Here is a 57,445-nt window from a genome sequence, read left to right as displayed (position 1 = left end):
TCCCTGCAGCCGCAGCTGGACGTCATGCCACGGCGGGTGCTCACCGTACCGACTCGACATCTGCACCGCCTGCGCATCCCCGCGGTGCGAGGCATCGTCTCGACGCGAATGGCACAGGTCGATGCCGCCCGCAAACACCACATCGCGCTCCGGCGCGCCGGGATGCCGGATCACGACCAGCTTCTGGTGATGCGAACCGCCGATCCGGACCCGCTGGTCCAGCAGCACTTCACCGCCCGCCTCCTCGATGTGCTCTCCGAGGTGGCGGTTCTCCTCCTCGCTGTAGGCCAGCTTGTCCAGATGCGACCGCCACACCAGACCTTTGACGATCACACCGCGTTCGGCTGCGCGGCAGAACAATTCGCGCACCGTCGGGCCGTCGTCACGCATCTTCTCGTCCGGATCCCCACGCCAGTCGGTGAAGAACACGTAGTCGCCCGCCTGCAGCGCTTCCACCTCGGTGGCAAGGTGCTCGAAATATGTCGCGCCGTGCACGAGCGGTTCGACGCGGTTGCCCGAGCACCACGCCGGCAGGTCGGAGGCGGGATTGCCCCGTTCCTCCGCCGTGAGGAACCACTCGTGAACGTTCACGGCCACCGCCGCCTCAACAGTCGATCGCGATACGACCGGCCATCCGGGTCGAAGATCATCCGGTACGCCGGTTCGGCCCACAAACGCGTCAACGGATCTACTCGTTCGCTCTCGTGCGGCCGCAATCGCCCCGGCGGCCGCGGCCCTTGGCAGCCCGACTGGTGCCACGCCTCCAAAGCCTCTGCGGCAGACACTATTTCGCGTACCGCTTCGTCGGGTTCGGCCAATCCCTCGTCTTCGCTGCCGTCGTCGGCGCGGTCGAGGTGTTCACGCATCAGCTGCAGCCGTAGGTCGAGTGCGAACGCACCGTCGGCGTCGAGCACCGCGCACGACAGCTCACTGTCGTGCGTCCAGGACCGCCGGTTGAAGTTGTCGCTACCGATGCAGGCCCAGGTGTCGTCGATGACGCAAACCTTGGAATGCACGTAAACCGGTGTGCCCTCGTGGTTCTCGACGTCGAACACGTGCACTCGCTCGGGCGCGGCGCGGCGGCATGCATCCAGCGCAAGCTGTCGCCCGACCAGCGTCGGGGGCCGGCCCAGGCCGCCCTCCAGGTCGAAATAGCGCGGCACGACCGCCACCAGATGTAGATCCTCGTTCGCGCTCAACGCGTCGACCAGCAGCCGCGCGACCTCCTCTGACCACAGGTATTGGTCTTCGAGATAGATCAGGCGCCGGGCCCGCCGGACCGCTTTGGTGTAGCCGCGGGCGATGCTGCGCTCACCCTCCTTGGCGAATTCGTACTGGATCAACGCATCGCCGTAGGTTCGCAACACCTGCACCGCGTGCGATCCGCAGCGCGGTGGGTCGGGCGGCTGCTCCGGCAGCGGATGCCGCGCGGCCTCGGACCCGAGAAACCGGTCGCGTAACCACGCCAGCGGATTGAACAAGTCGAGCGGCGCACGGGCCGTCCAGCGTTCACGGAACGTGGTGTCCAGCGCGCCGATGACGGGACCGCGCACCTGCAGCTGCACGTCATGCCACGGTGGGCGCTCGCCGTACCGGCTCGACATCTGCACCGCCTGCGGGTCACCTCGGTGCGACGCGTCGTCCCGCCGGGAGTGGCACAGATCGATGCCGCCGATGAACGCGACGTCGCGGTGCGGTTCGTCGGGATGGCGGAGCAGAACCAGTCGCTGATGATGCGACCCGCCGACCAGCACCCGTTGGTCGAGCAGCACTTCGCCGCCGGCCCGCTCGATCGTCTCGGCGAGATGGCGGTTCTGTTCCTCGTTGAACTGCAATCGGTTCGGATACGACCGCCACATCAGCCCTTTCACCAGGACGCCGCGTTCCGCCGCCGCGCGGAACAGCTCCGCGACGGTCGGCCCGTCGTCGCGCAGTCGCTCATCGGCGTCGCCTCGCCAGTCGGCGAAGAACAGGTGATCGCCGGCCCCGAGTGCCTCTACCTCGGTGACGAGCCGATCGAAGTACGTCGCGCCGTGAATGAGGGCTTCGGCCTGGTTGCCCTCGCTCCATGCCGGCAGTGCCCAATTCGGGTTGCCGCGCTCACCTGACGTGAGGAACCACTCGGCCAGCACTGACACCCCGTGGAGTGCCCGCTCGCGCGTCAATTTATCCGTCAGCCGTGCCCGAGCTCATGAGCGAGCGCGGCGTCGAGGGACGGATGACGGAATCGGTGGCCCACCGTCTGCAGTTTGGCCGGCACCACCCGTTGGTCGGCCTCGGCGAGCTCACGGGCCCCCTGCTCCCCCAGCAGCAGCCGCGGACCCAGCGAGGGTACCGGCACGATCGCCGGTCGCCGCAATACCCGCGCCAGCGTCCTGGTGTAGTCGGTGTTGCGCACCGGGTGGGGCGCAACCGCGTTGACCGGACCGGTCAGCCGGGCGTCGTAGAGCGCGCGGTGGTAGACGTCCAGCAGGTCGTCGAGCGCGATCCACGCCAACCACTGACTGCCGCTGCCCAGCCGCCCGCCCAGGCCGGCGGCGAACAGCGGTCGCAGCAGCCGCAGCGTGCCTCCACGCGCGGACTGCACGATTCCCGTCCGCACGGTGACGACCCGCAGTCCCGCGTCAATGGCAGGTGTGGTCGCCGCCTCCCAGTCCGCCACCACATCGGCGAGAAAACCGTCGCCGCGCACGCTTTCCTCGGCCAATACCGCATCGCCACGGTCGAAGCCGTAGATGCCGACCGCCGAAGCGCTGACGAACACCCCCGGTCCGTCCGAGGCGTCGGCCGCGGCCTCGGCCAGCCGGCGGGTCGGTTCGACGCGGCTGGCACGCACGGCGTCCTTGTGCGCGTCGGTGAAACGCCCGGCGATCGACGAGGCAGCCAGATGCACGACCGCGTCCACGCCGCTCAGCAGGTCACGATGCGGCCGATCGGGATTCCACTGCCGCTCGTCGGGGCCGTGCGCCGCCCGTCGTACCAGCCGGATCACCCGGTGGCCGCCGGTGCTCAGAAACGCCGACAATGCCGAGCCGACAAGGCCGGACGCTCCGCTGACCGCGACGGTGAGCGGTCGCAGGCCGGCGGCGGCGCCGCTGCGGTGCGCGGCGAGGTCGTCGGCCAGTTGCCGATGGCGGTAGACGAACATGGGCCGCAGCGCCGCCGCGGGCACCGGGGTGGCGACGTGGTCGTAGACCGTCGTGCCGCCGGGCGCCGGGGCGAACTCGTGGGTGTGCGTCCACCTGCCGACCAGGCGCGGCGGCCACGAGGCCGGTCCCTGCGTGGACAGCACGTCGACGAAGCGGCGCGGCGGGTCGTAGCGGGCGGGATCGTGCTGTGCGACCCAGCGCAGACCGCCGGGTAGTCCGAGCACCGCCTGCCCGTCGGCCAGTGAGCCCGCTTCGGCCACCACCTTCATCGGCTGCCACGGCGGGACCAGCCGCCTCATCGCACCGGGGCGCGCGTGCCACGCGAACACCTCGTCCAATGGATGTTCGACGACGCTGCGGTACTCGATTCCCATGACTGATATTCGCTCCCGTCGCGCCGGTGGATTGTGCCCGGGTGGGGTACCCACGGACATAGGCTGACAAAGTCCCGACATCGAAACGAACTGTGATGAGCGGATGGAGCGGGCTCGCCCGCCGAAGCGCCAGACGTGTGTATCAGAACCGCCGAGACGCCGGCGAAGTCTTGGCGAACGAGTTGACGTCCTACCGCGATCAGGATCTGGTGGTGCTGGGGCTGGCGCGCGGCGGCGTGCCGGTCGGTTGGCAGGTGGCGCACGCGCTGCACGCCCCGCTTGACGTGTTCCTGGTCCGCAAGCTGGGCGTGCCGCAGTGGGAGGAGCTCGCGATGGGCGCGCTGGCCAGCGGGGGCGGCGTGGTCATCAACGACAACCTGGTGAGCAACCTCGGGATCGGTGACGAGGCGCTGCAGGCCGCGATCGCGCGCGAAACCGAGGAGCTGAATCGCCGTGAGCGGGCCTACCGCGGCGACCGCCCACCCCTCGAGCTCGCGGGCAAGACCGTGATCCTGGTCGACGACGGGATCGCCACCGGCGCCAGCATGCTCGCCGCGGTGCGCGCCGTTCGCGCCCAGAATCCGGCTCGGATCGTCGTCGCGGTTCCGGTCGGACCACCGTCGGCTTGTCGGGAGTTGGCCAAGGAAGCAGACGAGGTGGTGTGCGCGACGATGCCGGCGGGGTTCGAAGCGGTCGGCCAGGTGTTCGCCGACTTCCACCAGGTCACCGATGATGAAGTCCGCGAATTACTCGCGGCGCCAACGATTTAGACGACTCAGCGGCTCGACTGGCTCAGCGGCGGTCTTCGCCGGAATCGGCCTGTTCGACGATCGTGGTCTCGGACTCCGCCTCGGATTCGTCCGCGTATTCTGGTTCGTCTTCAGCCGGGGTGTCGTCCGGATAGTCCTCGTAGTACTCGGGTTCCGCGTCGGCCTGCTCCTCGTCGGTGCCGGCCGCTCGGCCACGGGAGCGTTCCCTGACCGCGTCGACGATCAGGAGCAGGACACCGATGACACTGGCGGCGATACAGACCCAGGCGATCAGCTCATTGCTTGTGACGACCGCGGTCACGAGCGCGGCGAGGCCGATGACAGCGAGGACGAGCGCAACGATCAGCATTGATCAACCCTAGGTCTTCAGTGCGCTCAGTTGTTTCCCCGGTTGAACTGATTGAACCCACCGCCGTCGTTACCAGCACTGGAGTCGACTGGTGCGGCCGAGCCGCGCTGGCCCAACTCCTCGAGTTGAGACTCCAGATACGTCTTGAGCCGGGTGCGGTATTCGCGTTCGAACGTGCGCAACTGTTCGAGGCGGCCCTCCAAAACTGTGCGCTGCTGGTTGATGGTGCCCATGATCTCGGAGTGCTTGCGCTCGGCGTCGGCCTGCAGGGCGTCGGCCTTCTCCTGCGCCTGGCGCAGCTGGGCCTCGGATCGGGTCTGGGCGTCGGCCAGCATGGCATCGGCGCGCTGACGCGCATCGGCGACGGTGGTCTCGGCCGTCTGCCGCGCCTCGCTGACCATCGCGTCGGCCTGCGCGCGCGCATCGGCGAGCAGTTTCTCCGACTCTGCCTTCGCAGTGCTGGTCAACCGGTCGGCGGTGTCCTGGGCGAGGCTCAAAACCTTGGCTGCCTTCAGCGCCTGATCCTCGCTGACCTGCGCGGAGGGGGCCTCATAGGCCGGCTGCTGCGGGGCAGGCGCCGGGGTGGGCTCGGGGGCGGGCTGCTCGTAGACCGGCATGGCCTGCGTCGACTGGCCGGTGCCACCGGAGCCGGCGGAGGCCAGCTCCTGGTCCAGCTCGGCGACGCGCTGACGGAGGTCGGCGTTCTCCTCGATGAGCCGCGTCAGCTCGTTCTCCACCAAGTCGAGGAACGCGTCGACCTCATCCTCGTTGTAGCCGCGCTTGCCAATGGGTGGCTTGCTGAACGCGACATTGTGAACGTCGGCGGGTGTGAGCGGCATTGTCGCCCCCTTGAAGTCTGGACAGTCAACCGGTCTCAAAGTGTAGAGCTTGGGTGGAACGTAACTGGCGTCCATCCTGTCACACCAGCCGCGGCCGTTGCAGAAGTGGATGAAATTAAGAACGAATTTCAAACATCGTCGGACGTTCGGGGACGATTTCGCGGCTCAATTTCGGCCCCGGCAAATCGTGTCCGCAACTCGCAGCGGGCCCCGATCACCGCGCGGCGCGGCCGGGGCTCAGGCGGCCGCGCCGAACGCCAGTTGCATGCCGATGAAGGCGACCAGCAGCAAGACCATGATCGACAGGTCGAACCGCACCGCACCTATCGTGAGCTGCGGAATGAGGCGTCGCAGCAGTTTCACCGGCGGGTCCGTCACCGTCATGATGATCTCCAGGATCACCACCGTCGCGCCCTTGGGATGCCAGTCGCGGGAGAACGACCGGATGAACTCCACCACGACCCGGGCGATCAACAGCAGCCAGAACACGAACAGGGCGAAGCCCAGGATTTCGAAGAAGAGCGACAACGGAGCCGACCTCGCTACGGGCAGGGGTGTGACATCAGATACAGCCCTCGCGGCTGGTCACGCCCGAGGTGCGACGCCAGCCTACCTGTCCGTTCCGGAGTGCCTACTGATAGGCGTAGAAGCCCGCCTCGGCGATGCGGCGCCGCTCCTCGGCGCTGACGTCGATGTCCGCGGGTGACAACAGGAAGACCTTGGTGGCGACCTTGTCGAACGAACCCCTCAGCGCGAACGCAAGGCCGGCGGCGAAGTCGACCAGGCGCTTGGCGTCGGCGTTGTCCATCGACACCAGGTCCATGATCACCGGGGTGCCGTCGCGGAACCGCTCGCCGATCGTGCGCGCCTCGCTGTAGTCCTTGGGCCGCAGCGTGGTGATCTTGGACAGCGGGCTGCCCGCCTCGAACAACTCGGCCATCCGGCGGGGGTCCATCGCCAGCGCGCCGCGGGTCGCACCGCGCATCGGCGCGAATCGTGGTGCGGGACGGTCGAATTCGCGGGGTCGCAGCCTCGGCTCGAACCGGTCGTCGTAACCGCCCCGGTAGCCGGCCGGCGCGTCGTCGTACTCGCGGTCGTCGTAGCCCCGGAGGCCCGGGCCGTAGCCCTCCTCGTCGAAGCGGTCGTCGCGGCTACGGCGCGAATATCCACGGGAGGCGCCGCGGTCGTCGTCCTCGTAGTACTCGTCGTCGTAGTCATCCATCGGGGCCATACCGAAGTAGGCCTTGACCTTGTGAAGTGTGCTCATCGCTCGACCCTTCTCATGCCCTGGACTCTGGTGTCTGTGATGAATGTGTGACTGGAGTGACTACTTCTGGTGACGGTAGAGGACGTTGTCCCAATAACGCGGTACCGACACGCACACACGTCGAGCCGTGTTTGACCGCCGCCTCGAGGTCGTCGGACATGCCCGCCGACAACTGCAGACGTTGCTGGTAGGCCGCCTGCACCCGCTGATGTTCGGCCTGCAGACGCGCGAACGCGGCGTCGGGGTCGGCACCGAGGGGCGGCATCGCCATCAGGCCGACGAACTCCAACGCAGGCGCCGCGTGCGCGGCCGCGCACAGTTCGTCGACTTGCTCGGGCCTGTTGACGTCGACGCCGCCCCGGCTCTCGTCGCCATCAAGGCTCACCTGGATGAAGACGCGCAGCGGTTCGGCGCGGCGGCCGTCCTCGAGCGCGTCGGCGGCCGCGCGGTTCAGGGTGGCTGTCAATCGGTGGCTGTCGACGGAGTGCGCCGCATACGCCCAGCCCGCGATGGACCGCGCTTTGTTGCGTTGAATCCGTCCGACCATGTGCCAGCGAATGGCCGCGACATTCGCCATCGAAGCGATTTCTTTGACTTTATTCGACGCTTCCTGTTCGCGTGACTCGCCAAAAGCTTCGCATCCCAAACGGCGCAAAATAATGACATCGGTTGCCGGAAAGAATTTGGTCACCGGTAGTAATTCAATTTCGTCGATATCGCGTCCGGCGGCGCCGGCGGCGGCGGCGATTCGGGCGCGGACGGCGGCCAGCGATTCGGCCAACTCGAGTTCGCGCGGCGTAGGCAAGGCGTCCGTCACTCCATCCACACCAGCGATGCAAGCCGCCCGGTCGGCGCGTCGCGCCGGTGGCTGAACAGGTCGCGGTCCTCGACCGTGCAACGCGGGTCGACGTCGATGGCGGCGACACCCAAAGTGGTTAGTTGCCGGGAGATTCCGGCTCGCAGATCGAGTCCGGGCGTATTCTTCGCGGTCGTCGTGCGGCTGCCGGGCAGGGTGGTCTCCACCTCCGCGGCCATCGCCTCCGGAACCTCGTAGTTGCGGCCGCTGACCGCGGGGCCCAGTAGAGCCGAGATGTCCTCGGCCCGCGCACCCAGCGCGATCATCGTCTCGACCGTGCGCGCCACGACGCCTTTCTGTGCGCCGACCCGTCCGGCGTGCACGGCAGCCACCACTCCTGCCCGCGCGTCGCCCAATAAAACGGGAACGCAATCGGCGGTAACCACCGCCAATGCCAAACGCGGTCGGGTCGTAACCAATGCGTCAGTATTGTCGACCGGCACGTCCGGCGCATGGTCCACCACAGCGACGTGATCGCCGTGCACCTGATTCATCCAGACGATTCCGTGGTCCCCCAATCCGACCGCCGCGCTCAACCGCTTGCGGTTGGCGGCGACGGCAGCCGGGTCGTCGCCCACGTGGTCGCCGAGGTTGAAGGTGTCGAAGGGCGGCGCGGAGAAGCCGCCGGCGCGTGTGGTGGTCACGCGCCGTATCCGAACCGTCACGGTCGCCAGTATGGCTAGTGGCGCATGAACGGTGGCACGTCGACGTCGTCGTCGGCGATGCCGCCGTCGTCTCCGCCGATGCTGACCGTCGCGCCGTTGGTGTGCACCGGCACGCTCGCCGGATCGGCAGGGTCGAACAGCGACGTGGTCACCTTGCCGGCCTTGCCGGGCGTGATGCCCTGCCCCTCGGCGGGACTGACCACCGGTTTGCGCCCTGGGCCGGTGGAGTCGAACCCTGCGGCGATCACGGTCACGCGGACCTCGTCGCCCAGCGAGTCGTCGATGACGGTGCCGAAGATGATGTTGGCATCTGGATGGGCGGCGTCCTGGACGAGCGATGCGGCCTCGTTGATCTCGAACAGACCGAGATCACTGCCGCCGGCTACCGAGAGCAGCACGCCCTGCGCGCCCTCCATCGACGCCTCCAGCAGCGGCGAGTTGATCGCGATCTCGGCGGCCTTGAGCGCGCGGCCGTCGCCGCGGGCCGAACCGATGCCCATGAGCGCGGTGCCCGCCCCGCTCATCACGCCCTTGACGTCGGCGAAGTCGACGTTGATCAGGCCCGGCGTGGTGATCAGGTCGGTGATGCCCTGCACGCCGTTGAGCAGCACTTCGTCGGCGCTGCGGAAGGCGTCCATCAGCGACACCGCGGCGTCGCCCATCTGCAGCAGTCGATCGTTGGGGATGACGATCAGGGTGTCGCAACTCTCCCGCAGCGCCTGAATGCCGTTCTCGGCCTGGTTGCTGCGCCGTTTGCCCTCGAACGAGAACGGCCGCGTCACCACACCGACGGTCAATGCGCCCAGTTTTCGCGCGATCGTTGCCACCACGGGTGCGCCGCCCGTGCCGGTGCCGCCGCCCTCGCCCGCGGTGACGAACACCATGTCGGCGCCGCGCAGAAGCTCCTCGATGTCGTCCTTGGCGTCCTCGGCGGCTTTGCGCCCGACTTCGGGGTCGGCGCCGGCGCCGAGGCCACGGGTGGAGTCGCGACCGACGTCGAGCTTCACGTCGGCGTCGCTCATCAACAACGCCTGCGCGTCGGTGTTGATGGCGATGAACTCCACGCCCTTGAGGCCTTGCTCGATCATCCGGTTGACGGCGTTGACGCCGCCGCCACCGATGCCGACCACCTTGATGACGGCGAGGTAGTTGTGTGGGGGGGTCATTGCGATCCCTTCCTCCCGGGTTGGCTGTCGACACGCCGACCGCTTGGCAAACCCTAAACCTCAACCAGAGGGTTATAGTTATGTCAAGTTGTTTCCGCGCAACCAGAACGGTAGGGCGAGGTCGAGCGGTTGCCATGCAGGCGCGCCGACGTGTCGCAGATTTTTCCCCTCGCGTGTGCGGCTACTTCACCGTCGGCAGGTCCGGGCTCGACACGTCGTAGGTCTGTCCGGGCTGGGTGAGCAGCGCCCCGAGTTTCAATGCCTTCTCTTCGGTGCGATCGGTGGTGCCCCAGATCACCTGTCTGCCGTCGACGAGCTGCAAGGTGATGGCCGCGACCGACGGCGCCGCGATTCGCGCGACCTGGGCGGCGACCTCCGGACGCAGCGACGTCATCACCTGCAGCGCCGCCTTCGTCGGCCCGTCGTTGGGGCCGGGGTGATCGGTGTCGAGATACGGCACCCCCGGCGGCGGCGGACCGATCGCGAAGTCCACGCCGTCGCGGTCGAACAGGTGCGGTCCGTCGGGATAGTCCTTGACCACCACCGGCACTCGCTCCTCGACGGTGATCCGCAGGGTCGACGGATACTGGCGTTGGACGCGCGCGCTGGCGACCCGCCGGATCGTCGCCACCCGTTCGGCGACGTTGTCGGTGTTCACCTGCAGAAGCGGCGTGCCCGGCGCGACAGCCGCGGCGGCGACGACCTCCTCCCGCGTCACCGCGCCCAACCCGGTGACCACGGTGTTGCGCACGGCCATGACCGGCGTGAAGTACAGCAGCAGCCCCAGTCCGACGACGATCACGCTGACCAGCGCGGACCACATCAGCACCTTCAAGCCTCGGACCGTGCCGCGGCCGAGCTTGCGGGTGTTCTCGGCGGGCTTGCCGAGCGCGCGCCGCTTTGCCTCCCTGCGGGCCTGCTCGATCGCGGTGGCGCGGGCCTGCGCGGCGCGGCGCTCTTCCCGCTCGCGGCGTGCCCGCCGCCGCGGCCCCTCGAAATCCGGAGCCGCCGCAGGGGCCGCCGGTGTCTCGGGCGCGTCCGCCTGCTCGGTCGGGCCGCTGTCGGTCGGCTCGGTCATCGCGACCCCGGGGTGCCGCGGTTTGCCTTGACCCGCAGCGCGGCAAGGATTTCGGCGCCGAGAATGGTCACATCACCGGCGCCCATGGTGACCACGACGTCGCCCGACGCGGCGGCCTCGGCCACGCGCGCCGGCACCGCGGACAGGTCCGGCACGTACGTCACGGGCACGCCGACGTGTTCGGCGACGCTGGCGCCGCTGACGCCGGCGATCGGTTGTTCGCGGGCCGCGTACACGTCGAGCACGAACACTTCGTCGGCGCCGTCGAGCGCCTGCCCGAAGTCACGCGCGAAAGTCTGTGTGCGCGAATACAAGTGCGGCTGGAACACCACGATGGACCGGCCGCCGGACTGTTCGGTCACTGTGCGCACCGCGCTCAGCGTGGCCCGAACCTCGGTCGGATGGTGCGCGTAGTCGTCAAAGACGCGGACACCGCCGGCCGTTCCGACCAACTCGAACCGGCGGCGCACCCCTTCGAAGCCGGCCAGCCCGTCGAGCACGGCGTCGACCGGTGCGCCCACCTCGATCGCCGCCAGCACCGCCGCGATCGCGTTGAGCGCCATATGCCGTCCCGGCACCGAAAGGCGCATCACCCGCGGTTGCGGTTCGCCGGCGAGCCGGATGTGGGCCACCGCACCGGTGTCGTGCTGCTCCCAGCTCAGCAGCGTGCCCTGCAGGGGCAGGACCGGGTCGCTGCCGTACCGCAGCACGCGGATACCCAATTCCGCGGTGCGCTCCGCGAGCGCCGCGGCACCCGGGTCGTCGGTGCAGACAACCAGTGCGCCACCGGGTTTGAGGCGTTCGACGAAGTCGTCGAACACCGCGCCGTAGGCCTCGGCGCTGCCGAAGAAGTCGAGATGGTCGGCCTCGATGTTCGTCACCACCGCGACGTCGGGGGTGTACTCCAGCAGTGAGCCGTCGCTTTCGTCGGCCTCGGCGACGAAGCAGTCGCCGCTGCCGTTGTGTGCGTTGGTGCCGGCCTCGCCGAGGTCCCCGCCGACGGCGAAGGACGGGTCGAAACCGCTGTGCTGCAAGGCCACGATGAGCATCGACGTGGTTGTGGTCTTGCCGTGCGTGCCGGTCACCATCAAGGTGGTGTATCCCGCCATCAGCTTGGCCAGCACCACCGGCCGCAGGATCACCGGGATACCGCGCCGCCGCGCCTCGACCAGTTCGGGATTGGTCTTCGGGATCGCGGCGTGGGTGGTGACAACCGCGGTCGGCCCACCGGGCAGCAGGTCCAGCGAGGACGCATCGTGCCCGATCCGGATCGCCGCGCCGCGGGCCCGCAGCGCGGCCACCGCGCGGGACTCCTTGGCGTCGGAGCCCGACACCAGCCCGCCGCGGTCCAGCAGGATGCGAGCGATACCCGACATGCCCGCGCCGCCGATGCCGACCATGTGCACCCGCTGCAGCTCGTCCGGCAGCGACTTCGCTTTCATCGCAGGCTCTTTCGTCTGGGGCCGCGCGCGACCTCGAGAGCGATCTCGGCGACCCGCCTGGCCGCGTCGCGGTGACCGGCCAGCGCGGCGGCCGCGGTCATCGTCTGCATCCGGCCGGGGTCGGTGAGCAGGTTCACGACGGTGTCGGCGACGACGCCCGGCGACAGGTCGGCGTCCTCGACGATCAGCCCGCCGCCGGCTTCGACCACGGGCAGTGCGTTGAGCCGTTGCTCGCCGTTGCCGATCGGCAGCGGCACGTACACCGCGGGCAGCCCGACCGCGGTCAGTTCGGCGACCGTCATCGCGCCGGATCGGCAGATCGCCAGGTCCGCTGCGGCGTACGCCAGATCCATCCGGTCCAGATACGGCACCGCGACATAGGGCGGGTCGCCGTCGGCGGGCTCGCGCAGGACGAGGGTGTTCTTGGGGCCGTGGGCGTGCAATACCGAAATTCCAGCAGCGGCAAGGTCTTTGGCCGCGGCCGACACTGCACCGTTGAGGGACTGGGCACCCTGCGATCCGCCGAACACCAACAGCACGCGGGCATCCGGGGCGAATCCGAAGTGGGCGCGGGCCTCGGCCCGCAATGCCATCCGGTCCAGCGAGGTGATCGCCGCGCGCACCGGCACGCCGACCACCTCGACATCGCCCAACCCGGGGTCGGGCACCGCCGAGAGGATCCGCCGCGCCGATCGGGCCCCGACCCGGTTGGCCCAGCCGGCGCTGGCGTTCGCCTCGTGCACCACCACCGGCACCCGCCGGCGTCGTCGCAGGCTGTGCGAGGCCAGATATGCCGGCACCGCGACATAGCCTCCGAATCCGACGATGACGTCGGCCTGGACCTCGTCGAGCACCGCCCGGGTCTGCCGAACGGCCCGTCGCAGCCGCACGGGCAGGCGGACGAGATCACCGGAGAGTTTGCGCGGCAAAGGCACCGGCTGGATGAGTTCGAGGTGGTAACCGCGTTGAGGCACCAGCCGGGTCTCCAGGCCGCGGGGCGTGCCCAGCGCCGTGATCCGCACAGTCGGGCTGAGCGCGGCCAGGGCGTCGGCCACCGCCATCGCCGGTTCGACGTGCCCCGCGGTGCCGCCGCCCGCGAGTACCACGGAGACCGTGTCGTTCACCCGTAACGCTGACCTTCCAGTGCGCGCCGCCGGCTTCTGTCCGAACGGCCGCCTCCATGATGCCTTGCGGCCCGTACCGGCCCGCCGGCCGTCTGACGTTTGCGACGGTCGCCGGCGGCCTGCTTGCGCGCGGGCTTGGGGGCCTGCTTGGCCGCGGGCTTGGCAGGCCGGGCGCGTTTGCCCTTGCTCGGTTTGCCGGACCGCTCGGCGCCGCGCCTGTTGAGCCGGTCGCGCAGCGCCTCGGTGCGCGACGGCACATAGGGTGCGGGCAGCGGCAACCGCAGCAGGTTGTTGACGCGATCGTCGCGGCCGGCGCGCAGAGCCGCCACCGCCTCGGGTTCGTGCCGCGCCGCGTTCGCCATGATGCCGATCATCAGAAGCGTTGTCGCCGTTGATGTTCCGCCCGCAGAGATCAGCGGCAGCTGCAGCCCGGTGACCGGCAGCAACCCGACCACGTAGCCGACGTTGATGAATACCTGGCCCATGATCCACAACGTCGCGGTGGCGGTCAGCAGGCGCAGGAACGGGTCGGCAGAGCGCCGGGCGATGCGCATACCGGTGTAGGCGAACAGGCCGAACAGACACAACAGCCCCGCCGCGCCGATGAAGCCCAGCTCCTCGCCGATGATGGCGAAGATGAAGTCGTTGTGCGCGTTGGGCAGGTAGTTCCACTTGGCCGCGCCCTGGCCCAGACCGTCCCCGAACACCCCGCCGTTGGCCAGCGCGAACCGTGCCTGACGGGCCTGATACCCCGACCCCTGCGTGTCGGCCGCGGGGTTCAGCCAGGACTGCACCCGCGCCGACCGATAGCCCTCGGCCATGGCGAGTACGGCGGCCGACACCACGACCATGAACAGTGAGGACACGAACACCCGCAGCGGCAGCCCCGCGTACCACAGCAGGCCCAACAGGATGATGCCCAGCGACACGGTTTGTCCGAGGTCGGGCTGCGCGACGATGAGCGCCAGCGCGACGAACGCGGCCGGCACCAGCGGGATCAGCATCTCCTTGAGCGAGGCCTGTTCCATGCGGCGGGCGGCCAGCAGATGCGCGCCCCAGATGGCGAATGCGATCTTGGCCAGCTCCGAGGGCTGCATCGACAGTCCCGCGACCACGAACCAGCCCCGAGAACCGTTGGCCACCGTGCCGATTCCCGGGATCAGCACCAGGATCAGCAGCACGATCGTGATCGCGAAGCCGGAGAAGGCGAGGCTGCGCATCAATTGGATGGGGACGCGCAGCGCGAGGTAGAACGCGAACAGCCCGACGACCGTCCACAGCACCTGCTTGGCGAACACGACCCAGGGCGAGCCGTCCTGGTCGTAGGAGTACACCCCGGATGCCGACAGCACCATCGTCAGCCCGAGAGTGGTCAGCAGGGCGGCAACCGCGATGATCAGGTGGAACGACGTCATCGGCCGGCCGAGCCACGCCCCGAAACGGGTTCGGGGCCCGGCCGTTTCGGGCACCGGCTCCGCCGGCTTGTCCTCGGCGCCCGCCCTGCGAAGCCGCAGCCGGGTCAGGATCGCGCTCATCGCCCGCTATCCGGACAGGGCGCGCACGGCGTCGGCGAACGCGTCGCCGCGGTGGCTGTAGCCGCTGAACTGGTCGAAGGAGGCGCCGGCGGGGGCCAACAACACGGTGTCGCCCGGGCGGGCGAGGTCCCGGGCCGCGCCGACGACCGCGGCCATGATCTCGCTCCCGGAGGAGGCGCCCGCGAGCGTGATCACATTGGTAACAGGACTAACTTCCGACCCAATTGTCCCTTGCACCCCAAAATCCTCCCCCGTCACAACCTCGATGACGGGGACATCCGGGGCGTGTCGCGATAACGCCTCGGCGATCGACGCCCGGTCCCGACCGATCAGCACCGCTCCGACCAGCCGATTCCCCATGGATGCGAGCAGCTCGTCGACCGATGCGCCCTTGAGCAGGCCGCCGGCGACCCACACCACTCGGGGGTAGGCGGCGATCGAGGCCCGGGCGGCGTGCGGGTTGGTCGCCTTGGAGTCGTCGACATAGGTGACCCCGTCGACCGTCCCGACCACCTGGGCGCGGTGCCTGCCGACCTCAAAGCCGGCCAACGCGTCGGCGATGGCGCCCGGCGCCACGTCGACCGCGCGGGCGAGGGCGGCCGCGGCCAGCGCGTCGAGCACCCCGACCGGTCCGGCCACCGGAATGGACGCCGCTTCGGCGAGCGCGACCCGATCACCGAACGCGTTGTCGACGAGCGTGCCGCCCACCACACCGAGTTCACCGGCGCCCGGTTCGCCGAGGCGGAAGCCGACGCGGGTCGCGGCGGCGGCGGTGTCGAGCAGGCCCGCGGCGACCGGGTCGTCGAGGCCGACCACCGCGACGCGCCCGTCCAGCACGCGGGCCTTGTCGCGTGCGTAAGCCGCCATCGAGCCGTGCCAGTCGAGGTGGTCCTCGGCGACGTTGAGCACCACCCCCGCGTCCGGCCGCAGCGACGGCGCCCAGTGCAGCTGGAAACTGGACAACTCGACCGCGAGCAGGTCGGAAGGCTCGGCCAGCACGTCGAGCACCGGGTTGCCGATGTTGCCGCACAGCACCGCGCGGCGCCCCGCCGCGATCAGCATGGCGTGCAACATCGACGTGGTCGTCGTCTTGCCGTTGGTCCCCGTGACCACCAGCCAGCGCCGCGGCGGTCCGAACCAGCCGGCCCGGTCCAGCCGCCAGGCCAGCTCCACGTCACCCCAGACCGGCACGCCGGCGGCCGCCGCCGCGACCAGAACCGGCGTGGTCGGCGCGAAACCCGGGCTGGTGACGACCAACGCGTAGTCGCCGATGTTCGCCTCAGCCTCGGCGGTCGTGACGACCGTCGCGGGCGTGATCAGCCGCTGCAACGCAAGCGGGTCGTCGTCGCAGATCGTCAGACGAACGCCGGTCGGCTCCAGCACGGCGCTCACCGAGCGGCCGGTGAGCCCGGCGCCGGTGACCAGCACACGGGCACCGGGTACCAGCGGCTCGATCCGGACCATCTCAGGCACCGACGGTGGTCAGCCACTCGCTGTAGAACAGCGCGACACCAAGCCCGCAGGCGATCGCGGTGAGCAGCCAGAACCGGATGATCACCGTGGTCTCCGCCCACCCGACCAGCTCGAAGTGGTGGTGGAACGGCGCCATCCGGAACACCCGGCGGCCGGTGGTGCGAAACGCCATGATCTGCACGACGACCGACACCACCTCGGCGACGAACAGCGCGCCGAGCACGACGGCCAGCATCTCGGTGCGGCTCGCTACCGACAGCCCGGCGATGATGCCGCCCAGCGCCAGCGATCCGGTGTCGCCCATGAAGATCTTGGCCGGCGCGGCGTTCCACCACAGGAAACCGATGCACGCCCCCGCGGTCGCGGCCGCGATGATGGCCAGGTCCAGCGGGTCGCGCACGTTGTAGCAGCCCAGCCCGGGGCTGGTCGCGCAGGCGTTGCGAAACTGCCAGAAGGTGATCAGCACGTAGGCCGCGCACACCATCGCCATCGCGCCCGCGGCGAGGCCGTCCAGACCGTCGGTGAAGTTCACTGCGTTCGACCAGGCGCTGACCACGACGACGCAGAACAGAACGAACAGCGCGGGCGGCAACGTGACGGTGGCGATCTCACGCACATAGGACAGTTCGGCGCTGCCGGGGGTCAACCCGTCGGCGTTGCGGAACTGCAGGGCCAGCACGCCGAACAGCATCGCGGCGGCCAGGATCCCGAGCGTCTTCGCGGTCTTGTTGAGGCCGAGGTTGCGCGAGCGCCGGATCTTGATCAGGTCGTCGACGAAGCCGACGACGCCGAGCGCGGTTGCCAGGAACAGCACCAGCAACCCCGACGCGGACGGGCCCCGGCCGTCCATCACGACGCCCACCAGGTGCGTGCCCAGGTAGCTGGCCCAGATGCCCGCGACGATCGCGACCCCGCCCATCGACGGTGTGCCGCGCTTCTTGTGGTGGGTCGGCGGCCCGTCCTCGCGGATCTCGTGGCCGAAGCCCTGCCGGGTGAACAGCCGGATCAGCAACGGGGTGAGCAGGATCGAGACCGTCAGCGCGATGCCGACGGCGATGAGGATCTGCCTCATGCGTGCGGGTCCCCGGTCTCGGCGGCCCCAAGATCAAGCAAAGCGTCGGCCAACGCGCCCAGCCCGGCCGCGTTGGAGGCCTTCACCAGCACCACGTCTGACGGTTGCAGTTCGGCGCGCAGGAGTGCCAGCGCCTCGTCGGCGTCGGCGACCATGGTGGCCTCAGCCCCCCACGATCCCTCCATCACTGCGCCGTGGTGCATGGCGCTCATAGCCCTCCCGGTTCCGACGACGACAAGTCGTGACACATCTAATCGCACGGCCAGTCGGCCGATGCGGTCATGCTCGGATATCGCGTCGTCGCCGAGTTCGGCCATCTCGCCCAGCACCGCCCAGCTGCGGCGTCGTCCCCCGCCTCCCCTACCCTCCGGGTGTGGGCCCACGCGCGCCATCGACGCCAGCGCCTTGAGGCCCGCGCGCATCGAGTCGGGGTTGGCGTTGTACGCGTCGTTGATGACCGTGACCCCGTCGCTGCGGGTGGTGACCTGCATGCGGTGCTTGGACACCGGCCCGGCGGTGGCGAGCGCGGCCGCGACCTGCTCGAGAGTGGCGCCGCACTCCAACGCGACGGCCGCCGCACACAGGGCGTTGGAGACCTGGTGATCGCCGTGCACGGAAAGCGCGACCTCGACATCTCGGGTCCCGGCGTGCAGGCTGAACCGCGGTCGGGCCAGCTCGTCGAGCGTGACCGCCTCGGCCCAGACGTCGGCGTCCCGACCGCCGGGCTCCCGGGACACCCGGACCACCCGCGCCTCGGTCTGCGCGGCCATCGCGGCCACCGCGCTGTCGTCGACATTGAGCACTACCGCCCCGGACGCCGGAACAGCTTGTGGCAGTTCGGCTTTCGTCGCCGCAATCGCTTCGCGGGAACCAAACTCGCCGAGGTGCGCGGTGCCCACGTTCAACACCACCGCGATGGACGGCGTGGCGATGGCGGCCAGCGCCGCGATGTTGCCGCGGTGGCGAGCCGACATCTCCAGCACCAGGAATTCGGTGGAGCGCGTCGCGCGCAGCACCGTCCAGGGGTGACCGAGTTCGTTGTTGAAGGAGCCCGGTGGCGCGATCACCTCGCCCAGCGGTGCCAGCACCGCGGCCACCAGATCCTTGGTCGAGGTCTTGCCGGACGATCCGGTGATGCCGATGATCGTGAGCCCGCTCTCGACGAGTTCCGCGGCGACCGCGGCCGCCAGCTTCGCCAACGCTGCCAGCACCGCTGCGCCGGAGCCGTCAGAGTCGTGCTCCAGCACGCCTGCGCCACGGTCGGATGTCTCGGGGGTCGGATCGACGACGATCGCGGGCACCCCGACCGGCCGCGCGGCGAGCACTGCGGCGGCGCCGGACGCCACGGCCGCGGCAGCGAAGTCGTGTCCGTCCGAACGGGCCCCGGGCAGCGCGAGAAAGAGGCCGCCGGGCGTGACGGCCCGCGAGTCGAACTCGACGCTGCCCGTGATCCGGGTGGATGAAGCGTCCTCGGCGGAGACGTCGGCGAGCCGGCCGCCGACGATCTCGGCGATCTGGGCGATCGTGAGGTCGATCATGGCCGGTGACCCGCTGCCTCGAGGGCGTCCGCCAGCTCCTGGCGGTCGTCGAATGGGCGGGTCACCCCGGCGCTGGTCTGGCCGGCCTCGTGGCCCTTCCCCGCGATCAACACGACGTCCCCGGCCCGCGCCCACGCCACCGCGTGAGCGATCGCCGCGCGGCGGTCCCCGATCTCGACGACCTTCGTGGACCCGGTCGATGCTCCCGCGACGATCGCCGCGCGGATCGCGGCGGGATCCTCGTCGCGAGGATTGTCGTCGGTGACGACCACCAGGTCGGCCAACTCGGCGGCGACGCGTCCCATCGGCTCCCGCTTACCTTGATCGCGGTTGCCGCCCGCACCGAACACCACCGCCAGCCGGCCTTCGGTCTGCGCCCGCAGTGTCTCCAGCACCGCCTGCAGCGCTCCGGGCTTGTGCGCGTAGTCGACCAGCGCCAGGAAGTCCTGTCCGCGCTCGACGGCTTCCATCCGGCCCGGCACGGTCGCGGTGCGCAATCCGGGCGCGGCCTGTTCGGGCGAGACCCCGACCGCGTCGAGCAGCGCGGCCGCGAGTAGGCAGTTGGCCACGTTGTAGCGACCCGGCAGCCCGATCCGCAGCCCGTGATGCACACCGGCGGGGTCGACCGCGAAGAACTCCTGCGCGTTGCGGTCGACGGTGCGGATGTCGTCGACACGCCAGTCGGCGTCGCGTCCGGTCGCACTGACGGTGACCGGGTCGCGCGCCAGCCTGGCCATCTCGCGGCCTGCGTCGTCGTCCACGCACAGCACGGAAACGTCTGCGCAATTGCGGGATTCGGGATCGAACAGCCGCGCCTTGGCTTCGAAGTAGTCGCGCATCGTCGGGTGGAAGTCGAGGTGGTCGCGCGACAGGTTGGTGAACCCTCCGACCGCGAACCGCACACCGTCGACGCGGCCCAGCGACAGTGCGTGGCTCGACACCTCCATCACGACGGTGTCGACCCCCTGCTCGACCATCACCGCGAGCAACGCTTGCAGATCAGGCGCTTCGGGCGTGGTGAGGGCACTGGCCTGATCGCGTCCGTCGATTCGGACGCCGACGGTGCCGATCAGCCCCGCCACCCGCTCCGCCGACCGCAGCCCGGCCTCCACCAGATATGTGGTGGTGGTCTTGCCGGAAGTCCCCGTGACCCCGATGACACGCAGCCGCTCGGACGGTCGTCCGTACACCGCGGCAGCCAACTCGCCGAGCACCGACCGCGGGGACGGGTGGATGAGGACGGGCACGTCCACCTCGGTTCCCACCAGCACCAGCCCGTCCGGATCGGTCAGGACCGCGGTCGCGCCGCGCGCGACGGCCTCACTCGCATGCCGCCCGCCGTGCGACGACGCGCCGGGCAGCGCCGCGAACAGGTCGCCGGGTTCGACGTCGCCGCTGCGCAACGTGACTCCGGTGATGCTGATCTGCGGCACAGGTCCGCCCCCGGCGGGCACCGCCTGGACCTGCTCGGCCAGTGGCCCGAGCGCCGGACCGGCGGGATGGCTGGGTCGCAGGTTCATGGCCAAGACACCCTACCGACCCGGCACTCTGGGCGCCCGCCGCATGTCGGAGGCCGTCGGCGCCGCCCTCAGGTGGCCTGCAGCGTCAGCCGTGGACCTGGGTCCGGCGAGAGCGGCACGTTCTCGCGCTGCAGCAGCCAGGACGTGATGTTGTGGAACAGCGGCGCTGCCGTCGTTCCAGGCTGGCCGTCGGCGGTGCGCTGCGGGTTGTCCATCATGATGCCGACCACGTAGCGAGGATCGTCGGTGGTGGCGATGCCGGCGAAGGTGATCCAGTAGACGTCGTCGTAGTAGCACCCGCACGCCGGGTTGATCTGCTGTGCCGTGCCGGTTTTCCCGGAGATCTGATACCCCTCGACGCCGGCCTGCCAGCCGGTCCCCTGCTGTTCGCCCGTGGGGTCGCGTTGCACCGTCGCCCGCAGCATCTGCCGCACTGTCTGCGCGGTCTTGGGCGACACCACCCGCACACCCTCGGGCCGCGGTTCGTCGGTGCGGGTGCCGTCGGGAGCGATGGTGGCCTTGACGATGCGGGGCGGGACGCGCACACCGTCGTTGGCGATCGCCTGATACATGCCCGTCATCTGCAGCAGCGTCATCGAAAGGCCCTGTCCGATGGGCAGGTTGGCGAACGTGCTACCCGACCACTGGTCGATCGGCGGGACCAGACCCGCGCTCTCCCCCGGCAGTCCGACCCGAGTGCGCTGCCCGAGACCGAACTTGCGCAGCATCTCGAAGAAGCGCTCGGGACCGAGACGCTGGGCCAGCATCAGCGTGCCCACGTTGGAGGACTTACCGAAGATCCCGGTGGTGGTGTAGGGCATCGTGCCGTGCTCCCACGCGTCGCCGACGGTGACGCCACCCATGTGGATCGACCCCGGCACCTGCAGCACCTCGTCGGGATGCGACAACCCGTACTCGATGACCGAGGCGGCGGTGACGATCTTGTTGACCGAGCCGGGCTCGTACGGAGACGACACCGACGGGTTGCCCAGTTCGCGGTCCTCCTGACGGCCGATGTCCTGACTCGGGTCGAACGTGTTGTCGTTCGCCATCGCCAGCACCTCACCGCTTTTCGCGTCCAGCACGACGGCCGAGACGTTCTTGGCGCCGGACAGGTTCTTGGCCTGCTGCACCTGCTGCTGAACGTAGAACTGGATGTCGTCGTCGATGGTCAGCATCACCGTGGAACCGTCGACCGCGTCGTGGCGGTTGCGGTAACTGCCCGGGATGACGACGCCGTCGGACCCGCGGTCATAGGTGATCGACCCGTCGGTGCCCGCCAGCACGGCGTCGAGCGAGTCCTCGAGGCCGAGCAGGCCGTGTCCGTCCCAGTCGATACCGCCCACGATGTTGGCGGCCAACGAGCCGCCCGGATACTGGCGCAGATCCTGGCGCTCCGAGCCCACCTCGGGGAACTTGGTGGTGATCGCGTCGGCGATCGCCGGGTCGACCGCACGCGCGAGGTAGACGAACGTCTCACTGCTCTTGAGCTTCTTGAGCACGGTGGCGGCGTCGGGCTTGTTGTTCAGCCGCGACGCCACCTCGGCGGCGATCTCACGCAGCCTGCGGTTCGGTTCGGGCGCCTCGGTGGATTTCGCCCTGGCCTCCTCCAACTGCTTGCGGACCTTGACCGGCTGAAAGGTCAGGGCGCGCGCCTCGATCGTGAAGGCGAGCTTGTCGTTGTTGCGGTCGACGATCGAACCGCGCACAGCCTTCTCGACGTCGACGACCTTGAGCTGGCCCGCGGCCTCGGCGCGCAGCCCCTCCGCGCGAGGCACCTGAAGGTTGAAAAGCTGACCGGCCGCGACGATCAGCACCAGGAAGATGACGGCGTTGCCGACCCGGTGCCGGAACACGAAAGACGCACTGCGCAAGCCGGTTCCGGCCATCGGCGCGCGGGTCCGGCGGGATTTTGCCGACCGTTCCTGCGAGACGGCGACGGACTTGCGGCGGGTGTCCGGCGCACCGCCATCGCGGCGCCGGCGCTCGCCGCGGCTCATGCTCCAGCGCCTGCCGGAGCCGGGACGGCGGGGCTGAACTGCTCGGCACCCGGTACCGGGCCCGGCAGCGGCTGCTGGGTGGGAACGTGCGGCGCGCCGAGCGGAGCGGCCTGCATGTGATCGCCGGGTGGGACGATCGGCGCGGTAGGCGGCATCGCGAGGGCGGGGCCCGGCAGCGGCGGCTGCCCCGGAAGCGCGTGCGGTGCCGCCGCGGCCGGCGGCACTGCCGTCGGCGGCTGTCCCGGAAGCACTGCCGTCGGCGGCTGTCCCGGAAGCACCGCCGTCGGCGCCTGTGCGCCCAGCTGCGGTTCCTCGCGGGACGGCATGCGGACGGTCAGCTCACGAGGCTCGACGACACGCGGCGCGGGCGGCCGCGGCGCCGGCGGCGGAGTCTCTTCGGGCAGTGGCGTGTTGAGCGGCGGCGGCGGAACCCCTTCGGCCGGCTTGGGAGTTCCGACCACTACCCAGTTGCCGGCGGGGTCCTGCACCAGGTGAGCGGTGTCGCGGGACGGGATCATCCCGAGCTCGCGGGCGGCTTCGGCCAACGCGGGCGCGGCCTGCGCCTCGAGCACATCACGCTCCAGCGCTTCCTTCTGTTGCAGCAGAGCCTGATTCGTCTCGCGGGCGTTGCCCAGCCGGTAGGACCGCTCCGCCGCGTCGGTGGACAACCACAGTGTGGTCCCGAGGCCGAATCCGAGCGAGCCGATCACGAGCACCACGAACGGCACCCTTGACATCAGAGCACGCGGATTCAGCTCTATCGAGGCCAGCTTGACGATGATGCGCTCGCGCAGCGGCGGCCGAACGACCTTCGGGGCTTTGGCTTTTCGAGCCTTGGCCCGCGCCTTGGCCTGGCTGGCGTTCTTCGGCCGGCCCGGCGCATCGGACGGACGCGGAATGGGATTGGTCTGCGGTCCGGAGCGTAGCGGTCGCTGCTCACGAGTGGGCTTGCGTCGCGCCTGCGCATCCCCCGAGCGACGCTGGGCACCCCGGGTGGGGCGCCGACGCTCGTCGCTGCCGCGCACCGGTGCACCTCGCCTGACCTGCTTGGTCTGCTTGGTCTGCTTGGTCTGCTTAACCTTCACCTGGCGGCCCCCACCTTCTCCAGTGCTCGTAGCCGCACGGGCGCGCTACGCGGGTTTCGTTCGATCTCCTCGGGAGCTGCGCGCTCGGCGCCGCGAGTCAGTGCGACGAACTCCGGGCCGTGACCCGGCAGCTCGACGGGAAGGCCGGGGGGTGTCCTGGACGCCGTGGCGGCCGTGAAGGCCGATTTCACGATGCGGTCCTCCAACGACTGGTAGGCCATCACGACGATGCGGCCTCCCGGGGTGAGCGCGCCCAGCGCCGCGGGCAACGCGGCGCGCAACGAGTCCAACTCGCCGTTGACCGCGATGCGCAGCGCCTGAAACGTGCGCTTCGCCGGGTGGCCGCCGGTGCGCCGCGCGGGCGCCGGAATCGCCTGATAGAGCAGCTCGACCAGCTCGCCGGTGGTACGGAAGGGCTGGCGGGCGCGACGGCGGACCAGCGCAGCGGCGATCCGGCCGGCGAAGCGCTCCTCGCCGAACTCACGCAACAGCCGGGTCAGCGACTTCTGGTCGTAGGTATTGACGACGTCCGCGGCCGTCAGCTCCGCGTCGGGATCCATCCGCATGTCCAGCGGCGCGTCCGCCGCGTAGGAGAACCCGCGCTCGGTGCGGTCCAGCTGCATCGACGACACGCCGAGGTCGAACAGCACACCGTCGGCTTTGCCTGCCCCCCAGGCGGTTTCGCCGAGGGCCGTGGCGATGCCGTCGTAGCGGGTGCGCACCAACGTCACCCGGTACGCGAACCGCGACAACCGCTCCCCCGCGATCCACAGCGCGTCGGGGTCGCGGTCGAGGCCGATCAGTCGCAGCCCGGGCAGTTCGGTCAGGAACCTCTCGGCGTGTCCGCCCGCGCCGAGGGTTGCGTCGACGAGCAGCGCTCCCTCACCGGATGAGCTGTCCCGCGTCAGCGCGGGTTTGAGGAGTTCGACGCAGCGGTCCAGCAGGACCGGGACGTGTCCGTGGTCTCCGCTGCGCCGTTCCATGGCCTTCCCTCCGTTCCACGCCCCTGCATCGGGGTCCCTGTCCGAGAGCGCGGACCTGGCGTTGGGGAAGTACGCCAGGGCCGGTTCGGGCAGAGACCGCGATGCACGGGCCAGATGTCGGCCGCTGTGCCGGTCGACCGCCGGATCAGATGATGTCGTGCAGAGCTTCATCGGTGGCCGCGGAGAAGTTCTCTTCGTGGGTCTGCTGGTACTCCTGCCATGCTGTCGAATCCCAGATCTCCAGGTAATCGACCGATCCGATCACCACGCAGTCCTTCGACAGGTTCGCGTAGCGACGGTGATCGGCCGACAAGGTGATCCGGCCTTGCGCATCCGGGTGCTGTTCATCGGTGGCGGCGGCCAGGTTCCGCAGGAAAGCGCGCGCTTCGGGATTGCTTCGCGATGCTTGCGACGCCCGTCGTGCCAGCTTCTCGAACTCGGCGCGCGGGTACACGGCGAGGCTGTGATCTTGACTCTTGGTGACCATCAACCCTCCTGCCAGCGCGTCGCGGAACTTGGCGGGCAGCGTGAGCCGCCCTTTGTCGTCGAGTTTCGGCGTGTAGGTGCCGAGAAACATCTCGCCGACCTCCCTGCCGCCCGGAGTCCCGGTCGCTCCGGTGTCTGCCACTTTACCCCACAATCCCCCACTCTCCACCATTTAGAGCGGGCAATTCTGTCGGTGGCCCCACTCCGGCCCCAAACGGCAGAAGTAACTAGATCCCTCGCGGCCGGGCGGCCGTCGCGCTGGGCAGGGAAAATCGCTGCTAGACGCCGCGCGGCGCAGTGGTGGGGAACAGTGGGGCGTGATGGCCCGCCCGCCCACGAAAAAAGGGGCAGCCCCTTACGGGCTGCCCCTGCGTCGGCGGGTGACTACTCGTCGAAGCGGCGGCGGAACCGGTCTTCCATACGACTGGCGAACGATCCGCCCGAACCCTTGCTGCGCTTCTGGCGCGGGGCGCCGGGCTCGGGAGCCGAGCGGTCGCGGCCACCGGGTACACGCGGGCCGGTGATCGCATACACGACACCGCCGAACATCACGATGAAGCCGAGGACCGAGAGCACCGGGAAGCCACTGATCTGGGTGGCCGGGAACGCGACACCCGACACCAGCATCGCGAGGCCGATCACGAACAGCGCGGCGCCTTGCAGTCGGCGTCGGGTCGAGGGAGCGCGCAGGGTGCCGCCGCGAACACTCGAAGCGAACTTCGGGTCCTCGGCATAGAGCGCGCTCTCGATCTGGTCGAGCATGCGCTGCTCATGATCGGAGAGTGGCATTCGTCCCTCCCTCGGAAACCCTGGGCCGACTGCCGGCCGTCTCGAAGTCCAAACTCGTCGGCGCCCGCCTTCCGGGCACCTAACAGTCATGATACGAGGTCGATCTGAGCCGTACCACCTAGTTCGACGCCCGATTGTATGACGTGACACCGCCGTTTGGAGAGCGCGGGCGGCTGCGCTCGATAATGGTGTGGACGACACCGCAAGGCACGCGGAGAGGCAGGCACAGTTGGCGACATTTCTGATCGATCTGTCGCCGAGCGATATGCAACGCCGGCTCGGTGACGCGCTCGCTGTCTACGTCGATGCGATGCGCTATCCACGCGGCACCGAGGACCAGCGGGCGTCGATGTGGCTCGAGCACACCCGCAGGCCGGGATGGAAGGCCGTCGCCGCCGTCGAGGGCCTTGACGCCGATCCGTGCAGCGCCGCCATTCTCGGCGTCGCCTACGGCTACTGCGGGGCACCGGATCAGTGGTGGCAACAGCAGGTCGTGGCCGGGCTGCAGCGCGTGGGAGCGGACCGGGCGCAGATCGCAGAGTTGATGACGAGCTACTTCGAACTCACCGAGTTGCACATCCACCCGCGCGCTCAGGGCCGTGGGCTCGGTGAGGCGCTGGCCCGCAGGCTGCTCGCCGGCCGAGAGGAGTCCTACGTGTTGCTGTCGACGCCGGAGATCAACGGCGAGGCGAACCGGGCGTGGCGTTTGTACCGCAGGCTGGGGTTCACCGACGTCATCCGCGGCTACCACTTCGCAGGCGATCCGCGGGCTTTCGCGATCCTGGGCCGGTCACTGCCACTGTGATCCGGCATCTGGCACGATGACCTCGTGCTGGCCCGCCATCGCAGCAACAGAACCCGGTTGCTCGCGCTCGTGATGCTGACTCTCGTCGTGCTGCCGACGGCCGTCGGCTGCGTTCGGGTGCGGGCGTCGATCACGGTGTCCCCCGACGACCGGGTGTCCGGGCAGATCGTCGCCGCGGCCAAACCGCGGAACGCCGACGACAAGGGCCCCCAGCTGCTGAACAACCTGCCGTTCGCCAACAAGGTGGCGGTCTCGGAGTACAGCCGCGACGACTACGTCGGTTCCCAGGCGGTGTTCTCCGACCTCACCTTCGCCGAGCTGCCGCAGTTGGCCAACATGAACCGCGACGCCGCGGGTGTCGACATCTCGCTGCGCCGCGCCGGCGACCTGGTGATCCTCGAGGGGCGCGCCGACCTCACCTCGCTCAACGACCCGGAGGCCGACGTGTCGCTGACGGTGTCCTTTCCCGGCGAGGTCACCTCGACCAACGGCGACCAGGTCTCGACCGAGATCGTCGAATGGAAGTTGCGGCCCGGCGTCGTCAGCACCATGAACGCCCAAGCCCGCTACACGGACCCGAGCGCCCGGTCGTTCACCGGCGCGGCGATCTGGCTGGGCCTGGGCTCGTTCCTGGTGGCCGGCATCATCGGCGCGTTGGCCTACATGAGCCGTGATCAATCGCCGCGGGTGGGCGACGCCCGCGATTAGACAGAGAAAGGGGCGCCCGCTGAGCGTGCATGCCGCGGCACCGTCAGCCGTCGAGTTGGCCGGCGCCGTCACCGACCAGCTGCGCGGTCTACTGCAGGACCGGCGCAGCGAATGCGCATACATGGGCGATGATTACGCCGAACTGACCGCGGCGCTGGAGGAATTCGTGCTGCGCGGCGGCAAGCGGCTGCGGCCCGCCTTTGCGTACTGGGGTTGGCGGTCGGTCGCCGATCGGTCCGAGGACCCGCTCGACCCGGATGTGTTGCGGTTGTGCTCGGCGCTCGAACTGCTGCACGCGTGCGCGCTGGTGCATGACGACGTCATCGACGCGTCGGCCACGCGCCGCGGTCTGCCGACTGTGCACCGGCTGTTCGCCGAGCGGCATCGCGCGCACGGCTGGCACGGCTCGGCCGAGCAGTTCGGCATGTCGGCGGCGATCCTGCTCGGTGACCTTGCGCTGGTGTGGGCCGACGACGTCGTCGCGACGGCCGAGCTGTCCGCCGACGCGGCGCGGCGGGTGCGACGGGTGTGGGCCGCAATCCGCACCGAAGTGCTCGGCGGCCAGTACCTCGACATCGTCGCCGAGGCCAGCGGCGCGCAGTCGGTGGCCTCGGCTCTGACGGTCAACATCTACAAAACCGCGTCGTACACGATCACCCGGCCGCTGCAACTCGGCGTCGCTGCTGCCGCCGACCGCCCGGACGTCCAAGACGCCTTTCACGATCTCGGCACCGACCTCGGCGTGGCGTTCCAGCTGCGCGACGATGTGCTCGGGGTGTTCGGCGACCCCGCGGTCACCGGCAAGCCCTCCGGCGACGACCTGCGGGCGGGCAAGCGCACCGTGCTGCTGGCCGAGGCGGTCGAGCTGGCCGAGAAGACCGACCCGGTGGCCGCCAAGCTACTGCGCACCTCCATCGGCTCTGACCTGTCCGAGGCCCAGGTCACAGAGCTGTGCGGGGTGATCGAATCGGTCGGTGCGCTCGCCGCGGTGGAGAGCCGCATCGAGGAGCTCACCCGCCAGGCGCTCGACACCCTCGACGCCGCCGACATCGACGCGCACGCCAAGGCGGGACTGTCCGAGCTGGCCCGGCTGGCCGCGAATCGAACCGCGTGAGCATGACCGCCCAACCGTCGCCGCGGCAGACGAAAAGCAGTGTGACCCAACACTTCTCACGGCTGACCTCGTTCGCGACGTCGCCGCAGGCCCAACCCGCCCGGCTCGGTTTCGTGGGCGCGGTGCTGATCACCGCCGGCGGTCTGGGCGCGGGCAGTACCCGACTGCACGACCCGCTGCTGGAATCGCTGCACATGTCGTGGCTGCGGTTCGGACACGGCTTGGTGCTGTCGTCGATCCTGCTGTGGGGCGGCGTGGCGCTGATGCTCGCGGCGTGGCTGTGGTTGGGCCGCGAGGTGGTCAACCGCACCGCGACCGAATACACCATGGTGGCGACGACCGCCTTCTGGCTGGCTCCGCTGCTGCTGAGCGTCCCGCTGTTCAGCCGCGACACCTATTCCTACCTCGCGCAGGGCGCACTGCTGCGCGACGGGCTCGACCCGTACGCCGTCGGCCCTGTCGACAACCCGAACTCGTTGCTGGACAACGTCAGCCCGATCTGGACCACCACCACCGCGCCGTACGGCCCGGGCTTCATCCTCATCTCCAAGTTCGTCACGATGCTGGTCGGCGACGACGTGGTCGCGGGCACGATGCTGCTGCGGCTGTGCATGCTTCCCGGCCTGGCACTGCTGATCTGGGCCGCGCCGCGCGTCGCCCGCCATATCGGCGCCGACGGCGCGACCGCACTGTGGATCTGCGTGCTCAACCCGCTGGTGATCATCCATCTGATGGGCGGCGTGCACAACGAGATGCTGATGGTGGGCCTGATGATGGCGGGTATCGCGTTGACGTTCAATGGCCGCCATCTGTGGGGTGTGAGCCTGATCGCGGTCGCGGTCGCGGTGAAAGCGACTGCCGGGCTGGCGCTTCCGTTCATGGTGTGGGTGTGGGCCCGCAATCTGCGTAGCGGGCGCGGCTTCTCATCGGTCAAGGCGTTCGTGGTGGCGACGGTGGCATCGGCGCTGATCTTGTCCGCGGTGTTCGCGGTGCTGTCCTTCGCGGCCGGGGTGGGGCTGGGCTGGCTCACCGCGCTGGCCGGATCGGTGAAGATCATCAATTGGCTGACGCTGCCGACCGCCGCGGCGAACCTCATCAACGTCTTCGGCGGATTGTTCCTGCCGGTGAACTTCTACGCCGTGCTCGACGTCGCCAGGATCATCGGGATCGTGGTCATCGCGGTGTCACTTCCGTTCGTGTGGTGGCGATTTCGGCACACCGACCGGGAGGCGCTGACCGGTATCGCGGTGGTGATGTTGATCGTGGTGCTGTTGGTCCCCGCGGCTCTGCCCTGGTACTACACCTGGCCGCTGGCGGTGGTGGCGGCACTGGCTCAGAGCCGTCGGTCGATCGCGGTGATCGCGGGCCTGTCCACGTGGATCACCGTGATCTGGAAACCCGACGGGGCTCACGGCATGTATTCGTGGGCGCATGTGCTGTTGTCCGTGGCGTGCGCCGCGGTGGCGTGGTATTCGCTGTACAAAGCGCCACCGCGAGCCGTCAATAGGCCATCGCCTGAGCCCGGCGCACCACCTCACGGGCCTGATGCGAGTGAAGAGCGTCAACCGGCCGGGCATTAGCCAACGCGTCGGTGGTGCCGTCGCGCCTGATCGTCAGCGATGCGTCGGGGGTGAACAGCCAGCGCACGATCTCGGTGTCGTGGTAACCGCCGTCGCGCAGCACGACCAGTAGACCGGGCAGCGCCTTGACGACGTGGCCGGTGGCGTCGAAGAAGATCTTCGGGACCACCACCGCGCCGTGTCGGCGCACGCCGATCAGATGGCCGTCGCGCAGTTGCTGATGCACCTTGGTCACCGCCACGCCGAGCATCTCGGCGACGGTGGGCAGGTCGTAGACGTCCTCGGCCGGGTCGAGGACGTCCTCCGCGGCCGGAATACTGCTCACGGCACCGAGTCTAAATCCGGTCGCGCCCGGCCGGAGGCGCGAAATAGACGAGATCGCCCTCCGTAACATGTCTTCGGTGGATGCCTACCCGCACACGGACCCGCTTCTCGGGGACGTGCTCGACGGTCGGTACCGCGTCGACACCTTGATCGCCACCGGGGGCATGTCCGCGGTCTACCGTGGGCTCGACCTACGCCTCGATCGGCCCGTGGCGCTCAAGGTGATGGACGCGCGGTACGCGGGCGACACACAGTTTCTGACGCGGTTTCAGCGTGAGGCACGCGCGGTCGCCCGGTTGACCGATCCCGGCCTGGTCGCCGTGTACGACCAGGGCGGCGGAGGTGTAGGCGGCCATCCTCCCTTCCTGGTGATGGAACTCGTGGAGGGCGGCACGCTTCGCGAACTGCTGCGCGAGCGCGGACCGATGCCCCCGCATGCGGCCGCGGCGGTGCTGGCGCCGGTCCTCGGCGGACTCGCGGCGGCGCACCGGGCGGGCCTGGTGCACCGCGACGTCAAGCCCGAGAACGTGCTGATCTCCGACGGTGGCGACGTCAAGATCGCCGACTTCGGGCTGGTGCGCGCGGTTGCCGAGGCGAAGATCACCTCCACCAGCGTCATCCTGGGCACCGCGGCGTATCTGTCGCCGGAACAGGTCAGCACCGGTGACGCCGACCCACGCAGCGACGTCTACGCGGTCGGGATCTTGACCTACGAACTGCTGACCGGCCATACCCCGTTCGCCGGCGACACCGCGCTCGCGGTGGCCTATCAGCGGATGGACAACGACGTGCCCGCCCCGAGCTCGACGATCGCCGGCGTCCCCGCACAATTCGACGACCTGGTGGCTCGGGCCACCGCCCGCGACCCCGCCCACCGCTACGCCGACGCTGATGAGATGGCCGAACACCTGGAAGCGATCGTCGACGCACTCGGGTTGCCGCCGTTCCGGGTGCCGGCTCCCCGCAATTCCGCCCAGCATGCGTCCGCGGCCCTGGAGACCGCCACGGCGCAGACGGCGATTCCACCGGCGCCGCGCCAGCAGACCCGAACGCTACCGCGCGACGACTGGCCGGCCCCCGAACCCGAATTCCAACCGGTGTCGGCGCAGTTCGCTGGCATCGACCTCGACGAGTTCTATTGGGCCCGGCAGCGCGCTCGGCGCACGCTGCTGTTCTGGGTCGTCGCCGTATTGACGCTGACGGCGCTGATCGCGGCGGCGGCGTGGACCGCGGGCAGCAACCTGCCCAACCTCTTCTAGCCGCGATCTAGTCGCGCAGCATCTCCGCAACCAGGAACGCGAGTTCCAGGCTCTGCTGGGTGTTCAACCGCGGGTCACAGGCGGTTTCGTAGCGCCCGGCGAGGTCGGAATCCGAGATGTCCTGCGCTCCGCCGAGACATTCGGTGACGTTCTCACCGGTGATCTCGACGTGGATGCCGCCGGGGTGGGTGCCCAACGCCCGGTGCACCTCGAAGTAGCCCTGCACCTCGTCGACGATCCGATCGAAGTGGCGGGTCTTGTAGCCGGTGGAGGACTCGTGGGTGTTGCCGTGCATCGGGTCGCACTGCCAGATCACCTGATGGCCGGTGGCCTGCACCTTTTCGATGATCGGCGGCAGCAGATCGCGCACCTTGTTGTTGCCCATGCGGGTCACCAGCGTCAGCCGGCCCGGCACGTTGTTCGGGTCCAGCCGCTCGACGTACTCGACCGCGAGTTCCGGTGTCATGGTCGGGCCGAGCTTGACGCCGATCGGGTTCGCGATCACCTCGGCGAACGCGATGTGGGCGCCGTCGAGTTGGCGGGTGCGCTCGCCGATCCACACGTAGTGCGCGGACAGGTCGTAGAGCTTCGAGCCCTGCTCCGTCTCGGACAGGCGCAGCATCGCGCGCTCGTAGTCGAGCACCAGCGCCTCATGGCTGGCGTAGATCTCGGCGGTCTCCAGGTTTCGGTTGTCGACACCGCAGGCGCTCATGAACGTCAGCGCGCGGTCGATTTCACCGGCCAGCGCCTCGTAGCGGGCGCCCGCGGGTGAGGTGCGGACGAACTCGCGGTTCCAGTCGTGCACCTGATGCAGCGACGCGAGACCGGACCCGGTCAGCGCTCGGACCAGGTTCATCGCGGCGCTCGCGTTGGCGTAGGCCCGCACCAGCCGCGACGGGTCGTGCTCACGAGCCGCGGCCTCGGGCGCGAAGCCGTTGACCATGTCGCCGCGGTAGGACCGCAGCCCGAGAGCGTCGATGTCGCCCGAGCGCGGTTTGGCGTACTGGCCCGCGATACGCGCAACCTTGACGACCGGCACGCTGGCGCCGTAGGTCAACACCACCGCCATCTGCAGCAACGCTCGGATGTTGGCCCGGATGTGGGGTTCGGTGTTGTTGACGAACGTCTCGGCGCAGTCGCCGCCCTGCAGCAGGAACGCCTTGCCGCACGCCACGTCGGCCAGCAGACCCTTGAGCCGCTCGACCTCGGCGGGCACGGTCACCGGCGGGACACTCTCCAGCACGGTGCGCATGTTCTTGGCCGCATCGGCGTCCCAGCTCGGCTGCTGAACCGCGGGCTTGGCGAGCGCGGCGTCGAGCCGTTGCCGCAGTTCATCGGGCAGTGGCGGCAACGGTGGCAACTGGTCGATGGGTACGTCGACGGTCCAGTTCACCCGTTCATGGTAGCGGCCCGCGACATCTGCTTTCTCACCGTTGGGCGGACCCTTCGCCGGTGGTCATCAGCTGAAACCGCCGCAGATTGTGGCGAGCGTCGACCAGCGCATCGTGGGAATCCCGCGGCCGCGGCGGCATCCGCGGCGAACCGCGCTCTTCCCAGTACTGGCGCAACTCCCGGGTGAAACGCGGGATCGCCGGCGGAAGGTCGGTCATCGGGCCCCACAGCTGACACAGCACGACGTGGTCGTAGGCGCCCACCCAGGCCCACAACTCGATCGGCTCGTCACCGTCGACGCCGAAGAAGTCCTCCAGCTCCGAGCGGATCTGGCGCCGCGAACGCCACAGCTGCGAGGCCGGCGGCGGAAGCTTGGGCAGCACGTGCTTGCGCACCCAGCTGCCCGCCCGCTCGGGGTTGAATTCGGTTGACACTGCGTAATATTCGCGGCCGTCCTCTGCGGCCACGCCGATCGATATCAATTCGATCGTGCGACCGTTGTCGATGAACTCGGTGTCGTAGAAGTAGCGCACTAAGCGGGTTCCTTTTCGGTTTCCGCCGCGACCGACCGGTCCTTCGGCGCCGGAGCGGCGCGGATTTCGCGGTCGAGTTGCTCGTCGACCTCCGCGTCGTCCGGGAACTTGGGCATGCCGGCGACGGCGTCCTGCAACCACAGCTTGGCCTGCACGACGGGCCGCCGCAGCCACCGCTCCCGTTCCAGCGCCCGGTGCATCTTGCGGGGCCGGTTGGTATAGCGCCAGCGCGCCCACGGCGCATGCGGGCGGGACAACCGGATCGCGCCGACCACGAGCAGCGGTGTGAGGAACATCCCGATCAGCCCGGTCCACACCTTGCCCTTGAGCAGCACGACGACGGCAAGCAGCAGGGTCAGTACCGCCGCCGCGATCACGCCCGCCCGCGCGAGCAGATTGTGGTCGTTGCGCCAGATGTCGATGTCGAAGAACGACAGCGGGTTGAAACCGAGGATCAGCAGGCCGGCGACGGCGACCGCGGCGAACACCGCATCGACCGAGGTCCGGCCGTCCTCGGCCCAGTACACGTCCTCCAGATGCAGGATCAACGCGAACTCGTCGAGGACCAGCGCCGCACCGATTCCGAAAAAGATTGCCGCCGCCGTGAATTCGGGTACTCCCCCGTCAACCGCCAACGTCACCATCGTCACACCGGAGACCATGACCAGGACCACACCGATCACCACGTGGTGGATATGCAGCCCACTGCCCTGTGCCGCCGAAACAGAGATGTTGCGCGGCTGCCACCACTTGCGTGGCGCAGTGCTGTTCTGGTGGCTGCGGATGTACCGCACGATCGTGCGGGTCACGAAGAACGTCAGGATGAACGCGACCAGGCAGAACACGAGCGGCACCCGCGCCGGGGGGACGGCGAAGTCGAGGTGGATGTCCGCGAGCACTCAGAAAACCTACGCCGCCCACTGCGGACGCGAGGAGCGCAATGACCTGCGCGTGTCGTGGCCGGGATACCGGCCGACCTGCCGGTGCACCCCGATAGTCTGGTCGATGACATGAGTATGTGGCGGTCGCCCGGCGGGGCTGGTTGGGGGCCAACGCTCGCCTGGCGGCTGTTCCAGTTGCTCACCGTGGCCGCGTTGGCCTGGGCGGGTTGGCGGTTGCTCGGCGCGGTCCCCTACCGCATCGACGTCGACGTCTACCGGATGGGCGGACAAGCCTGGCTGGACGGTCGACCGCTCTACGCCGACGGTGCGATGTTCCACACCCGAGGCGGGCTGGACCTGCCGTTCACCTATCCGCCGCTGGCCGCCGTGGCCTTCTCCCCGTTCGCGTTGTTGTCGTTGGAGGCGGCCAGCGCCGCGATCACCGTGACCACGCTGGTGTTGCTGATCGTCGCGGTGACGATCGTGCTTCACCGGTGCGACGTCTGGCCCGAGACCACGGTGACCGGCGAACCCGCGTGGCTGCGGCAAGCGTGGCTGGCCGCGGCCGTCGTCGCACCGGCGGTCGTCTACTTGGAGCCCATCCGGTCGAACTTCGACTTCGGGCAGATCAACGTGGTGTTGATGACGCTGGTGATCGCCGATTGCGTGCCGCGCCGGACACCGTGGCCGCGGGGCATGCTGCTCGGGCTGGCGATCGCGCTGAAACTCACCCCGGCGGTCTTCCTGCTCTACTTCCTGCTGCGCCGCGACACCCGCGCATTGCTCGTCACCGCGGCGTCCGCCGTCGTCGCCACACTGGTCGGGGTCGCGTTCGCCTGGCGCGACTCGCTCGAGTACTGGACCGAGACGGTGCGCAACACCGATCGCATCGGCACCGCGACGCTGAACACCAACCAGAACATCGCGGGCGCGCTGGCCCGGCTCGGGCTGGGCGAAGGACCACGGTTCGTGCTGTGGGTAATAGCCTGTTTCGCCGTGCTGGGGCTGACCGTGTGGGCGGTGCGACGTGTGCTCAAGGCCGATCAGCCCGTCCTCGCCCTGATCTGCGTGGCCATGTTCGGGCTCGTGGTGTCACCGGTGTCGTGGTCTCATCACTGGGTGTGGGCGCTGCCCGCGCTGGTGGTCACGGCATTGGTGGCGTACCGAAGACGGCACGCGGCGCTGGCCGTGGTCGCGGTCGCCGGTTTGGCGTTGATGGTGTGGACGCCGATCACGCTGATGCCCGAACACAAGGAGACCGCGGCGTCGCTGTGGCGGCAATTGGCCGGCGGCTCGTACGTGTGGTGGGCGATCGCGGTGATCCTGGTGGCCGGCACGGTGGCGGGCGCGATCAAGCCGGCGCAGCGCAGCAGGCCGGTCGTCGACGCCGCGCCGGTGCCCGCGGTCAACTAACCGGCGGCTACTTCCGGCATGCGGGCCGACGGCTTCATCGCGTCGTCGGCCCTGCCCTCCTTGATGTCGGCGGCGTAGAGGTCGACGTACTCCTGACCGGACAACCGCATCAACTCGTACATCACCTCGTCGATGACCGCGCGCTCGATGAAGCGGTTGCCCGCCAGCCCTTCGAAGCGGCTGAAGTCCATCGGCTTGCCGAACTTGACCTGTACCCGACCGAAGCGCCACATCTTGCTGCCCGGCGGGTTGACGACGTCGGTTCCGATCATCGCGACCGGAATCACCGGCACGCCGGTCTGCAGCGCCAGCCTGGCCAGGCCGGTCTTGCCCTTGTAGAGCCGTCCGTCGGGCGACCGGGTGCCTTCGGGATACATCCCGAGCAGCTTGCCCTCGTCGAGGATGCGCTCGGCCGTGTTCAAGGCGCTCTGCGCGCTGTCGGCGTCGGTGCGGTCGATCGGCACCTGACCGGCGACGGTGTAGAACCAGCGGGTGAACCAGCCCTTGATGCCGGTGCCGGTGAAGTACTCGGCCTTGGCCAGGAACGTGATCCTGCGGCTGACCACCAACGGCAGATAGAAGCTGTCGGCGACCGCGAGGTGGTTACTGGCCAGGATCGCCGCACCGGAGTGCGGAAGGTGTTCGAGCCCTTCGACTTTGGGCCTACCCAGCAATGACAGCAGTGGACCCATGAAGATGTACTTGAACAGCCAATACCACATGGGCCCTCCCGGTGAGCGAACACCGGCCGGTGTTCTGCGACAACTTTACCCACGCACTGTGGATGCGACCACAGGAGCAACACTTACTCCTCGACTGTGACGGGGATGTGTTGATAGCGGCCCGGTGCGGGCGGCGGCTCGGGCCCGTCCGGGCCGGGGTCGGTCGGTGGTGCCGGCGGGCCGTCCGGCGGTTCGCCCGACCCCGTCTGCCGCTCGGCCTGATCGAGAACCGCCCGGACCACGGCCAGCAACGCGACGCTGTGCTCCGCGATGACCGTGAGCAGCGGATGCTGTTCGCCCGCCACCAGGGCCGCAAGCGCACAGACGGGGCACCACACCTGCTGGCACTTGCCCGCGCCGCTGCCCATCGCCCGCGCGGCGGCGAGCCGCACCGCAGGGTCGAGCTTGTCCAGGATCGTCTGCGCGAGCTGGCGCAGCTCCGGCCCGAGATCGGCGTGTGGGCCAGTCACTTCGGCCACACCTCCGGATTCGGACGGAACCGCACGGTCAACTCACACCCTCGCAATTGCGCGTCCACCACGATGCACCTACGCAGAACGGACGCTAGACGGACCCGGCGCCGCAAGCCGCCGGCGCCGATGATCAAGTCGTCGTCGACCCTGCCAAGCGAAAGCGCCGAAGAGTCGACCTGCGGTAACTCTAGCCGCAATCGGTACACCGCTTCGAGGCCAGAGCCGGACTCGCGGTCGACGATCGGACGCAGCGGCCCCGGCGGCGCCGACCCGTCGCGACGACGCGCGCTGTCCAGCAGCTCGCCGAGCGCCTTGGCGCCGATGGGTTCGCCGGCCATATGGGGCACCAGCACCAGCCGAACGTCGCCGATCGTGGCGTCGAGCTCCTCGAGGACGGTCCGCTGCTCCGAGATCCGCTCGGTGTACCAGTCGAACGCGGGGTGGTCGGGCAGGTTGCGGTACTCATACGAATCGTCTTGCACGAGGATCTGATTGACGATCAACTCCGCAACCTGAACACCCATCAGCGACAGCGACCCCAGCGTCCGCGCCGCCTCCGCCGCCACCACCCGCTCGGCCGTCATCACCAGATGCGCACCGACCTTGGACTCGTCGGTCAGCAACGTGCTCAGCCGCTCGGTGCCGGCGCCCACCCGCTCGAACAAGGCGACGACGGCAGCGGTGTGCGGGTCGTCGGCTCCGGTGGACAGCCGCCGGTGCCGCGGCCACGCCCGCTCCAGATACATGCCGAACGTCGCGGGCAGGGTGAGCATGCGCAGCGCGTCGGCGGTCGATGCACAGTCCACCACGACGCGGTCCCACCGTCCCGAGTCCGCCAGCTCACCGACCTCGTGTAGCCCGAGCACCTCCTGCACCCCCGGCAGTGCCGAAAGCTCTTCCGGGGCAACGTTTCCCAACTCCGACTCGGAGAATCTGCCGGACAGTAAACCGGCGATCTCGCGCCACCGCGACTCGAGCAGCGCCAGCGTGTCCAGCGCGAGCGCGTCGAGGAATCCGCCACCGGGGACGGCTCCCCCGGTTTCCAGGTCGGCGAACACCCGGGTCGGCTCGCCCGATCCGGTCGGCGTCACCGTCGTGCCGAGCACGTCGCCGATGGAATGCGCCTGGTCGGTCGAGACGATCAGTACCCGCAGGCCCGCCCGTGCGTCGCGCACGGCGGTGGCGGTCGCCAACGTCGACTTGCCTACTCCGCCCTTACCGACGAACAGGCTGATTCTGGCGGCAGGCATGTCGGCGGCATTGGCGCTCACTCAGCCTCGACTCGTTTCTTGAGGTCCTTGAGCGCGGTGTCGGTGAGGCGCCGTTCGGCTTTACGCTTCAACAGCCCGATCATCGGAATGACCAGATCCACCGACAGTTCATAGGTGACGTCGGTTCCAGATCCCTTGGGAGACAGTCGGTATGTTCCTTCCAGGGACCTCAGCAGTGAGCTGGACACCAGGCTCCACTTCACGGACTTGCGGTCCGCTGGCCAGTCGTACGCCAGCACCATCGTGTCCTTGAGTACCGCGGCGTCCAGCACCAACCGGGCGGTCTTCGGGTAACCCTCGGCGTCGGCCTCGAGGACCTCTGTCTCCTTGTACTCGGCCACCCAGTCCGGATAAGACCCGATGTCTGCGATGACGTCCATGACCGTCGAAGGGTCGGCATCGATGTGAATGGTCTGCGCCGTCTTGTCCGCCACGGTGAAAATCTACCCTCCCCTGCCGGCGACGGTGCCACGCTGCATCACGCCAACGGCGAGACACCCACCGGGCGTGTGGCCTCCAGCCGTTGCTTGACCTCGAACGCCATGTTCTTACCCGCGACCCGCCGCCGGTGGTTCATCTTGGCCAGATTCATCTTGGCCAACTGCCACGCCGCCACCCCAGACGGCTCGGCGTGCAGGAAGTAGTGCAGGACGACGCCGTCGAGCACCGGTTCCAGCCAGATCTCCATCGTCCCGGTCAACGCGCCGGTGACGGTCCAGCGGTGGCCCTTCTCGCCGCGGTCCTCCACCACTGTCAACCGCAGGTCGGGCCACCAGCGACGCCAGCTCGCGGGATCCGCGACGTACCGGCCGACCTCGACGGGGTCGGCCGCGACGAAGGTGTCGTCCGCGATCTGGATGCTGTACATGGCCTACCAGCTTCACATATGGCCCTGACCCGGCCGATCGCGGCCGACTAGGCTGAGTCCAGCAGACCAGCCGGATCGGGAGGCCAAGACAGTGCGTGAGTTCAGTGTGCCCGCGACCTTCACGGTGGGCGAGCACGACAACGTCGTCAGCTCCGTGTTCGACCACGAGCGCGACGATCCCGACCATGTCATCTTCCAGCGTCTCGTCGACGGCACATGGATCGACATCACCTGCAAGCAGGCCGCCGATCAGATCCGGGCCACCGCACTCGGTTTGATCGCCAAGGGCGTGGCCCCGGGCGACCGCGTCGCGCTACTGTCCGCGACCCGCTACGAGTGGCCCATCCTGGACCTTGCGATCCTGGCCGCGGGTGCGCTCACCGTGCCGATCTACGAGACCAATTCGCCCGAACAGGTGAAGTTCGTGCTCTCGGACTCCGAAGCGGTGTTGATCATCGCCGAGACCGACGCGCACGCCGACAGGATCGAGCACCTCGAGAAGGAACTGCCTGCGCTGCGGGAGGTACTGCGCATCGAGGGCTCGGGCACGCCGGCGCTCGACGAGCTCGCCGAGGCGGGAAAGTCGGTCGACGCCAAGGCACTCGACGAACGGCTGGCCGCGCTGAAGGCCGCCGATCCCGCGACGCTGATCTACACCTCCGGCACCACCGGCCAGCCCAAGGGCTGTCAGCTGACCCATTCCAACCTCGTCTACGAGATCCGTGGCGCCAAGGACTGCTTCCCGACGCTGCTGGACAAGGGCGAGAAGATGCTGGTCTTCCTGCCGCTCGCGCACGTATTGGCCCGGGCGATCACGCTCGCGGCGTTCACGTACAAGGTCACGCTCGGCTTCACCAGCGACATCAAGAACCTCGTGCCCACGTTCGCGGTATTCAAGCCGACACTGGTGGTCTCGGTGCCCCGGGTGTTCGAGAAGGTGTACAACACCGCCGAGCAGAACGCCCGCAACGACGGCAAGGGCCGAATCTTCGAGATCGCCGCCAACACCGCGATCGAATACAGCAAGGCGCAGGACAGGGCTCGCGGACGCGAGGAGCGGAAAGGCAAGGGACCCGGGCTGCTGCTGCGGGCCAAGCACGCGCTGTTCGACCGCCTCGTCTACGGCAAGCTGCGCGCCGCGCTCGGCGGAGACTGCCGCGGCGCTATCTCCGGTGGCGCTCCGCTGGGCGCCCGGCTGGGCCACTTCTACCGCGGTGTCGGGCTGGCCATCTACGAGGGCTACGGCCTCACCGAGACCAGCGCGGCGATCACGGTGAACCGGATCGACGACGTCAAGGTCGGATCGGTCGGAAAGCTGTTGCCCGGCAACAGTATGCGCATCAACGACGACGACGAGCTGTTGGTCAAGGGCGGCGTGGTGTTCACCGGGTACTGGCACAACGACGAAGAGACCGAGGCCGTATTCTCCGACGGCTGGTTCCACACCGGCGACCTCGGCGCGATCGACGACGACGGCTTCTTGACCATCATTGGCCGCAAGAAGGAGATCATCGTCACCGCGGGCGGTAAGAACGTCGCACCGGCGATCCTGGAGGACCGGTTGCGCGCGCACCCGCTGATCAGCCAGGCGATGGCGGTCGGCGACGCGAAGCCGTTCATCGGCGCGTTGATCACGATCGACCCCGAGGCGATCGAGGGATGGAAGGAACGCAACAGCAAGAGCGCGGACGCATCGGTCGGCGACCTGGCGACCGACCCCGACCTGCTCGCCGAGATCGACCTGGCGGTCAAGGAGGCAAACCAGGCGGTGTCGAAAGCCGAGGCGATCCGCAAGTTCCGCATCCTGCCCGTGGACTTCACCGAGGACACCGGTGAGTTGACCCCGACGATGAAGGTCAAGCGCAAAGTGGTGGCGCAGAAGTTCGCCACCGACATCGAGGCGCTCTACGAGGGGTAGAGCAGGCTCGACAACCGCTGCGCCTGGGTGTGCCACTGCCAGTTGTCGACCACCCAGCGCCTGCCCGCCGCTCCCATTTGCGCTGCCCGCTGGGGATCGGCCAGCAGATCGCTGACCGCCGCCGCGATCGCCCCCACGTCCCAGCCGTCGACCACCACGCCCGTTTCCCCGTCGAGCACCGTCTCCGGCGCGCCCCCCGAGCGGCCCGCCACGACCGGCACGCCCGAGGCGGACGCCTCGAGATAGACGATGCCGAGCCCCTCGACGTCCAGTCCGGCGCCGCGGGTGCGGCACGGCATTGCGAACACGTCGGCCATTGCGTGGTGGGCGGGCAACTCTTCGCCGGGGACGGCGTCGGTGAAGACCACGTGTTCGGCGACCCCGAAACTGTGCGCCAGCCTGTGCAGGGACGAGCGGTACGGCCCACCGCCGACGATCACCAACGCAGCGCCGTGCACGCGTTGCCGGATCGCGGGCATCGCCCGGATCAACATGTCCTGGCCCTTGCGGGGCACCAACCGCGACAGGCAGACGACGACCGGCCGGTTTCCGAGCCGGTAGCGGGCGCGCAGTTCGGCGCGCGCCACCTCGTCGGGGGCGAACCGGTCGGTGTCGACTCCGGGCGGCAGGTGCTCGAGCGCGGCCCGCGGCCCGAACGCCGACGCGAATCGGCGCCGGGTGTACTGGCTGACGTAGGTGATCGCATAGGTGCCGGATCCGATGCGGCGCAATGCCGTTCGGGCGAGCGGAAGCATCGACCAGCCGACCTCGTGGCCGTGGGTGCTCGCGATCACCCGACGCGCGCCTGCGTCGCGGGCCAGCGGCGCCATCAGCGCCAGCGGAGCCGCCGCACCGAACCACACCGTCTCGGCGGCGTGCTCCTCGACCAGCCGCCGCATGCGGCTGATCACCCCCGGCTCGGGAAGCATCAGGGTGCCCGGATGGCGCACCACGTCGTAGCCGGCGGCCGCGGCCTCGGCATCGAACGCGTCGGAGTCCTTCCACTTCGGCGCGTACACCGTCAGCTTGTGCTGACCCGCCGCGACCAGGTGGTCGACCAGCTCCTGCAGATAGGACTGGATGCCGCCGCGGCGCGGCGGAAAGTCGTTGGTGACCAAGAGGATCCGGCTCACGTCAGCTCGCCCACTGCCGCCACTGCGCCAGCAGCGATGACTGGTCGACGCCGAGGGTGTCCCGCACCGCCGTCGCGACATCGGGGTGGGCAGGCCCGCACGCCTGCTCATACAGCTCGCGCAACGGACCCGGACCGTACCGATCGGCGACGAACCGGGTGAACCACCAGGCCCGGTCGTAGGCCAGCGAGCGGTCGGGCCCGGCCAGCTCGGCGTCAGTGGGCAGCCTCACCGCCGACGCGTCGGGCCGCGGCGCCGCCGGCCGGGCGACGTAGTCGGCCACCCCTTCGGTGAGCCAGCGCGGCGCGTCGGACGCGGTCCTGGCGCGGGCCGCGTAGTGAAACAGTTCGTGGCGCAGCACGATTCGCAGCGCGGCGTCGCTCATGTCGGCGGCGCCGGGGGCGAACATGATCCGCTCGGCCGTCGCGGTCGCCGCGGTGTGTACATCACCGCCGCCGACCGCCGCGAACTGAGCATCGGTGCCCGCGGCGACGATCACCACCTCGTGTGGCCACTCCGGGCCCCAGAACGCGGTGACCGCATCCGCCGCGCCGCGCATCTCGGCGGCGATGCGCGTCAGCAGCTTCTCAGCGCGCGCCCCGCCGAGGCCGATCAACCGGACCGTACGGCCGTCGCTGAGCGTCTGGACACGCGATACGGCGGTCGGCGTGGTCCCCGAAGCGGACGCAACCGGGGCGGCGGAGGCAGCCGGGGTGGCCACTGTCGGCGTGGGTGCGACATCGGCGCGGCCGATCAGGAGCAGCGCACAGATGAGCTCGGCGACGAGGAGCGCGGCGAGTCTGGACCTGCTCCTGGGATGCGCGGCCCTCCGGCGGTCAGTAGCGGCGGACGTTGTAGATCGGCGCATTGTCCACCGGAGCGACTCGCACCGGCGTGCCGTAGGTCGAGGCGTGCACCATCATTCCGTCACCAATGTAGATGCCGACATGCGACGCATCGGAGTAGTAGGTCACCAGGTCACCGGGCTGCATCTGGTCCCTCGACACCGCCTGCCCGCCGCTGGCCAGCGCCTGGCTGGAGTGCGGCAGCGAGATGCCGGCCTGCTGGAACGACCACATCACGAGCCCGGAGCAGTCGAATGCGTTCGGACCGGACCCACCCCACGAGTACGGCGAGCCGATGCGGCTCAGCGCGGCCTGGATCACGGTCGCGGAGTGCCCGCCCACCGGCGGGGCCATGTCGCCAGGCGGGATGGCCCCGGGAGCCGGCGCCGCGGCGATGACCGCGGGATCGGAACCCGGCGGCGGGGGTCCGGGCGGGGGCACCGGAGGCGCGGGCGGCATTGCGGCCAGCGCCTCGCGCTGACGCGGCGTCAGGGCCTCGTACTGCGACTTGACCACGGCGATCTGGACCTGCAGGCGGCTCTGCTTCGATTGCAGCTCCGCACGCACGGCCGCGGCCTGTTCGGCTGCCGTCTTCGCCTCGGCGGCCGATTTCGCGGACGCCTCCTCGGCCAGGGCCGCCTTTCTGCCGATGTCGCGGTAGCTCTTCATCTGTGCCGACATCTCGGCGGCCATCACGCGTTGCACCGACAACTGGTCGATGAGACCCTGCGGCGAGCCGGCGGTCAGTATCGCGTCCAGTCCGTCGGTCCTACCCCCCATGTACTGCGCCGCAGCAACTTTGTCGACGGCCGCCTGGAAGGTTGCCAGCTGGTCTCTCGCCTTGTTTGCGGCCGCGACGTCGGCGGCATGCTTGGCCTCCGCGCTCTGCTGGATGGCCAGCTTGTTGTTGAGATCGAGCTGCGCCGAATGCATCGCCTCGGTGGTCTGCTCGGCCTGCCGCGAGAGCTCGTTGAGCTTCGCCAGCGCATCGTCGGCGGGATCAGCCTGCACACTGCCGGTGAAGATGCCTGCGAGGACGGTGATACCGACTATCGCGCTGACGAAGGGACGTCGAAACCCGCGTGTGGTCAAGCGCGTACGGTCGAGCCTCAAGATTTGCGCCCTTCAACTTCCGTGACGAAGCCGCGTCGAAAACGCTATTAGGTCTCAGACAGGTTACGAAACGGCATCGGGGTTGTCCAACAGAAGACGCAAATTTAACAGTCGCCCTGCATTTCGATTCCGCGCCGGTCCCACCGCGTGTCGTCAGGCGACACCGGAACTTCCGTCCCGGTGAATCGGGACCAGCCGCAGCCGCGGCGCCAAACCCACGTCGGCAAGCACCTCCAGCGCTCGGCGCTCGTCGTCGAACAAGGTGTCGGGTACGCCCAGCAAGACACTCACGACGCAGTCCTGACAGCCTGGTCCGCGGACCGCACAGTCGTCGCAGTCGATTTTCACCGTGCCCACGAATGGCTCCTCTCGGTCGGTGCTGCCCGCACGCTATCGGCGGGCACCGACATCTCATCGCGGTCAAGCGTGGCAACCCGGTCCTGTCGGTGTCGTTTCCTACCGTCAGCGCATGAGCCAGCTCAGCTTCGCCGACGTTGACGGGCAGGCTGATGTCTCACTGCGCGACACCACGTTCGTCGTCGTCGACCTGGAGACCACCGGAGGGCGGGCCACCGGCGACAACCACGACGCGATCACCGAGATCGGCGCGGTCAAGGTGCGCGGCGGCACGGTGCTCGGCGAGCTGGCCACGCTGGTGGATCCGGCCCGCAGCATCCCACCCCAAATTGTTGCCCTGACGGGGATCACCACGGCGATGGTGTGCGACGCGCCGAGGATCGAGTCGGTGCTCCCGGCGTTCCTGGAGTTCTCCCGCGGCGCGGTGCTGGTCGCACACAACGCCGGCTTCGACATCGGGTTCCTGCGCGCGGCCGCGGAACGCTGCCAGATCACCTGGCCTCGACCGCCGGTGCTGTGCACGGTGAAACTGGCCCGCCGGGTGCTCACCCGCGACGAGGCGCCCAGCGTGCGGCTCTCCGCGCTGGCCCGGCTGTTCGCCGCCACCACCACCCCGACGCACCGCGCCCTCGACGACGCCCGCGCCACCGTCGACGTCCTGCACGGCCTCATCGAGCGGGTGGGCAATCAGGGTGTGCACACCTACACCGAGTTGCGGTCGTACCTGCCCGACGTCACCCCGGCGCAGCGGCGCAACCGTCACCTCGCCGCAGCGCTGCCGAACCGGCCGGGTGTCTACCTGTTTCGCGGCCCGGCCTCCGGGGCGGCCCCGCGTAGCAGCGCAGTGCTCTACGTCGGCACCGCCGTGAACCTCCGCCGGCGCGTCGGGCAGTACTTCAACGGCTCCGATTCGCGCACCCGCATCAAGGAGATGGCCTCCCTGGCCACCGCGGTCGACCATGTCGAGTGCGCGCACGACCTCGAGGCCGGCGTGCGCGAACTACGGCTGCTGGCCGCCCATGCGCCGCCCTACAACCGCCGGTCGAAGTTCCCACACCGGTGGTGGTGGTTGGTGCTGACCGACGAAGCGTTCCCCCGCTTTTCAGCGGTGCGAGCACCGAAGCACGACATGGCCATCGGGCCGTTCCGGGCGCGCTCCGACGCCGTCGACACCGCGGCGCTGCTGGCGCGCTTCACCGGCGTGCGAACGTGCACCAGAAAGCTCGCCCGAACCGCGATGCACGGCCCGGCCTGCCCGGAACGTGAAGTGTCTCCGTGCCCCGCGCCGCGCGACATCGGCGCCGCCGACTACGCCGAGGCGGTCGTGTGCGCGACCGACCTGATCGAGGGTCGCGACGACCGTGCGGTGGCCGCGGTGCTAGCCCACATCACCGATCTCGCCGACCGCGGCCGATACGAAACGGCCGCGCGCCTTCGAGATCACACGGCCACCGCGATCGACGTGCTGTGGCGCGGTCAGCGGCTGCGCGCGCTGGCGGCCGTTCCGGAGTTGGTCGCCGCACGGCCCGACGGTGCGGGTGGATGGCAGCTCGCGGTGATCCGCAACGGCCAGCTGGCCGCGGCGGGCAACGCGGCGCGCGGCGTGCCACCGATGCCTGTCATCGACGCGATTTGTGTTGGCGCACAAGCTGTTCTGCCGACGAGCGCGCCGCTGGGCGGCGCGCTGGTCGAGGAGACGGCGCTGATTGCACGGTGGCTGCAGCAACCGGGGGTGCGCATCGTGCGCGCCACGAGCGGGTACTGCTCGCCGGTGCACGCAGCCGGCCGGTGGGCGTCCTGGGCCGCGTCGGCGCGCTCGGCGCGGCTGGCCGCCGAGCAGTACGAAAGGACGGACCTCTCAAGCCTTTTGGGTGAACCGCACCCAACGCGCGAGGAGCTGTTCGGCCGCCCCGGAGTCGATGGCCTCGGCCGCCTTGGCCAGCCCCGTCTCCCAGGCCGGCACCCATTTGGCGTCGCTGGCTAGTCCGGCATGCGCCACCAGTGCCCCGGCCGCGTTGAGGATCACCGCGTCGCGCACCGCACCGGGCGCACCGCCCAGCACCGCGCGCACCGACGCGGCGTTCGATTCCGCATCGCCGCCGACCAATTCCGACAACTCCGCGCGCTTGAAGCCGAACGCGGCTGGGTCGAACGTCAACCGCTCGACCGTGCCCGCCTGCACTCGCCAGATCGTGCTTGTCGTGGTCGTGGTCAGCTCGTCGAGGCCGTCGTCGCCGTGCACCACCAGCACGCTGGACCCGCGGGTCGCGAACACGCCGGCCATCACCTCGGCCAGGTCGCCCCACGCGCAGCCGATCAGCCCGGCCCGCGGCGAAGCCGGATTGGTCAGCGGGCCCAGCAGGTTGAAGACCGTCGGCACGCCGATCTCGCGGCGCACCACCCCGGCGTGCCGGTACGACGGATGGAATTGCGGAGCGAACGCGAAGCCGATGCCGACTTCGGCGACACTGCGCGCGACGTCGTCGGGAGCCAAGTCGATGCGCACGCCGAGCGCCTCGAGCGTGTCCGCCCCGCCGGACAGCGAGGAGGCGGCGCGGTTGCCGTGCTTGATCACCGGAACGCCCGCGGCGGCGACGACGATCGCCGCCATCGTGGACAGGTTCACCGTGTTGGACCCGTCGCCGCCGGTGCCCACCACGTCGACGGTTTCGTTGCCGATGACATCGGTCGGCACCCGCCGCGCATGCTTGAGCATGACGTCGGCCAACTCGGTCACCTCGGCCGACGTGGGGCACTTCATCTTCATCGACACCCCGAAGCCGGCGATCTGCGCGGGGGTCGCCGCGCCTGTCATGATCTGGTCCATCGCCCACGCCGCCTGGCCGGTCGCCAGCGACTGACCGGTGGTGAGACGGCCCAGAATCCGGGGCCAGGTGAACGAATCAGGGTTTTCGGGGAAAGCCACCACGCGATTATTGACGAAACTCCGGACCCGGGTGGAGTTCGACAACTACAAAGCGTCATACTTGCTCATGTGACGAGCGCTGTAGGGGCTTCGGGAACCGCAATCACGTCGCGAGTACATTCGCTGAACCGGCCGAACATGGTCAGCGTTGGCACGATCGTGTGGCTGTCCAGCGAGCTGATGTTCTTTGCTGGCCTGTTTGCGATGTACTTCACCGCACGTTCGCAGGCGGGCGGCGAGTGGCCGCCGCCGCCGACGGAGTTGAACCTGGTACAGGCCGTTCCGGTCACCCTGGTGCTGATCGCCTCGTCGTTCACCTGCCAGATGGGCGTGTTCGCCGCCGAGCGCGGCGACATCTTCGGACTGCGCCGCTGGTACGTCGTCACGTTTTTGATGGGGCTGTTCTTCGTGCTCGGCCAGGGTTACGAGTACATCCAGCTGGTCCACCACGGCACCACCATCTCCAGCAGCGCCTACGGTTCGGTGTTCTACATGGCCACCGGCTTCCACGGATTGCACGTGATCGGCGGGCTGGTCGCGTTCGTGCTGCTGTTGGCCCGCACCCGGATGAGCAAGTTCACCCCAGCTCAGGCCACCGCTGCGATCGTGGTGTCGTACTACTGGCACTTCGTCGACATCGTGTGGATCGCGTTGTTCGCCGTCATTTACTTCGTCCGTTGATCGGCTTGCCGATGTCTCCGATGAGAAGGGGTTCGATGACCGACAAGTCGCGCCGTCGGCTGCGCCGGCGCCTGTCAGGTGCTGTGCTGCTGCTGCTCGGGCTGGGTGTCGCCGGTGGCCTGGCGGCCACCCTCACGCCGACGCCACAGGTTGCGGTCGCCGATGAATCGCAGTCGGCGCTGCTGCGCACGGGCAAGCAGCTGTTCGACACGTCCTGCGTCACCTGCCACGGCGTGAACCTGCAGGGCGTCGAGGATCGCGGGCCGAGCCTCATCGGTGTCGGCGAGGCGGCGGTCTACTTCCAGGTGTCCACCGGCCGCATGCCCGCGATGCGTGGTGAGGCTCAGGCACCGGACAAGCCGCCGGTGTTCGACGAGGCGCAGACGGACGCGCTCGGCGCCTACGTGCAGGCCAACGGCGGTGGTCCGGTCGTCCCGCGTGACGACAACGGACGCGTCGCCCAGGAGTCGCTGCTCGGTGACGACGTCGCCCGCGGCGGCGACCTGTTCCGGCTGAACTGCGCGTCGTGCCACAACTTCACCGGCAAGGGCGGCGCCCTGTCGTCGGGCAAGTACGCCCCCGACCTCGGCGACGCCAAGCCCGCGCAGATCTACACGGCGATGCTGACCGGCCCGCAGAACATGCCGAAGTTCTCCGACCGGCAGCTGTCGCCGGACGAGAAGCGCGACATCGTCGCCTACGTCCGCGAGTCCGCGGAGACCCCGAGCTACGGCGGCTATGGCCTCGGCGGGTTCGGCCCGGCGCCGGAGGGCATGGCGGCCTGGATCATCGGCATGGTGGCCGTCATCGCGGCGGCCTTGTGGATCGGAGCGCGAGCATGAGCGAGCGAGAAGCCGGAGGCGGATCGCGCATGGATGGAGAGCCGGACCACGGCACCGCGAACACTCCCAAGGGCACCGACGCGCCCGGCCACGCCGGCGTGCCGGGTCAACCCACCGACGCCGAACTGGCGGCCATGTCGCGTGAGGAGCTCCTCGAACTCGGCGGCAAGCTCGACGGCGTCGAGATCGTCTACAAGGAGGACCGGTGGCCCGTCGCCGGCACCAAAGCCGAGAAGCGCAGCGCCCGCGTGGTGTCGTACTGGCTTCTGCTGGGCGGGTTCTCGGGTCTGGCGCTGGTGCTGGTGTTCCTGTTCTGGCCCTGGGAGTACAAGCCGTCCGGCTCCGAGGGTGAGTTCCTGTTCAGCCTGGCCACTCCCCTCTATGGGTTGACGTTCGGGCTGTCGATCCTCGCGATCGGCATCGGCGCAGTGCTGTACCAGAAGAAGTTCATCCCCCAGGAGATCTCGATCCAGGAGCGCCATGACGGCAGCTCCCCCGAGATCCAACGCAAGACGGTCGTGGCCAACCTGAGCGACGCGCTGGAGAGCTCGACGATCAAGCGCCGCAAGCTCGTCGGCCTGTCGCTGGGCATCGGCCTGGGCGCGTTCGGTCTGGGCACCCTGGTGGCGTTCATGGGGGGTCTGATCAAGAACCCGTGGAAACCGGTGGTGCAGACCGCCGAAGGCAAGAAGGCCGTGCTGTGGACGTCCGGGTGGACGCCCCGCTACGAGGGCGAGACGATCTACCTGGCCCGCTCCACCGGCAATGGCACGTTCGTCAAAATGCGGCCCGAAGACCTCGACGCCGGCGGCATGGAGACCGTGTTTCCGTGGCGCGAGTCCGACGGTGACGGCACCACCGTCGAGTCGCACCACCACCTCGCCGAGATCGCGATGGGTGTGCGCAACCCGGTCATGCTGATCAGGATCAAGGCCCAGGACATGCCCCGGGTGGTCAAGCGCAAGGGCCAGGAGAGCTTCAACTTCGGCGACCTGTTCGCCTACACCAAGGTCTGCTCCCACCTGGGTTGCCCCGCTTCGCTTTACGAGCAGCAGTCCTATCGCATCCTGTGCCCGTGCCACCAGTCGCAGTTCGATGCGTTGCACTTCGCGAAACCCATATTCGGCCCGGCTGCGCGTGCCCTCGCGCAGCTGCCCATCACCATCGACCAGGACGGGTATCTCGTCGCCAACGGCGACTTCATCGAACCCGTCGGGCCGGCCTTCTGGGAACGGAAATCAGCATGAGTCCAAAATTGCCGAAACCGCCCGCACTCGCCGAAATCGCGGCCGCGCAAGGCGAAGCCATCGATTCCCGCTACCACCCGTCGGCGGCGGTGCGGCGTCAGCTAAACAAGGTGTTCCCCACCCACTGGTCGTTCCTGCTGGGCGAGATCGCGTTGTACAGCTTCATCGTCCTGCTGATCACCGGCGTGTATCTGACGCTGTTCTTCGACCCGTCCATGGCGGAGGTCACCTACGACGGCGTCTACCAGCCGCTGCGCGGTGTGCAGATGTCCAAGGCGTATGAATCCACGCTCGACATCAGCTTCGAGGTCCGCGGCGGCTTGTTCGTCCGTCAGATACACCATTGGGCGGCACTGCTTTTCGCGGCCGCGATCATGGTTCACCTGGCTCGCATCTTCTTCACCGGCGCCTTCCGCAGGCCGCGTGAGGCGAACTGGGTGATCGGCGCGCTGCTGCTCATCCTGGCGATGTTCGAGGGCTACTTCGGTTACTCGCTGCCCGACGACCTGCTCTCGGGCATCGGCTTGCGCGCCGCGCTGTCATCGATCTCGCTGGGGATGCCGGTGATCGGCACCTGGCTGCACTGGGCGCTGTTCGGCGGCGACTTCCCCTGCGGCGGCGTGGGCTACGAGTGCTCGACCGACGGTTTCTGGATTCCCAGGATGTACGCACTGCACATCCTGCTGATCCCGGGAATCATGTTGGCGCTCATCGGGCTTCACCTGGCCCTGGTGTGGTTCCAGAAGCACACCCAGTTCCCGGGGCCGGGTCGCACCGAGACCAACGTCGTCGGCGTGCGCGTCATGCCGGTGTTCGCGGTGAAGTCCGGCGCTTTCTTCGCGATGACCGTCGGCATCCTCGGCCTGATGGGCGGGCTGCTGACGATCAACCCGGTGTGGAATCTCGGGCCCTACAAGCCTTCTCAGGTGTCGGCGGGCAGCCAGCCCGACTTCTACATGATGTGGACCGAAGGTGTGGCACGTATCTTCCCGCCTTGGGAGATCTACATCGGCAACTACACCGTCCCCGCCTCCACCTGGGTGGCGCTGTTCATGGGGCTGGTCTTCGTACTGCTGATCGCCTACCCGTATCTGGAGAAGAAGCTCACCGGCGACACCGCACACCACAACCTGCTACAGCGTCCGCGCGACGCCCCGGTGCGCACCGCGCTGGGCGCGGCGGCCATCTCGCTGTACATGCTGCTCACGCTCGCCGCGATGAACGACATCATCGCGCTGAAGTTCCACATCTCGCTGAACGCGACGACGTGGATCGGCCGAATCGGCATGGTGGTGCTGCCCGCGATCGTCTACTACATCGCGTACCGGTGGGCCGTCGGCCTGCAGCGCAGTGACCGCGAGGTGCTCGAGCACGGCATCGAGACCGGCATCATCAAGCGGCTGCCGCACGGTGCCTACATCGAGCTGCACCAGCCGCTGGGGCCGGTCGACGAGCACGGTCATCCGATTCCGTTGGAGTACCAGGGCGCGGCATTACCCAAGCGGATGAACAAGCTGGGCTCCGCGGGCGCTCCGGGCACCGGAGGCTTCCTGTCCGCCGATCCGCTCGAGGAACACGAGGCGATCACCGCCGCGCAGCACGCGGGCGAACGCAAGGCGCTCACCGCACTGGCCGAACACCAGGCGCGCAGGGACTCGCCGAACGGACACGGCACGGGTGATGGGGATTCGCCCAACGGCCACCACTGACGTGGCCGTTGGGGTCCGAAAAGCGCCCGCTTTGAAGAACTTACGCGCTCTGCTGATCCGGCAGAGCGCGTAGTTCTTTGAGGTAGAACCACGGCACCACGGGCATGGCCAGCGTGACAAGCGCGGTCAGCACGTAGAAGACCCACGCCGCGACGTTGCTGTCCACCGCCATCAGGTAGGTGGCCACGCCGATGGCCACCATGGCGACACCGATTGCGCACGCGATCACCACGGCGCAGCGCAGCCACACCAGATCGACGGCTGCCGAGCCTGGCTCGGAGGCTTCGAGACTGCGCAGCGGTCTGGGCGCCGCGTAGGCCGACTGGGCCTCGAGCCCCGCCCTTGCCCCCGCCGGCTTCAGCTTCTCGGTGGCCGGCGACGCTGGACGGGCTGCCTGTGGCGGTTCGGCCAGGGCTTCCCGGCGCGCTCGCAGCAGCAGCGGCACGGCCCCGATGATCACCACCGCCGAGATGCCGATGACGGTGTAGAGCAGCCAGGGCGTGCCGGCGTCTCCTGGGGACTCGGCGTGCCCCCGGCCCAGGTCCACCAGCGCCACGGTGGCGGCCACGCCGGTGCCGAGGGCGACCAGCCAGATTGCCGCGCAGGAGCCGAGCAGGATGCGGTCCGTGCGGTCCAGTTCGCTGGGATCCAGTGCCGGGCTCAACCGTGAACGCCCCGACGCGTCGGTGTCGTAGGTCATCAGCAGCTGGTCTGCGCGGAGTTGTTGGTGTTCGACGACAGCACCGTCCCGTCGCTCGTGGTGATCGAACAGTTGAGCCGGCTGACCAGGAACAGGCTCGACGCCTGCACCGACCCGACTTCGGACTGCGAGATGGGTGTCACGGTCAATGACCACGGGATGTAGACGTTGCGCTGGGTGCGGCTGCGCCCGGACGCGTCGATGTAGGTCACGGTGATGATGTCTCCCGGTGCTTTGGTTCCCGTCACCGAGTAGGTGACCTGGCGCGGGCCCGCGCGGGTCGTCGTGGGCGGCGGTGACGGCGGCTGTGTGGTTGCCGGCGCCGGCGGTGTGGTGGTGGTGATCTCGTCTTGCACCGGCGGTGCCACGGTGGTGGTCGAGGTTTCCGGTGTGGCGAGATTGTCGGTGTCGGTTCGGGTCACCAGTACCGAGACCGACGCCACCAGCGCGATGGCCGCGACGATCGCCGCCACGCCGACGACCCACGGCCACCGGGGCGGGGTGTGCTGGTCGACCGGGTCGCCCGGTTCGTAGCTGTCGTAGTCGTACAGCGACGCGTCGGCGGGCACGTACGGGCCCGCAGTGAACTGCTCGGACTCCGGCGCCGAGTACGCCCGCGAGTAGAACTCCGTCTCGCTGGTGTCCGGAGCCGGCTGGTCACCGGCGGTTTGATCCGGCTCCTGCCTCGGCTCCTGACTCGGCTCCTTAGCCTGGAAATCCGCCCCTTCGTCATCCGGGGGATTCGGCCCGCTCATTTACGCCTATCCTTCTCGACTACTCAACCGGCGCGACACGCCAACAAGGTCCACCGGCTCGGCCGGCGGCGGCTGACCGTGCCTCGGCAACATTACCCAACCGCCTCACCCGGGTGGATCACGCGGCGCGGTCTACCGGTGAAGTGGTGGTCTGATTGTGACCTTGCGCCGCCCGCACCGCGGGCTGCCCCTTGTCGGTCAGTGCTTCTCGGGACCGGTGTAGTACTCGAACACCAGGCCGGCGACCGTAGTGACCACGAAGCAGATGCCCGCCACGATGAGCCAGGGCAGCCACAGCGCGACACCGACCGCGGTGATCGACGCCGACAGCGCGATCATCACCGGCCACCAGCTGTGCGGGCTGAAGAAGCCGAGCTCGCCGGCGCCGTCGCTGATCTCGGCGTCCTCGTAGTCCTCCGGCCGGGTGTCCAGGCGCCGGGCCACGAACCGGAAGAAGGTGCCGGTGATCAGGGTCAGGCCGGCGGTCAGCACCAGCGCGGTGGTGCCCGCCCACTCGATGCCGCCGTACTGGAACATTGCGGTCAGCACGGCGTAGACGACGGCGGCGAGGATGAAGAACGCGGTCAGGAACTCGAACAGCCGGGCTTCGATATGCATGTGATGTCCCTACTTGCTGGCCTGCGATTGCTGGGGCGCCAGTTCACCGCGACGGGTGTCGAACGGTTGGGTGGTGACGGCTTTCGGCGGCTGGTTGATCGCCTGCAGCGCCTGGGCATTGGTCTTGCCGTCGATGCGCTGCTGCAGATACGCCTTGAAGTCGTTGGGCTCCACGACCCGTAGCTCGAAGTTCATCATCGAGTGGTAGGTGCCGCACATCTCCGTGCACCGCCCGACGAAGGCGCCGGTCTGGTTGATCTCGCTGATCTGGAAGGTGTTGTCGGAGTTGTTCGCCCGCGGGTCGGGCATCACGTCGCGCTTGAACAGGAACTCCGGCACCCAGAACCCGTGGATGACGTCGGCCGAGGCGATCCGGAACTCGATGCGCTTGCCCGACGGCACCACCAGCACCGGGATCTCGTTCGACGACCCCAGCGTCTCGACCTTGTCGAACGCCAGATACGAGCGGTCCTGCGGGTGCTTGCCCGCAATCACGCCGAACTCGCCGCCGTGCTCGCCCTCCAGGCCCTCGGGACCGGACGCCACCGCGGCCGCCCGCTCGGGGTCGGCGCCGTCATAGTTGAACGTGCCGTCGGAGAAGTTCACCTTCTGGTAGCCGAACTTCCAGTTCCACTGGAAGGCGGTGACGTCGACGACGACTTCGGGGTTCGGTTCCTCGTGCAGCATCCTCTCCTGCACCACCACGGTGAAGTAGAACAGCACCGAGATGATCAGGAACGGCACCACGGTCAAAACCAGTTCCAGCGGCATGTTGTAGCCGAACTGGCGCGGCAACTCGGTGTCGGTCTTCTTGGCCCGGTGAAACGCCGAAGTCCAGAAGATCAGGCCCCACACGATCGCGCCGACGACCAGCGAGGCGATCACGGAGCCGATCCATAGTTCGCGGTTGAGGTGGGCTTCGGGGGTGATGCCGTTCGGCCACCCCAGACCCAGCACCTCGGACCAGCTGCAGCCGCTGAGCAGCAACGCCGTAGCACCCAGGACGATTGACAGCGACGCCGTTCGCGCCACCGCCTTCAGCCCGCGAGGTGTCACGTTGAAGCCTCCTAGAAGTCGGTGACGCGCGACCGCGGCGCGGTCAGTTTCCGGAGCGAATACTACGCAGCGTAGACCACGCCCGGGTGCCGGTCTGAACACACCTCATCGATTAGGCATACTGGCGCCGTGTGCGGACTGCTGGCCCTGTTGCGTGACCCGTCCGCTGAGCTCTCCCCCGGCCTGGTCGAGGCGGTGTCCGGGGCGTCGCATCTGATGCGTCACCGCGGCCCCGACGAGCCCGGGACCTGGTCGGACGATCGGGTCGTGCTGGGGTTCAACCGGCTGTCGATCATCGACATCGCGCACAGCCATCAGCCGCTGCGATGGGGACCGCCGGAAGCGCCCGGCCGCTATGTGCTGGTGTTCAACGGAGAGATCTACAACTACCTCGAACTGCGGAAGGAGTTGTCGGCCCGCCACGGCGCGACTTTCACCACCGACGGTGACGGCGAGGCAATCATCGCGGCCTACCACCACTGGGGCACCGACGCGTTGACCCGGCTGCGCGGCATGTTCGCGTTCGCGCTGTGGGACTCCGAGCGCGGTGAGCTGTTCTGCGCCCGCGACCCGTTCGGCATCAAGCCGCTCTACCTGGCCGGTGGCGCCGGGGGCACCGCGGTCGGCAGCGAGAAGAAGTGCCTGCTCGACCTGGCCGACACGCTGGGCATCGACCTGTCGATCGACGAGCGCGCCGTGCAGCACTACACCGTGCTGCAGTACGTGCCGGAGCCCGAAACCCTGCAACGCGGCGTGCGCCGGCTGGAGTCCGGCTGCTACGCGCGCATCCGCCCGGGCGGCCAACCCGAGGTGACGCGCTACTTCCATCCTCGGTTCGCCGCAGTGCCTTTTGTGGCAGGACGCGAGCAGGAGCGCTACGACGAGATCACCGCGGTGCTCGAGGATTCGGTCGCCAAGCACATGCGCGCCGACGTGACCGTCGGCGCATTCCTGTCCGGCGGTATCGACTCGACTGCGATCGCCGCGCTGGCCATGCGCCACAACCCGCGGCTGATCACGTTCACGACGGGTTTCGAGCGTGAGGGCTTCTCCGAGGTTGACGTCGCGGTCGCCTCGGCCGAGGCGATCGGCGCCAGACACGTCGCCAAGGTGGTCAACCAGGCCGAATTCGTCGCAGCGCTGCCCGAAATCGTTTGGTATCTCGACGAACCCGTCGCCGATCCCGCGCTGGTACCGCTGTTCTTCATCGCCCGCGAGGCCCGCAAGCATGTCAAGGTGGTGCTGTCCGGCGAGGGCGCCGACGAGTTGTTCGGCGGCTACACCATCTACCGGGAGCCGTTGTCGCTGCGGCCGTTCGAGTATCTGCCCCGGCCGCTGCGGCGGTCACTGGGGCGGGCGTCGCGGCCGCTGCCGGAGGGACTGCGTGGCAAGAGCCTGCTGCATCGCGGCTCGCTCACGCTCGAAGAGCGCTACTACGGCAACGCGCGCAGCTTCTCGGACGCGCAGCTGCGGGCGGTGCTGCCCGGCTTCCGCCAGGAATGGACGCACACCGACGTGACCGCACCGGTGTACGCCGCGTCGGCGGGGTGGGATCCCGTCGCCCGCATGCAGCACGTCGACCTCTTCACCTGGCTGCGCGGCGACATCCTCGTCAAGGCCGACAAGATGACCATGGCGAACTCGCTGGAACTGCGCGTGCCGTTTCTGGACCCCGAGGTCTTCGCGGTCGCGTCCCGACTCCCCTATGACCAGAAGATCACCAGGGCGACAACCAAATTCGCGTTGCGCCGAGCGCTCGAGCCGATCGTCCCGGCGCATGTGCTGAACCGGCCGAAGCTGGGCTTCCCGGTGCCGATCCGGCATTGGCTGCGGGCCGGCGAGCTGCTCGAGTGGGCTTATTCGATGGTCAACTCATCACAGGCCGGCGGCCTGATCGACCTCGCGGCGGTACGCACCATGCTCGACGAACATCGCAGCGGCACAAGCGATCACAGCCGCCGGCTGTGGACCGTCCTGATCTTCATGCTGTGGCATGCGATCTTCGTCGAGCACAGCATCACTCCGCAGATCGGCGAGCCGACCTATCCCGTGCAGCTGTAGCTACTTGAGCGCCTGCGCGATCTCCGCGGCGGCCTCGTCGCCGTAGGCGTCGCCGAGCCGCTGCACCGCCTCCTGAGGGTCCCAGCTCCACTCCTGCGGGCCCGGCGCCTCGAACACCAGCACGGCCACCAGCGAGGCGAGCTGAGCGGAGCGCTCCAGGCTGAGCCCGGCGCTGCGACCGGTCAAGAAGCCGGCGCGGAACGCGTCCCCGATGCCGGTCGGATCTGCCTTGTGCTTTTCGGGCACCACCCCGACGTGGATGAACGTGCCGTCCGAGCTGACCAGGTCCACGCCCTTGGGGCCCAGCGTGGTGACGCGCAACCCGATCTGGCTCATCACCTGCGCCTCACTCCAGCCGGACTTCTGCAGCAGCAGGTCCCACTCGTAGTCGTTGGTGAACAGATAGGTGGCGCCGTCGATCAGCTTGCGGATCTCCTCACCGGTCAGCCGGGCCAACTGCTGGGAGGGATCGGCGGCGAAGGCCAGGCCGAGCCGGCGGCACTCCTCGGTGTGCAGGAACATCGCGTCGGGATCGTTGGCGCCGACGATCACCAGTTCCGGCGTGCCGATCCGTTTCGTGA

The 57,445-nt window shown here is 68.8% G+C and carries 55 protein-coding genes and 1 pseudogene (2 of these 56 only partly in view); 14 read left to right on the top strand and 42 right to left on the bottom strand.

The features are described 5' to 3' along the window. The 3 genes in view from AU187_RS19135 to AU187_RS19125 are tightly spaced (at most 35 nt apart) and all read right to left on the bottom strand, a layout consistent with a single transcriptional unit that may run on beyond the window. Positions 1–591: the start of a phospholipase D family protein gene (locus AU187_RS19135; protein WP_059102310.1), read on the bottom strand. It extends 951 nt beyond the left edge of the window; the window shows 591 of its 1,542 coding nt (coding positions 1–591); it begins with the start codon at positions 589–591; its stop codon lies beyond the left edge, outside the window. Next, on the bottom strand, positions 588–2,138 hold the full coding sequence (locus tag AU187_RS19130) for a phospholipase D family protein (protein WP_059102123.1): 1,551 nt from the start codon (positions 2,136–2,138) through the stop codon (positions 588–590). Before AU187_RS19130 ends, AU187_RS19135 begins: the two co-directional genes overlap by 4 nt. Before the next feature lie 35 nt (positions 2,139–2,173). Beyond that, positions 2,174–3,523: a TIGR01777 family oxidoreductase gene (locus AU187_RS19125; protein WP_059156943.1), complete on the bottom strand. Its 1,350-nt coding sequence runs from the start codon at positions 3,521–3,523 to the stop codon at positions 2,174–2,176. A gap of 95 nt (positions 3,524–3,618) precedes the next feature. On the opposite strand from AU187_RS19125, the gene AU187_RS19120 reads away from it, so the two are divergent. Continuing rightward, the gene (locus tag AU187_RS19120; RefSeq protein ID WP_059102121.1) at positions 3,619–4,293 is read left to right on the top strand and encodes a phosphoribosyltransferase; all 675 of its coding nucleotides are present in this window, start codon (positions 3,619–3,621) and stop codon (positions 4,291–4,293) included. A gap of 22 nt (positions 4,294–4,315) precedes the next feature. Here AU187_RS19120 and AU187_RS19115 read toward each other — a convergent pair whose 3' ends face one another. The 20 genes from AU187_RS19115 to AU187_RS19020 form a co-directional block, all read right to left on the bottom strand. Continuing rightward, the gene (locus AU187_RS19115) at positions 4,316–4,642 is read right to left on the bottom strand and encodes a hypothetical protein (RefSeq protein ID WP_059102120.1); all 327 of its coding nucleotides are present in this window, start codon (positions 4,640–4,642) and stop codon (positions 4,316–4,318) included. 26 nt (positions 4,643–4,668) lie between these two features. Next, complete coding sequence (gene wag31, locus AU187_RS19110) at positions 4,669–5,481, bottom strand: DivIVA-like cell division protein Wag31 (RefSeq protein ID WP_059167174.1); 813 nt, start codon at positions 5,479–5,481, stop codon at positions 4,669–4,671. A 237-nt stretch (positions 5,482–5,718) separates the two neighbouring features. Next, the gene (locus AU187_RS19105; RefSeq protein WP_059098939.1) at positions 5,719–6,009 is read right to left on the bottom strand and encodes a YggT family protein; all 291 of its coding nucleotides are present in this window, start codon (positions 6,007–6,009) and stop codon (positions 5,719–5,721) included. Positions 6,010–6,112: 103 nt separating this feature from the next. Then, positions 6,113–6,748 carry a cell division protein SepF gene (locus tag AU187_RS19100; protein ID WP_059098938.1) on the bottom strand — a complete coding sequence of 212 codons (636 nt, stop codon included), beginning with the start codon at positions 6,746–6,748 and terminating at the stop codon, positions 6,113–6,115. Between the two features lie 13 nt (positions 6,749–6,761). Then, positions 6,762–7,574 (bottom strand): YggS family pyridoxal phosphate-dependent enzyme, encoded by an 813-nt coding sequence (locus tag AU187_RS19095; protein ID WP_502687775.1) that lies wholly within the window; start codon positions 7,572–7,574, stop codon positions 6,762–6,764. Beyond that, positions 7,562–8,269: a peptidoglycan editing factor PgeF gene (gene pgeF, locus AU187_RS19090; protein ID WP_059098936.1), complete on the bottom strand. Its 708-nt coding sequence runs from the start codon at positions 8,267–8,269 to the stop codon at positions 7,562–7,564. The genes AU187_RS19095 and pgeF overlap by 13 nt, the downstream gene beginning before the upstream one ends. Positions 8,270–8,283: 14 nt before the next feature. Continuing rightward, positions 8,284–9,435 (bottom strand): cell division protein FtsZ, encoded by a 1,152-nt coding sequence (ftsZ, locus tag AU187_RS19085; protein ID WP_059098935.1) that lies wholly within the window; start codon positions 9,433–9,435, stop codon positions 8,284–8,286. A gap of 181 nt (positions 9,436–9,616) precedes the next feature. After that, on the bottom strand, positions 9,617–10,513 hold the full coding sequence (locus AU187_RS19080) for a cell division protein FtsQ/DivIB (protein ID WP_059098934.1): 897 nt from the start codon (positions 10,511–10,513) through the stop codon (positions 9,617–9,619). Continuing rightward, complete coding sequence (murC, locus tag AU187_RS19075) at positions 10,510–11,955, bottom strand: UDP-N-acetylmuramate--L-alanine ligase (protein WP_059098933.1); 1,446 nt, start codon at positions 11,953–11,955, stop codon at positions 10,510–10,512. The genes AU187_RS19080 and murC overlap by 4 nt, the downstream gene beginning before the upstream one ends. Then, entirely contained in the window at positions 11,952–13,079 is a 1,128-nt protein-coding gene (murG, locus tag AU187_RS19070) for an undecaprenyldiphospho-muramoylpentapeptide beta-N-acetylglucosaminyltransferase (RefSeq protein WP_059167173.1), read from the bottom strand. The genes murC and murG overlap by 4 nt, the downstream gene beginning before the upstream one ends. Beyond that, the gene (ftsW, locus tag AU187_RS19065; protein WP_172800319.1) at positions 13,076–14,605 is read right to left on the bottom strand and encodes a putative lipid II flippase FtsW; all 1,530 of its coding nucleotides are present in this window, start codon (positions 14,603–14,605) and stop codon (positions 13,076–13,078) included. Before ftsW ends, murG begins: the two co-directional genes overlap by 4 nt. A gap of 15 nt (positions 14,606–14,620) precedes the next feature. Next, positions 14,621–16,087: a UDP-N-acetylmuramoyl-L-alanine--D-glutamate ligase gene (gene murD / locus AU187_RS19060; protein ID WP_172800308.1), complete on the bottom strand. Its 1,467-nt coding sequence runs from the start codon at positions 16,085–16,087 to the stop codon at positions 14,621–14,623. Then, complete coding sequence (gene mraY, locus AU187_RS19055; protein WP_059098929.1) at positions 16,080–17,159, bottom strand: phospho-N-acetylmuramoyl-pentapeptide-transferase; 1,080 nt, start codon at positions 17,157–17,159, stop codon at positions 16,080–16,082. Before mraY ends, murD begins: the two co-directional genes overlap by 8 nt. Beyond that, positions 17,156–18,697 (bottom strand): UDP-N-acetylmuramoyl-tripeptide--D-alanyl-D-alanine ligase, encoded by a 1,542-nt coding sequence (locus AU187_RS19050; RefSeq protein ID WP_059098928.1) that lies wholly within the window; start codon positions 18,695–18,697, stop codon positions 17,156–17,158. Before AU187_RS19050 ends, mraY begins: the two co-directional genes overlap by 4 nt. After that, positions 18,694–20,217, bottom strand: coding sequence for a UDP-N-acetylmuramoyl-L-alanyl-D-glutamate--2,6-diaminopimelate ligase (locus AU187_RS19045; protein WP_059098927.1), 1,524 nt, complete (start codon positions 20,215–20,217; stop codon positions 18,694–18,696). The genes AU187_RS19050 and AU187_RS19045 overlap by 4 nt, the downstream gene beginning before the upstream one ends. 68 nt (positions 20,218–20,285) lie before the next feature. Then, complete coding sequence (locus tag AU187_RS19040; protein WP_059098926.1) at positions 20,286–22,217, bottom strand: peptidoglycan D,D-transpeptidase FtsI family protein; 1,932 nt, start codon at positions 22,215–22,217, stop codon at positions 20,286–20,288. Next, positions 22,214–23,302 (bottom strand): cell division protein FtsL, encoded by a 1,089-nt coding sequence (gene ftsL, locus AU187_RS19035; RefSeq protein WP_082683797.1) that lies wholly within the window; start codon positions 23,300–23,302, stop codon positions 22,214–22,216. The genes AU187_RS19040 and ftsL overlap by 4 nt, the downstream gene beginning before the upstream one ends. Then, positions 23,299–24,285 (bottom strand): 16S rRNA (cytosine(1402)-N(4))-methyltransferase RsmH, encoded by a 987-nt coding sequence (gene rsmH, locus AU187_RS19030; protein WP_059098925.1) that lies wholly within the window; start codon positions 24,283–24,285, stop codon positions 23,299–23,301. The genes ftsL and rsmH overlap by 4 nt, the downstream gene beginning before the upstream one ends. 145 nt (positions 24,286–24,430) lie before the next feature. Next, a complete protein-coding gene (mraZ, locus tag AU187_RS19025) occupies positions 24,431–24,862 on the bottom strand; it encodes a division/cell wall cluster transcriptional repressor MraZ (RefSeq protein WP_059098924.1) in 432 nt (143 codons plus the stop codon). Positions 24,863–25,155: 293 nt separating this feature from the next. Further along, positions 25,156–25,560, bottom strand: a complete 405-nt coding sequence (locus AU187_RS19020; RefSeq protein WP_059098923.1) for an SCO2097 family morphological protein — start codon at positions 25,558–25,560, stop codon at positions 25,156–25,158. 229 nt (positions 25,561–25,789) lie between these two features. Between AU187_RS19020 and AU187_RS19015 the strand changes: the two genes are divergently transcribed. From AU187_RS19015 to AU187_RS19000, 4 genes are all read left to right on the top strand, one after another. Further along, entirely contained in the window at positions 25,790–26,365 is a 576-nt protein-coding gene (locus tag AU187_RS19015; protein WP_059098956.1) for a GNAT family N-acetyltransferase, read from the top strand. A gap of 72 nt (positions 26,366–26,437) precedes the next feature. Further along, on the top strand, positions 26,438–27,073 hold the full coding sequence (locus tag AU187_RS19010) for an LppM family (lipo)protein (protein WP_059098955.1): 636 nt from the start codon (positions 26,438–26,440) through the stop codon (positions 27,071–27,073). Positions 27,074–27,098: 25 nt separating this feature from the next. Beyond that, the gene (gene idsA2 / locus AU187_RS19005; protein WP_059098922.1) at positions 27,099–28,187 is read left to right on the top strand and encodes a bifunctional (2E,6E)-farnesyl/geranyl diphosphate synthase; all 1,089 of its coding nucleotides are present in this window, start codon (positions 27,099–27,101) and stop codon (positions 28,185–28,187) included. Between the two features lie 2 nt (positions 28,188–28,189). Continuing rightward, positions 28,190–29,767, top strand: coding sequence for an alpha-(1->6)-mannopyranosyltransferase A (locus AU187_RS19000; RefSeq protein ID WP_059098921.1), 1,578 nt, complete (start codon positions 28,190–28,192; stop codon positions 29,765–29,767). On the opposite strand, the gene AU187_RS18995 is transcribed toward AU187_RS19000, so the two are convergent. Next, positions 29,688–30,092 carry an Rv2175c family DNA-binding protein gene (locus AU187_RS18995; RefSeq protein WP_059098920.1) on the bottom strand — a complete coding sequence of 135 codons (405 nt, stop codon included), beginning with the start codon at positions 30,090–30,092 and terminating at the stop codon, positions 29,688–29,690. The genes AU187_RS19000 and AU187_RS18995 overlap by 80 nt on opposite strands. Positions 30,093–30,159: 67 nt before the next feature. Here AU187_RS18995 and AU187_RS18990 point away from each other — a divergent pair, with 67 nt between their 5' ends. Beyond that, on the top strand, positions 30,160–31,350 hold the full coding sequence (locus tag AU187_RS18990; protein WP_059167171.1) for a protein kinase domain-containing protein: 1,191 nt from the start codon (positions 30,160–30,162) through the stop codon (positions 31,348–31,350). Between the two features lie 7 nt (positions 31,351–31,357). Here AU187_RS18990 and AU187_RS18985 read toward each other — a convergent pair whose 3' ends face one another. From AU187_RS18985 to AU187_RS18975, 3 genes are read right to left on the bottom strand one after another with little or no spacing between them, the layout of a single operon-like run. Further along, positions 31,358–32,743 carry a class II 3-deoxy-7-phosphoheptulonate synthase gene (locus AU187_RS18985; RefSeq protein WP_059167170.1) on the bottom strand — a complete coding sequence of 462 codons (1,386 nt, stop codon included), beginning with the start codon at positions 32,741–32,743 and terminating at the stop codon, positions 31,358–31,360. 34 nt (positions 32,744–32,777) lie between these two features. Next, the gene (locus tag AU187_RS18980) at positions 32,778–33,275 is read right to left on the bottom strand and encodes a polyadenylate-specific 3'-exoribonuclease AS (RefSeq protein WP_059098917.1); all 498 of its coding nucleotides are present in this window, start codon (positions 33,273–33,275) and stop codon (positions 32,778–32,780) included. Beyond that, positions 33,275–34,174, bottom strand: coding sequence for a hypothetical protein (locus AU187_RS18975; RefSeq protein ID WP_059098916.1), 900 nt, complete (start codon positions 34,172–34,174; stop codon positions 33,275–33,277). Before AU187_RS18975 ends, AU187_RS18980 begins: the two co-directional genes overlap by 1 nt. Before the next feature lie 111 nt (positions 34,175–34,285). Here AU187_RS18975 and AU187_RS18970 point away from each other — a divergent pair, with 111 nt between their 5' ends. Next, positions 34,286–35,569 carry a glycosyltransferase 87 family protein gene (locus tag AU187_RS18970; RefSeq protein WP_059098954.1) on the top strand — a complete coding sequence of 428 codons (1,284 nt, stop codon included), beginning with the start codon at positions 34,286–34,288 and terminating at the stop codon, positions 35,567–35,569. Here AU187_RS18970 and AU187_RS18965 read toward each other — a convergent pair. The 5 genes from AU187_RS18965 to AU187_RS18945 all read right to left on the bottom strand — a co-directional run bounded on the left by AU187_RS18965 (position 35,566) and on the right by AU187_RS18945 (position 38,903). Beyond that, on the bottom strand, positions 35,566–36,291 hold the full coding sequence (locus AU187_RS18965; RefSeq protein ID WP_059167169.1) for a lysophospholipid acyltransferase family protein: 726 nt from the start codon (positions 36,289–36,291) through the stop codon (positions 35,566–35,568). The two genes, AU187_RS18970 and AU187_RS18965, sit on opposite strands and share 4 nt — an antisense overlap. Before the next feature lie 83 nt (positions 36,292–36,374). Further along, positions 36,375–36,761 (bottom strand): hypothetical protein, encoded by a 387-nt coding sequence (locus AU187_RS18960; RefSeq protein ID WP_059098953.1) that lies wholly within the window; start codon positions 36,759–36,761, stop codon positions 36,375–36,377. Further along, positions 36,758–38,014: an ArsA family ATPase gene (locus AU187_RS18955; RefSeq protein ID WP_059098952.1), complete on the bottom strand. Its 1,257-nt coding sequence runs from the start codon at positions 38,012–38,014 to the stop codon at positions 36,758–36,760. The genes AU187_RS18960 and AU187_RS18955 overlap by 4 nt, the downstream gene beginning before the upstream one ends. Positions 38,015–38,031: 17 nt before the next feature. After that, positions 38,032–38,469, bottom strand: a complete 438-nt coding sequence (locus AU187_RS18950; protein ID WP_059098914.1) for an SRPBCC family protein — start codon at positions 38,467–38,469, stop codon at positions 38,032–38,034. 44 nt (positions 38,470–38,513) lie between these two features. After that, positions 38,514–38,903 carry a polyketide cyclase / dehydrase and lipid transport gene (locus AU187_RS18945; RefSeq protein ID WP_059098913.1) on the bottom strand — a complete coding sequence of 130 codons (390 nt, stop codon included), beginning with the start codon at positions 38,901–38,903 and terminating at the stop codon, positions 38,514–38,516. 91 nt (positions 38,904–38,994) lie between these two features. Here AU187_RS18945 and AU187_RS18940 point away from each other — a divergent pair, with 91 nt between their 5' ends. Next, positions 38,995–40,821 (top strand): AMP-dependent synthetase/ligase, encoded by a 1,827-nt coding sequence (locus tag AU187_RS18940; RefSeq protein ID WP_059098912.1) that lies wholly within the window; start codon positions 38,995–38,997, stop codon positions 40,819–40,821. Here AU187_RS18940 and AU187_RS18935 read toward each other — a convergent pair. The 4 genes from AU187_RS18935 to AU187_RS18920 form a co-directional block, all read right to left on the bottom strand. Continuing rightward, positions 40,809–41,954, bottom strand: coding sequence for a glycosyltransferase family 4 protein (locus AU187_RS18935; protein ID WP_059098911.1), 1,146 nt, complete (start codon positions 41,952–41,954; stop codon positions 40,809–40,811). The genes AU187_RS18940 and AU187_RS18935 overlap by 13 nt on opposite strands. A gap of 1 nt (position 41,955) precedes the next feature. Beyond that, the gene (locus tag AU187_RS18930) at positions 41,956–42,822 is read right to left on the bottom strand and encodes a peptidase (protein WP_059098910.1); all 867 of its coding nucleotides are present in this window, start codon (positions 42,820–42,822) and stop codon (positions 41,956–41,958) included. Continuing rightward, positions 42,791–43,912: a peptidoglycan hydrolase RipC gene (ripC, locus tag AU187_RS18925; RefSeq protein WP_059098909.1), complete on the bottom strand. Its 1,122-nt coding sequence runs from the start codon at positions 43,910–43,912 to the stop codon at positions 42,791–42,793. The genes AU187_RS18930 and ripC overlap by 32 nt, the downstream gene beginning before the upstream one ends. Positions 43,913–44,065: 153 nt before the next feature. Next, the gene (locus AU187_RS18920) at positions 44,066–44,269 is read right to left on the bottom strand and encodes a hypothetical protein (RefSeq protein WP_059098908.1); all 204 of its coding nucleotides are present in this window, start codon (positions 44,267–44,269) and stop codon (positions 44,066–44,068) included. Between the two features lie 112 nt (positions 44,270–44,381). Between AU187_RS18920 and AU187_RS18915 the strand changes: the two are divergent. Next, positions 44,382–46,190 (top strand): annotated as a pseudogene (locus AU187_RS18915) (DEDD exonuclease domain-containing protein); the annotation flags it as partial. On the opposite strand, the gene trpD reads toward AU187_RS18915, so the two are convergent. Beyond that, positions 46,128–47,195, bottom strand: a complete 1,068-nt coding sequence (trpD, locus tag AU187_RS25220; protein WP_231740276.1) for an anthranilate phosphoribosyltransferase — start codon at positions 47,193–47,195, stop codon at positions 46,128–46,130. The pseudogene AU187_RS18915 and the gene trpD overlap by 63 nt on opposite strands. Before the next feature lie 69 nt (positions 47,196–47,264). Between trpD and ctaE the strand changes: the two genes are divergently transcribed. From ctaE to qcrB, 4 genes are read left to right on the top strand one after another with little or no spacing between them, the layout of a single operon-like run. Next, a complete protein-coding gene (gene ctaE / locus AU187_RS18900) occupies positions 47,265–47,876 on the top strand; it encodes an aa3-type cytochrome oxidase subunit III (protein WP_059098906.1) in 612 nt (203 codons plus the stop codon). A gap of 11 nt (positions 47,877–47,887) precedes the next feature. Beyond that, on the top strand, positions 47,888–48,718 hold the full coding sequence (gene qcrC, locus AU187_RS18895; protein ID WP_172800305.1) for a cytochrome bc1 complex diheme cytochrome c subunit: 831 nt from the start codon (positions 47,888–47,890) through the stop codon (positions 48,716–48,718). A gap of 29 nt (positions 48,719–48,747) precedes the next feature. Then, positions 48,748–49,965, top strand: coding sequence for a cytochrome bc1 complex Rieske iron-sulfur subunit (qcrA, locus tag AU187_RS18890; RefSeq protein WP_059098950.1), 1,218 nt, complete (start codon positions 48,748–48,750; stop codon positions 49,963–49,965). Continuing rightward, complete coding sequence (gene qcrB, locus AU187_RS18885) at positions 49,962–51,674, top strand: cytochrome bc1 complex cytochrome b subunit (RefSeq protein WP_059098904.1); 1,713 nt, start codon at positions 49,962–49,964, stop codon at positions 51,672–51,674. The genes qcrA and qcrB overlap by 4 nt, the downstream gene beginning before the upstream one ends. Before the next feature lie 40 nt (positions 51,675–51,714). On the opposite strand, the gene AU187_RS18880 is transcribed toward qcrB, so the two are convergent. The 4 genes from AU187_RS18880 to ctaC all read right to left on the bottom strand — a co-directional run bounded on the left by AU187_RS18880 (position 51,715) and on the right by ctaC (position 54,803). After that, the gene (locus AU187_RS18880; protein ID WP_059098903.1) at positions 51,715–52,374 is read right to left on the bottom strand and encodes a DUF2561 family protein; all 660 of its coding nucleotides are present in this window, start codon (positions 52,372–52,374) and stop codon (positions 51,715–51,717) included. Next, positions 52,374–53,129 (bottom strand): MmpS family transport accessory protein, encoded by a 756-nt coding sequence (locus AU187_RS18875; protein ID WP_059167168.1) that lies wholly within the window; start codon positions 53,127–53,129, stop codon positions 52,374–52,376. The genes AU187_RS18880 and AU187_RS18875 overlap by 1 nt, the downstream gene beginning before the upstream one ends. Before the next feature lie 198 nt (positions 53,130–53,327). Then, positions 53,328–53,747, bottom strand: coding sequence for a cytochrome c oxidase subunit 4 (locus AU187_RS18870; RefSeq protein ID WP_059098901.1), 420 nt, complete (start codon positions 53,745–53,747; stop codon positions 53,328–53,330). 9 nt (positions 53,748–53,756) lie between these two features. Next, a complete protein-coding gene (ctaC, locus tag AU187_RS18865) occupies positions 53,757–54,803 on the bottom strand; it encodes an aa3-type cytochrome oxidase subunit II (RefSeq protein ID WP_059098900.1) in 1,047 nt (348 codons plus the stop codon). 129 nt (positions 54,804–54,932) lie between these two features. On the opposite strand from ctaC, the gene asnB reads away from it, so the two are divergent. Continuing rightward, positions 54,933–56,864, top strand: coding sequence for an asparagine synthase (glutamine-hydrolyzing) (gene asnB, locus AU187_RS18860; protein ID WP_059098899.1), 1,932 nt, complete (start codon positions 54,933–54,935; stop codon positions 56,862–56,864). On the opposite strand, the gene AU187_RS18855 is transcribed toward asnB, so the two are convergent. Next, positions 56,865–57,445, bottom strand: the 3' portion of a protein-coding gene (locus AU187_RS18855; protein ID WP_059098898.1) for a carbohydrate kinase family protein. Its footprint extends 394 nt past the window's final position; 581 of the gene's 975 nt are visible here — the last part of the coding sequence; its start codon lies off the right edge, out of view — the gene reads right to left on this strand; it ends in the stop codon at positions 56,865–56,867.

This window comes from Mycobacterium sp. IS-1556 (assembly GCF_001499985.1).
Taxonomy (GTDB): Bacteria; Actinomycetota; Actinomycetes; order Mycobacteriales; family Mycobacteriaceae; genus Mycobacterium.
Note: the sequence above shows the minus strand (reverse complement) of the source record. Positions and strands in the feature narration are given on the sequence as shown.

Bases quoted from the DNA above. Each gene is read 5' to 3' on its own strand.
- AU187_RS19125 (WP_059156943.1), bottom strand. From the start codon at position 3,523: ATGGGAATCGAGTACCGCAGCGTCGTCGAACATCCATTGGACGAGGTG.
- AU187_RS19120 (WP_059102121.1), top strand. From the start codon at position 3,619: ATGAGCGGATGGAGCGGGCTCGCCCGCCGAAGCGCCAGACGTGTGTAT.
- AU187_RS19115 (WP_059102120.1), bottom strand. From the start codon at position 4,642: ATGCTGATCGTTGCGCTCGTCCTCGCTGTCATCGGCCTCGCCGCGCTC.
- wag31 (WP_059167174.1), bottom strand. From the start codon at position 5,481: ATGCCGCTCACACCCGCCGACGTTCACAATGTCGCGTTCAGCAAGCCA.
- AU187_RS19100 (WP_059098938.1), bottom strand. From the start codon at position 6,748: ATGAGCACACTTCACAAGGTCAAGGCCTACTTCGGTATGGCCCCGATG.
- ftsZ (WP_059098935.1), bottom strand. From the start codon at position 9,435: ATGACCCCCCCACACAACTACCTCGCCGTCATCAAGGTGGTCGGCATC.
- AU187_RS19080 (WP_059098934.1), bottom strand. From the start codon at position 10,513: ATGACCGAGCCGACCGACAGCGGCCCGACCGAGCAGGCGGACGCGCCC.
- murC (WP_059098933.1), bottom strand. From the start codon at position 11,955: ATGAAAGCGAAGTCGCTGCCGGACGAGCTGCAGCGGGTGCACATGGTC.
- mraY (WP_059098929.1), bottom strand. From the start codon at position 17,159: ATGAGGCAGATCCTCATCGCCGTCGGCATCGCGCTGACGGTCTCGATC.
- AU187_RS19050 (WP_059098928.1), bottom strand. From the start codon at position 18,697: ATGATCGACCTCACGATCGCCCAGATCGCCGAGATCGTCGGCGGCCGG.
- AU187_RS19045 (WP_059098927.1), bottom strand. From the start codon at position 20,217: ATGAACCTGCGACCCAGCCATCCCGCCGGTCCGGCGCTCGGGCCACTG.
- AU187_RS19040 (WP_059098926.1), bottom strand. From the start codon at position 22,217: ATGAGCCGCGGCGAGCGCCGGCGCCGCGATGGCGGTGCGCCGGACACC.
- rsmH (WP_059098925.1), bottom strand. From the start codon at position 24,285: ATGGAACGGCGCAGCGGAGACCACGGACACGTCCCGGTCCTGCTGGAC.
- mraZ (WP_059098924.1), bottom strand. From the start codon at position 24,862: ATGTTTCTCGGCACCTACACGCCGAAACTCGACGACAAAGGGCGGCTC.
- AU187_RS19020 (WP_059098923.1), bottom strand. From the start codon at position 25,560: ATGCCACTCTCCGATCATGAGCAGCGCATGCTCGACCAGATCGAGAGC.
- AU187_RS19010 (WP_059098955.1), top strand. From the start codon at position 26,438: ATGCTGACTCTCGTCGTGCTGCCGACGGCCGTCGGCTGCGTTCGGGTG.
- AU187_RS19000 (WP_059098921.1), top strand. From the start codon at position 28,190: ATGACCGCCCAACCGTCGCCGCGGCAGACGAAAAGCAGTGTGACCCAA.
- AU187_RS18990 (WP_059167171.1), top strand. From the start codon at position 30,160: ATGTCTTCGGTGGATGCCTACCCGCACACGGACCCGCTTCTCGGGGAC.
- AU187_RS18970 (WP_059098954.1), top strand. From the start codon at position 34,286: ATGAGTATGTGGCGGTCGCCCGGCGGGGCTGGTTGGGGGCCAACGCTC.
- AU187_RS18965 (WP_059167169.1), bottom strand. From the start codon at position 36,291: ATGTGGTATTGGCTGTTCAAGTACATCTTCATGGGTCCACTGCTGTCA.
- AU187_RS18955 (WP_059098952.1), bottom strand. From the start codon at position 38,014: ATGCCTGCCGCCAGAATCAGCCTGTTCGTCGGTAAGGGCGGAGTAGGC.
- AU187_RS18945 (WP_059098913.1), bottom strand. From the start codon at position 38,903: ATGTACAGCATCCAGATCGCGGACGACACCTTCGTCGCGGCCGACCCC.
- AU187_RS18930 (WP_059098910.1), bottom strand. From the start codon at position 42,822: ATGCGCCGATCTACAACGTCCGCCGCTACTGACCGCCGGAGGGCCGCG.
- qcrC (WP_172800305.1), top strand. From the start codon at position 47,888: ATGTCTCCGATGAGAAGGGGTTCGATGACCGACAAGTCGCGCCGTCGG.
- qcrA (WP_059098950.1), top strand. From the start codon at position 48,748: ATGGATGGAGAGCCGGACCACGGCACCGCGAACACTCCCAAGGGCACC.
- qcrB (WP_059098904.1), top strand. From the start codon at position 49,962: ATGAGTCCAAAATTGCCGAAACCGCCCGCACTCGCCGAAATCGCGGCC.
- AU187_RS18880 (WP_059098903.1), bottom strand. From the start codon at position 52,374: ATGACCTACGACACCGACGCGTCGGGGCGTTCACGGTTGAGCCCGGCA.
- AU187_RS18875 (WP_059167168.1), bottom strand. From the start codon at position 53,129: ATGAGCGGGCCGAATCCCCCGGATGACGAAGGGGCGGATTTCCAGGCT.
- AU187_RS18870 (WP_059098901.1), bottom strand. From the start codon at position 53,747: ATGCATATCGAAGCCCGGCTGTTCGAGTTCCTGACCGCGTTCTTCATC.